Origin of the sequence: Methylobacterium sp. B4, from assembly GCF_003201865.1 — a bacterium.
Taxonomy (GTDB): domain Bacteria; phylum Pseudomonadota; class Alphaproteobacteria; order Rhizobiales; family Beijerinckiaceae; genus Methylobacterium.
On sequence record NZ_QJJJ01000027.1, the window covers coordinates 1 to 57671 of the forward strand.

The 57671-nt window shown below is 70.2% G+C and carries 43 protein-coding genes, 1 tRNA gene and 1 pseudogene; 26 read left to right on the forward strand and 19 right to left on the reverse strand.

Annotation, left to right across the window (positions count from 1 at the left end):
• Positions 1-289: 289 nt before the first annotated feature.
• From hpnA to BY998_RS21055, 6 genes are all read left to right on the forward strand, one after another.
• A complete protein-coding gene (hpnA, locus tag BY998_RS21030) occupies positions 290-1315 on the forward strand; it encodes a hopanoid-associated sugar epimerase (RefSeq protein WP_110353654.1) in 1026 nt (341 codons plus the stop codon).
• Positions 1312-2211 (forward strand): squalene synthase HpnC, encoded by a 900-nt coding sequence (hpnC, locus tag BY998_RS21035; protein ID WP_110353655.1) that lies wholly within the window; start codon positions 1312-1314, stop codon positions 2209-2211. The genes hpnA and hpnC overlap by 4 nt, the downstream gene beginning before the upstream one ends.
• Positions 2208-3059 carry a presqualene diphosphate synthase HpnD gene (hpnD, locus tag BY998_RS21040; protein WP_110353656.1) on the forward strand — a complete coding sequence of 284 codons (852 nt, stop codon included), beginning with the start codon at positions 2208-2210 and terminating at the stop codon, positions 3057-3059. Before hpnC ends, hpnD begins: the two co-directional genes overlap by 4 nt.
• A complete protein-coding gene (gene hpnE, locus BY998_RS21045; protein ID WP_110353657.1) occupies positions 3059-4360 on the forward strand; it encodes a hydroxysqualene dehydroxylase HpnE in 1302 nt (433 codons plus the stop codon). Before hpnD ends, hpnE begins: the two co-directional genes overlap by 1 nt.
• Before the next feature lie 44 nt (positions 4361-4404).
• Positions 4405-6408: a squalene--hopene cyclase gene (gene shc / locus BY998_RS21050; protein ID WP_110353658.1), complete on the forward strand. Its 2004-nt coding sequence runs from the start codon at positions 4405-4407 to the stop codon at positions 6406-6408.
• 133 nt (positions 6409-6541) lie between these two features.
• Positions 6542-7213 (forward strand): spermidine synthase, encoded by a 672-nt coding sequence (locus BY998_RS21055; RefSeq protein ID WP_110353659.1) that lies wholly within the window; start codon positions 6542-6544, stop codon positions 7211-7213.
• 19 nt (positions 7214-7232) lie between these two features.
• Here BY998_RS21055 and BY998_RS21060 read toward each other — a convergent pair whose 3' ends face one another.
• The 5 genes from BY998_RS21060 to BY998_RS21080 all read right to left on the reverse strand — a co-directional run bounded on the left by BY998_RS21060 (position 7233) and on the right by BY998_RS21080 (position 21132).
• Positions 7233-8609: an aminotransferase class I/II-fold pyridoxal phosphate-dependent enzyme gene (locus tag BY998_RS21060; protein WP_110353660.1), complete on the reverse strand. Its 1377-nt coding sequence runs from the start codon at positions 8607-8609 to the stop codon at positions 7233-7235.
• Positions 8606-16012 carry a type I polyketide synthase gene (locus BY998_RS21065; protein ID WP_110353661.1) on the reverse strand — a complete coding sequence of 2469 codons (7407 nt, stop codon included), beginning with the start codon at positions 16010-16012 and terminating at the stop codon, positions 8606-8608. Before BY998_RS21065 ends, BY998_RS21060 begins: the two co-directional genes overlap by 4 nt.
• Positions 16013-16538: 526 nt before the next feature.
• Positions 16539-17843, reverse strand: a complete 1305-nt coding sequence (locus BY998_RS21070) for a UDP-glucose/GDP-mannose dehydrogenase family protein (protein WP_110353662.1) — start codon at positions 17841-17843, stop codon at positions 16539-16541.
• Between the two features lie 94 nt (positions 17844-17937).
• Entirely contained in the window at positions 17938-20079 is a 2142-nt protein-coding gene (locus BY998_RS21075) for a glycosyltransferase family 2 protein (protein ID WP_110353663.1), read from the reverse strand.
• A gap of 6 nt (positions 20080-20085) precedes the next feature.
• Positions 20086-21132 carry a hypothetical protein gene (locus tag BY998_RS21080; RefSeq protein ID WP_110353664.1) on the reverse strand — a complete coding sequence of 349 codons (1047 nt, stop codon included), beginning with the start codon at positions 21130-21132 and terminating at the stop codon, positions 20086-20088.
• Positions 21133-21417: 285 nt separating this feature from the next.
• Here BY998_RS21080 and BY998_RS21085 point away from each other — a divergent pair.
• A tRNA-Val gene (locus BY998_RS21085) sits at positions 21418-21492 on the forward strand.
• Positions 21493-22135: 643 nt separating this feature from the next.
• Here BY998_RS21085 and oxlT read toward each other — a convergent pair.
• Positions 22136-23434 carry an oxalate/formate MFS antiporter gene (gene oxlT / locus BY998_RS21090; RefSeq protein WP_110353665.1) on the reverse strand — a complete coding sequence of 433 codons (1299 nt, stop codon included), beginning with the start codon at positions 23432-23434 and terminating at the stop codon, positions 22136-22138.
• A 652-nt stretch (positions 23435-24086) separates the two neighbouring features.
• Here oxlT and BY998_RS21095 point away from each other — a divergent pair.
• The 4 genes from BY998_RS21095 to BY998_RS21110 all read left to right on the forward strand — a co-directional run bounded on the left by BY998_RS21095 (position 24087) and on the right by BY998_RS21110 (position 29247).
• Positions 24087-25469, forward strand: a complete 1383-nt coding sequence (locus BY998_RS21095; RefSeq protein ID WP_110353666.1) for an ethanolamine ammonia-lyase subunit EutB — start codon at positions 24087-24089, stop codon at positions 25467-25469.
• On the forward strand, positions 25466-26248 hold the full coding sequence (eutC, locus tag BY998_RS21100; protein WP_110353667.1) for an ethanolamine ammonia-lyase subunit EutC: 783 nt from the start codon (positions 25466-25468) through the stop codon (positions 26246-26248). The genes BY998_RS21095 and eutC overlap by 4 nt, the downstream gene beginning before the upstream one ends.
• 394 nt (positions 26249-26642) lie before the next feature.
• Positions 26643-28373: a dihydroxy-acid dehydratase gene (ilvD, locus tag BY998_RS21105; RefSeq protein WP_110353668.1), complete on the forward strand. Its 1731-nt coding sequence runs from the start codon at positions 26643-26645 to the stop codon at positions 28371-28373.
• The gene (locus tag BY998_RS21110) at positions 28360-29247 is read left to right on the forward strand and encodes a tetratricopeptide repeat protein (protein ID WP_110353669.1); all 888 of its coding nucleotides are present in this window, start codon (positions 28360-28362) and stop codon (positions 29245-29247) included. Before ilvD ends, BY998_RS21110 begins: the two co-directional genes overlap by 14 nt.
• 47 nt (positions 29248-29294) lie before the next feature.
• On the opposite strand, the gene xth is transcribed toward BY998_RS21110, so the two are convergent.
• The gene (gene xth, locus BY998_RS21115; protein ID WP_110353670.1) at positions 29295-30089 is read right to left on the reverse strand and encodes an exodeoxyribonuclease III; all 795 of its coding nucleotides are present in this window, start codon (positions 30087-30089) and stop codon (positions 29295-29297) included.
• 85 nt (positions 30090-30174) lie between these two features.
• On the opposite strand from xth, the gene BY998_RS21120 reads away from it, so the two are divergent.
• Together BY998_RS21120 and BY998_RS21125 are read left to right on the forward strand one after the other, a co-directional pair.
• Complete coding sequence (locus BY998_RS21120) at positions 30175-30846, forward strand: ceramidase domain-containing protein (RefSeq protein ID WP_110353671.1); 672 nt, start codon at positions 30175-30177, stop codon at positions 30844-30846.
• Between the two features lie 159 nt (positions 30847-31005).
• Positions 31006-31692 carry a DUF2490 domain-containing protein gene (locus BY998_RS21125; protein WP_110353695.1) on the forward strand — a complete coding sequence of 229 codons (687 nt, stop codon included), beginning with the start codon at positions 31006-31008 and terminating at the stop codon, positions 31690-31692.
• Between the two features lie 27 nt (positions 31693-31719).
• On the opposite strand, the gene BY998_RS21130 is transcribed toward BY998_RS21125, so the two are convergent.
• Together BY998_RS21130 and BY998_RS21135 are read right to left on the reverse strand one after the other, a co-directional pair.
• Positions 31720-33645, reverse strand: coding sequence for a propionyl-CoA synthetase (locus BY998_RS21130; RefSeq protein ID WP_110353672.1), 1926 nt, complete (start codon positions 33643-33645; stop codon positions 31720-31722).
• Positions 33646-33849: 204 nt separating this feature from the next.
• Positions 33850-34029 carry a DUF465 domain-containing protein gene (locus tag BY998_RS21135; protein WP_110353673.1) on the reverse strand — a complete coding sequence of 60 codons (180 nt, stop codon included), beginning with the start codon at positions 34027-34029 and terminating at the stop codon, positions 33850-33852.
• A gap of 253 nt (positions 34030-34282) precedes the next feature.
• On the opposite strand from BY998_RS21135, the gene BY998_RS21140 reads away from it, so the two are divergent.
• Positions 34283-34504 carry a DUF465 domain-containing protein gene (locus tag BY998_RS21140; protein WP_110353674.1) on the forward strand — a complete coding sequence of 74 codons (222 nt, stop codon included), beginning with the start codon at positions 34283-34285 and terminating at the stop codon, positions 34502-34504.
• A gap of 97 nt (positions 34505-34601) precedes the next feature.
• Here the strand turns inward: BY998_RS21140 and BY998_RS21145 are convergent, their stop codons facing one another.
• Positions 34602-34778, reverse strand: a complete 177-nt coding sequence (locus BY998_RS21145) for a DUF3606 domain-containing protein (RefSeq protein WP_110353675.1) — start codon at positions 34776-34778, stop codon at positions 34602-34604.
• 354 nt (positions 34779-35132) lie between these two features.
• Between BY998_RS21145 and purE the strand changes: the two genes are divergently transcribed.
• The 5 genes from purE to ettA all read left to right on the forward strand — a co-directional run bounded on the left by purE (position 35133) and on the right by ettA (position 40199).
• Positions 35133-35630 (forward strand): 5-(carboxyamino)imidazole ribonucleotide mutase, encoded by a 498-nt coding sequence (gene purE / locus BY998_RS21150; protein WP_110353676.1) that lies wholly within the window; start codon positions 35133-35135, stop codon positions 35628-35630.
• Between the two features lie 17 nt (positions 35631-35647).
• Positions 35648-36760, forward strand: a complete 1113-nt coding sequence (locus BY998_RS21155) for a 5-(carboxyamino)imidazole ribonucleotide synthase (RefSeq protein WP_110353677.1) — start codon at positions 35648-35650, stop codon at positions 36758-36760.
• 359 nt (positions 36761-37119) lie between these two features.
• Positions 37120-37980 (forward strand): tetratricopeptide repeat protein, encoded by an 861-nt coding sequence (locus tag BY998_RS21160; protein WP_110353678.1) that lies wholly within the window; start codon positions 37120-37122, stop codon positions 37978-37980.
• 65 nt (positions 37981-38045) lie between these two features.
• On the forward strand, positions 38046-38324 hold the full coding sequence (locus BY998_RS21165) for a hypothetical protein (RefSeq protein ID WP_110353679.1): 279 nt from the start codon (positions 38046-38048) through the stop codon (positions 38322-38324).
• Positions 38325-38546: 222 nt separating this feature from the next.
• Complete coding sequence (gene ettA / locus BY998_RS21170; protein WP_110353680.1) at positions 38547-40199, forward strand: energy-dependent translational throttle protein EttA; 1653 nt, start codon at positions 38547-38549, stop codon at positions 40197-40199.
• Between the two features lie 181 nt (positions 40200-40380).
• On the opposite strand, the gene BY998_RS21175 is transcribed toward ettA, so the two are convergent.
• The 3 genes from BY998_RS21175 to BY998_RS21185 form a co-directional block, all read right to left on the reverse strand.
• A complete protein-coding gene (locus BY998_RS21175) occupies positions 40381-41601 on the reverse strand; it encodes a phosphopentomutase (protein ID WP_110353681.1) in 1221 nt (406 codons plus the stop codon).
• Between the two features lie 3 nt (positions 41602-41604).
• A complete protein-coding gene (locus BY998_RS21180) occupies positions 41605-43233 on the reverse strand; it encodes an ABC transporter ATP-binding protein (RefSeq protein WP_110353682.1) in 1629 nt (542 codons plus the stop codon).
• A gap of 106 nt (positions 43234-43339) precedes the next feature.
• Positions 43340-45502, reverse strand: a complete 2163-nt coding sequence (locus BY998_RS21185) for a molybdopterin-dependent oxidoreductase (protein ID WP_110353696.1) — start codon at positions 45500-45502, stop codon at positions 43340-43342.
• A gap of 239 nt (positions 45503-45741) precedes the next feature.
• Here BY998_RS21185 and BY998_RS21190 point away from each other — a divergent pair, with 239 nt between their 5' ends.
• Together BY998_RS21190 and BY998_RS21195 are read left to right on the forward strand one after the other, a co-directional pair.
• Positions 45742-46656, forward strand: a complete 915-nt coding sequence (locus BY998_RS21190) for a lytic transglycosylase domain-containing protein (RefSeq protein ID WP_110353683.1) — start codon at positions 45742-45744, stop codon at positions 46654-46656.
• Positions 46657-46727: 71 nt separating this feature from the next.
• Positions 46728-47633, forward strand: a complete 906-nt coding sequence (locus BY998_RS21195) for an alpha/beta hydrolase (protein ID WP_110353684.1) — start codon at positions 46728-46730, stop codon at positions 47631-47633.
• A gap of 84 nt (positions 47634-47717) precedes the next feature.
• Here BY998_RS21195 and map read toward each other — a convergent pair whose 3' ends face one another.
• Positions 47718-48470 (reverse strand): type I methionyl aminopeptidase, encoded by a 753-nt coding sequence (gene map / locus BY998_RS21200; RefSeq protein ID WP_110353685.1) that lies wholly within the window; start codon positions 48468-48470, stop codon positions 47718-47720.
• Between the two features lie 196 nt (positions 48471-48666).
• A complete protein-coding gene (gene gcvA, locus BY998_RS21205) occupies positions 48667-49554 on the reverse strand; it encodes a transcriptional regulator GcvA (protein ID WP_110353686.1) in 888 nt (295 codons plus the stop codon).
• A 95-nt stretch (positions 49555-49649) separates the two neighbouring features.
• Between gcvA and BY998_RS21210 the strand changes: the two genes are divergently transcribed.
• Complete coding sequence (locus tag BY998_RS21210; protein ID WP_110353687.1) at positions 49650-50606, forward strand: zinc-dependent alcohol dehydrogenase family protein; 957 nt, start codon at positions 49650-49652, stop codon at positions 50604-50606.
• A 236-nt stretch (positions 50607-50842) separates the two neighbouring features.
• Here BY998_RS21210 and BY998_RS21215 read toward each other — a convergent pair whose 3' ends face one another.
• A complete protein-coding gene (locus BY998_RS21215; RefSeq protein ID WP_110353688.1) occupies positions 50843-51259 on the reverse strand; it encodes an acyl-CoA thioesterase in 417 nt (138 codons plus the stop codon).
• 254 nt (positions 51260-51513) lie between these two features.
• Here BY998_RS21215 and BY998_RS21220 point away from each other — a divergent pair, with 254 nt between their 5' ends.
• Both BY998_RS21220 and BY998_RS21225 read left to right on the forward strand, forming a co-directional pair.
• The gene (locus BY998_RS21220; RefSeq protein WP_110353689.1) at positions 51514-52179 is read left to right on the forward strand and encodes a transglutaminase-like cysteine peptidase; all 666 of its coding nucleotides are present in this window, start codon (positions 51514-51516) and stop codon (positions 52177-52179) included.
• Between the two features lie 162 nt (positions 52180-52341).
• Positions 52342-52665 carry a hypothetical protein gene (locus tag BY998_RS21225; protein ID WP_110353690.1) on the forward strand — a complete coding sequence of 108 codons (324 nt, stop codon included), beginning with the start codon at positions 52342-52344 and terminating at the stop codon, positions 52663-52665.
• A 13-nt stretch (positions 52666-52678) separates the two neighbouring features.
• Here BY998_RS21225 and BY998_RS21230 read toward each other — a convergent pair whose 3' ends face one another.
• The 3 genes and pseudogenes from BY998_RS21230 to BY998_RS21240 all read right to left on the reverse strand — a co-directional run bounded on the left by BY998_RS21230 (position 52679) and on the right by BY998_RS21240 (position 56886).
• Positions 52679-54055, reverse strand: coding sequence for a hybrid sensor histidine kinase/response regulator (locus BY998_RS21230; protein ID WP_110353691.1), 1377 nt, complete (start codon positions 54053-54055; stop codon positions 52679-52681).
• Positions 54052-55248 carry an FIST N-terminal domain-containing protein gene (locus tag BY998_RS21235; protein ID WP_110353692.1) on the reverse strand — a complete coding sequence of 399 codons (1197 nt, stop codon included), beginning with the start codon at positions 55246-55248 and terminating at the stop codon, positions 54052-54054. The genes BY998_RS21230 and BY998_RS21235 overlap by 4 nt, the downstream gene beginning before the upstream one ends.
• Before the next feature lie 136 nt (positions 55249-55384).
• Positions 55385-56886 (reverse strand): annotated as a pseudogene (locus tag BY998_RS21240) (YifB family Mg chelatase-like AAA ATPase).
• 238 nt (positions 56887-57124) lie between these two features.
• Between BY998_RS21240 and BY998_RS21245 the strand changes: the two are divergent.
• Together BY998_RS21245 and BY998_RS21250 are read left to right on the forward strand one after the other, a co-directional pair.
• Entirely contained in the window at positions 57125-57367 is a 243-nt protein-coding gene (locus BY998_RS21245) for a hypothetical protein (RefSeq protein WP_110353693.1), read from the forward strand.
• A gap of 12 nt (positions 57368-57379) precedes the next feature.
• On the forward strand, positions 57380-57640 hold the full coding sequence (locus BY998_RS21250) for a hypothetical protein (RefSeq protein WP_110353694.1): 261 nt from the start codon (positions 57380-57382) through the stop codon (positions 57638-57640).
• Positions 57641-57671: the final 31 nt, after the last annotated feature.

Consider the following 57671-nt stretch of genomic DNA (forward strand, 5'->3'; position numbering starts at 1 on the left):
GCTACCAGGACCACGACAAGCCGGAGAAGATGTACGCCGAGGCCGGGCTCGACGCCGAGGGCATCCTCAAGGCCGTCCGAGCCGCATTGCCGGAGCAGAAGGGCGGCCGGACCAGCCACCTGCGGCTGGCCTGAGCCCGCTCGGCGCGGTGCTTGCCGCACCGCGCCATCGATGAGACAAGCGCCGCGCCGTCCCTTGCCCGTGAATCGGTGCGGGGACGGCGGCGGCGTTCCCGTTCGCCTTCGGCCCGGCTTTCCGCCGTGGGGCCGAGGCTTCCCGAGCGAGCACGATGACAGAGCCGACCCAAAGCGGCCCGTTTCCGGCGGGGCCCGTGCTGATCACCGGCGCCAGCGGCTTCCTGGGCGCTGCCCTGGTCGATGTCTTCCGCGCCGCGGGCTTTGCCGTGCGCATCTCGGTGCGCGCCTCCTCGCCCCGCACCAACCTGATCTGGCCCGATGTCGAGATCGTCGAGGCCGACATGCGCGACCGCGCGGCGGTGGCGAGCGCGATGCGCGGCCAGCGCTACCTCGTCCACGCGGCGGCCGATTACCGGCTCTGGGCGCCGGACATGGAGGAGATCGTCCGCACCAACCGCGACGGCACGCGCATCCTGATGGAGGAGGCGCTCAAGGCCGGCGTGGAGCGGATCGTCTATACGTCGAGCGTCGCGACCATCAAGCCGCACGACGACGGCACGCCCGCCGACGAGACCCGGCCGCTGACCCCGGAGACCGCCATCGGCGCCTACAAGCGCAGCAAGGTCGTGGCCGAGCGCGTGGTCGATGAGATGGTGGCGCGTGACGGCCTGCCCGCCGTCATCGTGAACCCCTCGACGCCGATCGGCCCGCGCGACGTGAAGCCGACGCCGACCGGCCGCATCATCCTCGACGCGGCCCAGGGAAAAATCCCGGCCTTCGTCGATACCGGCCTCAACCTCGCCCATGTCGACGACGTGGCCGCCGGCCACTTGCTGGCCCTGCGCAAGGGCCGGATCGGCGAGCACTACATCCTCGGCGGCGAGGACGTGATGCTGGCGCAGATGCTCGCCGACATCGCCGCCATCGTCGGCCGCAAGGCGCCGACGACGCGGTTGCCCTACGCGGTGATCTACCCGATCGCCTTTCTCTCCGAGCAGATCGCCCGGGTGACCGGCAAGGCGCCGCTCGCCACCATCGACGGCGTGCGCATGTCGAAGTACCGGATGTTCTTCTCCGACGCCAAGGCGCGGGCGGAACTCGGCTATTCCGCGCGGCCCTATCGCCAGGGACTGGAGGATGCCATCGCGTGGTTCCGTCAGGCGGGGTACATGAAATGAGCGCCGCGCTTCAGACCGCGACCGATGCCCGCACGGGCAAGGGCCAGCACGACGAGAACTTCCCCGTCGCCTCGCACCTGATCCATCCGCGCTACCGCGGCGCGATCCTCGCCTTCTACAACTACGTGCGGGCGGGCGACGACGTCGCCGACCACACGGGGCTTTCACCTGAGCGCAAGATCGAGATGCTCGACGGGCTCGCCGACGCGCTCACCGGCAAGGGCGGCTCCGACCCTTCCGTCGAGCCGCTCAAGCGAGAACTCGCGGCCCACCAGCAGCCGCCGACCCACGCGCTCGAACTGCTAGACGCCTTCCGCATGGATGCGCGCAAGTCCCGCTACGCGGATTGGGACGAGCTGATCCATTACTGCCGCTACTCGGCCATGCCCGTCGGGCGCTTCCTGCTCGACGTGCACGGCGAGGATCCGACGCGCGTCTACCGGACCTCCGACGCGATCTGCGCCGCGCTCCAAGTGCTCAACCACCTCCAGGATTGCGGCAAGGATTTTCGCAATCTCGACCGGGTCTACATCCCCCTCGACGTCCTGCAAAAGCACGGCGCCGATGTCGCGATGCTGGGCGCCGAGCGGGCGAGTCCGCAGCTGCGCGCGGTGATCCGGGAACTGGCCGAGCGCACGCTGGGGCTGCTCGAAGAGGGGGCGCCGCTCCCCAACCAGATCGACGACTTCCGCCTGAGCCTGGAGATCGCCGCGATCCATCGGCTCGCCGTCGTGCTGACCAAGGGCCTGCTGACCCGCGATCCGCTCTCGGAAAAGGTCCATCACGGCAAGGCCGCCTTCGCGCTCACCGCGCTCGGCGGCATCGCCGCCACGCTGGTGCGCCGCCCGTTCCGGTCGCGTGCGCCCCGTCCCGCCCCCGCCGGAGCCGGCCGATGAGCGCCACCGCCACGCCCCTCTCGGGTGAAACCTCCGAGGCGCCCGCCCTGCCGGCCGCCGGCTCGTCCTTCTACACGGCGATGCGCCTGCTCCCGAAGGAGCGGCGCGAGGCGATGTACGCGGTCTACGCCTTCTGCCGCTCGGTCGACGACGTCGCCGATGACGGCGGTGCGCGGGAGGTCCGCGCGGCCGAGCTCGACCGCTGGCGGGCCGATATCGACGCCCTCTATGCCGGCAACCCGCCGCCGCGGGTGAAGCCGCTCGAGGAGCCGATGCGCCGCTTCGACCTCAAGCGCGACGACTTCCAGGCGGTTATCGACGGCATGGCGATGGATGCCGAAGAGGACATCGTCGCGCCGTCCGAGGCCAAGCTCGACCTCTATTGCGACCGGGTGGCGAGCGCCGTCGGGCGGCTCTCCGTGCGCATCTTCGGCATGCCGGAGGCGGACGGCATCCGGCTCGCGTGGCACCAGGGCCGGGCGCTCCAGCTCACCAACATCCTGCGCGACATCGACGAGGACGCGGAGCGCGGGCGGCTCTACCTGCCGATGGAGAAGTTCCACAAAGTCGGGCTGATGAACCCGACGCCGCAGAGCGCCCTGGCGCATCCGCGCCTCGGCGAGGTCTGCTCCGCGGTCGCGGCGGAGGCGCAGGAGCATTACTGCCAGACCTGGGCGATCATCGCGCGCAGCCCCCGCCGTGCCACCAAGGCGGCCCGCCTGATGGCGGCGGCCTACCGGCTCTATCTCGATGCGGTGGTCGAGCGCGGCTGGGCGCCTCCCCGGGCGCGGGTGAAGCCGGGCAAGCTCTCCCTCCTTCGCGTCGCTCTGCGCCACGGGATCTTCTGATGTCGGGTACGGTTCACGTCGTCGGCGCCGGGCTCGCCGGCCTCTCGGCCGCCGCGTCGCTGGCGGAAGCGGGCAACCGCGTCGTCCTGCACGAGGCCGCCAAGCAGGCGGGCGGGCGCTGCCGCTCCTATTTCGACCCCTCGCTCGGGCTCACCATCGACAACGGCAACCACCTGCTCCTGTCGGGCAACCGCTCGTCCCTCGACTTCATGCGCCTCATCGGCGCGCCGGACGACGCCCTGACCGGCCCCGAGGAAGCCGCCTTCGACTTCGCCGACCTGAAGAGCGGCGAGCGCTGGACCCTGCGCCCGAATCCCGGCCGGCTACCCTGGTGGGTGCTGCGGGCGGGCCGCCGGGTGCCGGGTACCCGGGCCCGGGACTACCTCGCGCCGCTCTCGCTGATGATGGCCGCTTCCGGCAACAAGCCGGGCCAGAGCGGTACGATCGGCGAGCGGATGTCCTGCGAGGGTCCGCTCTACGAGCGGCTCTGGCACCCGGTGCTGCTTGCCGCCCTCAACACCGACCCGCGCGAGAGCGATGTCGGGCTCGCCGCCACCATTCTGCGCGAGACGCTGGGCGCGGGCGGACGCGCCTGCCGACCGCTCGTGGCCGTGCAGGGCCTCTCCACCGCCTTCGTCGATCCGGCCCTGCGCTATCTCGAAGAAAGAGGCGCGCAAATCCGCTACGGCCGCCGCCTGCGGGCCGTGGCTCTCGGGCAGGGCCGGATCGAGCGCCTCGACTTCACCGACGAGCCGACCGAGATCGGTCCCGACGATGCCGTCGTGCTGGCCCTGCCGCCGTGGGTGACGACCGACCTGCTGCCGGGCACGCCCGCACCGCAGACCTTCCGCTCCATCGTCAACGCGCATTTCGCCGTGCGGCCGCCCGAGGGCGCGCCGCTGCTGCTCGGCGTCGTAGGCGGTCTGACCGAGTGGCTGTTCGCCTATCCCGATCGCTTCTCGGTCACCATCAGCGGCGCGGACCACCTCCTGGACGAGAGCCGCGAGGATCTGGCCCGCCGGATCTGGGGCGAGATCGCCGAACTCAACGGACTTGCACGGGAATTGCCTAACTGGCAGATCGTCAAGGAAAAGCGGGCGACCTTCGCGGCGACGCCCGAGGAGGCCGCGCGCCGTTCCGGCGCCGCGACGCGCTACCGCAATCTCGTTCTCGCGGGCGATTGGACGGAGACGGGGCTGCCCTCGACCATCGAGGGCGCGATCCGATCCGGGACGATCGCCGCGCAAGCCCTGTTCCGTACCGGGATGTGCGGTCGGGCACAGGCACAGGGAGTCGCTTGAAGGATATGACGCAGGCATCGAGACAGTCGACGGAGGCGAGAACGATGCGAGAGGCGGCCGCGAGCAAGGTCGAGACGCTGCAGCGTCCCAGGACCCGCGACGTATCCCTCGTCGATGTCGAGCGCGGCGTGCAGAGCGCCACCCGCGCGCTCACCGAGATGACGCAGGCCGACGGTCATATCTGCTTCGAGCTGGAAGCCGACGCGACCATCCCGTCCGAGTACATCCTGTTCCACCAGTTCCGCGCGACCGAGCCGCGGCCGGGGCTGGAAGCCAAGATCGGGAACTACCTGCGTCGCACGCAGTCGAAGGTGCATGGCGGCTGGGCGCTCGTGCATGACGGCCCGTTCGACATGAGCGCGACGGTGAAGGCTTACTTCGCCCTCAAGATGATCGGCGACGACATCGAGGCGGCGCATATGCGTACCGCCCGCAAGGCGATCCTGCAGCGGGGCGGCGCGGCCAATTCCAACGTGTTCACCCGTATCCTGCTCGCCCTCTACGGCGAGGTGCCGTGGACGGCCGTGCCGGTGATGCCCGTGGAGGTGATGCACCTGCCGAAGTGGTTCCCGTTCCACCTCGACAAGGTGTCCTACTGGGCGCGCTGCACCATGGTGCCGCTCTTCGTGCTCCAGGCCAAAAAGCCACGGGCGATCAACCCGCGCGGTGTCGGGGTCGCCGAACTGTTCGTCACGCCGCCCGAATCGGTGCGGACCTGGGCGGCCTCCCCGCACGCGACTTGGCCGTGGACGCCGATCTTCGGCGCGATCGACCGGGTGCTCCAGAAGACGCAGGATCACTTCCCGAAGGTGCCGCGCCAGCGCGCCATCGACAAGGCGGTCGCCTGGGTCTCCGAGCGCCTGAACGGCGAGGACGGCCTCGGCGCCATCTTCCCGGCCATGGTCAACTCGGTGCTGATGTACGAGGTGCTGGGCTATCCCGCGGACCATCCGCAGGTGAAGATCGCCTGCGAGGCCATCGAGAAGCTCGTGGCCGAGAAGGAGGACGAAGCCTACGTCCAGCCCTGCCTCTCGCCGGTCTGGGACACGGCGCTGACCAGCCACGCCATGCTGGAAGCGGGCGGCGATCAGGCCGAGGCCAATGCCCGGGCCGGCCTCGACTGGCTCAAGCCCCTCCAGATCCTCGACATCAAGGGTGACTGGGCGGCCACCAAGCCCGACGTGCGCCCCGGCGGCTGGGCCTTCCAGTACGCCAACCCGCACTATCCCGATCTCGACGACACCGCCGTGGTGGTGATGGCGATGGACCGGGCGCAGCGTCAGCACGGGCTGGTGAGCGGCATGCCCGACTACACCACCGCGATCGCCCGCGCCCGCGAGTGGGTCGAGGGCCTGCAGAGCGCCGATGGCGGCTGGGCGGCGTTCGATGCCGACAACAACCATCACTACCTCAACCACATCCCGTTCTCGGATCACGGGGCGTTGCTCGACCCGCCGACCGCGGACGTGACCGCCCGCGTCGTCTCGATGCTGTCCCAGCTCGGCGAGACCCGCGAGACCAGCCGGGCGCTCGACCGCGGCGTCACCTACCTGCTCAACGACCAGGAGAAGGACGGGAGCTGGTTCGGCCGCTGGGGCATGAACTTCATCTACGGCACGTGGTCGGTGCTCTGCGCGCTCAACGCGGCGGGCGTCGATCCGCAGAGCCCCGAAATCCGCAAGTCGGTGGCGTGGCTCATCCGCATCCAGAACCCGGATGGCGGCTGGGGCGAGGACGCCTCCTCCTACAAGCTCAACCCCGAGTTCGAGCCGGGCTACTCGACGGCCTCGCAGACGGCCTGGGCGCTGCTCGCCCTCATGGCGGCCGGCGAGGTGGACGATCCGGCGGTCGCCCGCGGCGTCAACTACCTGCTGCGCACGCAGGGCCAGGACGGGCTCTGGAGCGAGGAGCGCTACACCGCCACGGGCTTCCCGCGCGTGTTCTATCTCCGCTACCACGGCTACCCGAAGTTCTTCCCGCTCTGGGCGATGGCCCGCTTCCGCAACCTGAAGCAGGGCAACAGCCGGCAGGTGCAGTTCGGGATGTGATCGTTTGGGGCACCCGCTCCAAATGTGAGACGGGCGGCGCGGGAGCATCCCGCGCCGTTTTCGTTTTGCCGAGGCGTCAGCCGCCTCCCGTGCATCGTCCCCTACCCTCCGACACGAGCCCCCGAGTCCGCCATTGATCCCCTGGGAGCATCTCGACACCGCCCCGATTCCCGGTGAGGCGGGCACGTTGCGCCTGATGCGCCGGGGCAGGGAGTTCTCGATCCAGCTCGACCGCAACGAGTTGATGAACAGCCGCCTCAGCGGCTCGGAAGAGGCGCTGGCCCGCCTGTCCGCCGAGCGGATCGCGGGTGAGCCGGCGCCGCGGGTGCTGGTCGGCGGCTACGGCATGGGCTTCACCCTGCGCGCCGCCCTGGCTTGCCTGCCGGCGACGGCGCAGGTGACGGTCGCCGAGATCGTGCCGGCGGTGCTGGCCTGGGCCCGCGGTCCGATGGCGGAATTGACCGGCGGCAGCCTGGACGACCCGCGCGTCACGATCCGCGAGGCGGATGTCGCCGCGGTGATTCGCGAACGGCCGGGCGCCTGGGATGCGATCCTGCTCGACGTGGACAACGGCCCCGACGGCCTCACCCGCGCCGCCAACGACCGTCTCTACGACGCCGCCGGCCTCGGTGCCGCCCGCGCCGCCCTCCGCCCCCGGGGCGTGCTGGCGGTCTGGTCGGCCCATCCCGACACGGCCTTCACCCGTCGCCTCGGGCAGGCGGGATTTGCGGTCGAGGAGGTGGCGACCCGGGCGCGCGGCAAGCGCGGGGCGCGGCACGTGATCTGGCTGGCCGGGCGGCGGTGAGCCGCCCGGCGTTTCGACCTCACGCCCCCCGGCGGGCCATCAGCTGCTCGATCAGGGTGGCGCCCGTCTCCAGGGCGGCCAGTTCCTCGACCACCACCGCCACCGTCTGCGCGATCTGCTCCGGCGTGTGCTCGGAGGTCATGAAGAAGCGCAGGCGCGAGGAGCGCTCCGGCACCGCCGGGTGGATGATCGGCTGTACGTTGATGCCGCGCTTGAACAGCCGGTCCGAGAGCGTCACGGCCTTGAGCGAATCGCCGATGATGATCGGGATCACGGCGAGGCCCAGGCTCGTGCCGGTGTTGAGGCCGTGCTTCTTGGCCAGGGCCAGAAACTGGTGGCCGTTGCGGCGCAGGCGCTCCACCCGCTCGGGCTCGGCCTGCATCACCGAGAGCGCGGCCTCGGCCGCCGCGGCGAGCGGCGGGGACATGCCGACGCTGTAGACGAAGCCGCCCGCGGTGCATTTCAGGTACTCGACCAGCGCCGAGGGACCGCAGATGTAGCCGCCGCACGAGGAGAGCGTCTTCGAGAGCGTGCCCATCCAGATGTCGACGTCGGACGCATCGACCCCGCAATGCTCGTGCAGGCCTGCGCCGGTACGGCCCAGCACGCCGAGGCCGTGGGCGTCGTCCACCATCAGCCAGCAATCGAAGCGGCGCTTCAATTCGACGAAGGCGGCCAGATCCGGCGCGTCGCCGTCCATGCTGTAGAGGCCCTCGACCACGATCAGCGCCCGGCGATGCTCATGGCGCGTCGCCTCCAACAGCTTTTCGAGGGCGGCTGGGTCGTTGTGGGCGAAGGAGCGGCGCTGCGCGCCGGAGAGCTGGGCGCCCGTCACCACGCTGTTGTGGATCAGCGCGTCGTGGAAGATCACGTCCGGCGCTTCCAGGATGGCGCCGATGGCGGTGACGTTGGTGGCGTGCCCGCTGACCAGGACCACGCAGGCATCCGTGCCGTAATGGGCGGCCAGCGCCCGCTCCAGCTTGAGGTGCCCGGGCCGCTCGCCCGCCACGATCCGGCTCGCCGAGGCCGAGGTCCCGAAAGCCTCGATCGCCTTGCGCGCCGCCCCGCTCACCGCCGGGTGCCCGTTGAGGCCGAGGTAATCGTAGGACGAGTAGTTCGAATAGGCCTGTCCCTCGATGCGGGTGTTGGCGCCCGCGCGGGTCTCATGCACCCGGAAGAACGGGTTGCCGAGGCCGATGAGGTCGGCGGCCGAGCGCTGCAGGCGCAGCTCTCGGTAACCAGTCAGCTTCTCGAAATCCTGGATCGACTCCCCGGCCGCTCCCTTGTCCTCCAGCGGCGCGGGGCCGGCAGGCCGCGCGTTGGCGCGGCCGAGCCGGTTGGTGACGAAGCTCGCGAGCGCGGCCCGCCCGTCCTGCGGGCGTGACGGCTGGGTCATGGCAAGATCTCTTTGATGTCCGCGACGTTCTTCTCGACGAGTTCGTTGAACGGCGTCAGCGTGGCGGCGTCGAGGTCGCCGACATGCTTGGTGGCGAGGCTGAGCGTGACGCCCGCCGCCTCGTCCACCGGCGCCGCCACCGCCTGGATCAGGGTCTCGGTCAGCTCGTTGACGGTGAGCCCCGAGGAGATGCCGGCGGGCGGCGCGTCGAGGGCGAAACGCTCCTGAAGGCTCGCCCCCAGCTCCACGCCCATCAGTGAATCGAGGCCGATCTCCGAGAGCTGGCGCACGCGGCTGATGTCGTCCTTGGGCAGGCGCAGGATGCGGGCGATGTCCTCGACGATGGCGTCCGACACGGTCTTGCGGACCGTGTCGATGTCCGCGGAGCGCAGCAGCGCGCCGATATTGATGGCGGCCACCGTGCCGGATTCGGCCTGCTGATCGGTGCCGAGGCTGCCGTAGCTCGGCGAGCGCAGCGTGGCGAGGCGCTCCCGCGCCTTGCCCCAGTGCATGGCGGCGATGGCGATCACGCCCTCGTCGCTCGCACCGCCCTGGCTCTCCAGCGCCTCGGCCATCAGGTCGAGGCAGAGGCGGGCCTCCATCGGCGTCACGCCGACGCGGGAGGCCAGCGTCTCCATCACCGCCTTGTTGCGGGCGAGCACGCCGACATCGCCGATGGCGCCCCAGGCGACCGCGAGCGCGGGCAGGCCGAGGCGGCGGCGCTGGCGGGCCAGCCCCTCCATGAAGCCGTTGGCGGCGACGTAGGAGCCCTGGCCGGGATTGCCGATGAAGGTCGTGGCCGAGGAGAACAGCACGAAGTAGTCGAGCTTTCGCCCACGCGTCGCGGCGTCCAAGTGCCCCGCGCCGATCACCTTGGGGGCGATCACCGCTTCCAGCGTCTTCGGCTCGATCGCGTTGATCAGCCCGTCCTGCAGCACCATGGCGCCGTGGATCACGCCCGCGAGCCGGTTGCCCGCGGTCTCGATGCCGTCGATCAGCGTCTCGACCGCGCGGCGGCTGGTGATGTCGCAGGCCTTGGTCTCGACCGTCACGCCGCGAGCGGCGAGCTCGGCGATGACCGCGCGGCCCTCCTCGCTCGGCTTGCCCGAACGGCCGACGAGCACGATGCGCTTGGCACCGCGATCGGCCAGCCAGCGCGCCGCCTCCATGCCGAAGCCGCCGAGACCGCCGGTGACGAGGTGGACACCCCGCTCGGCCACCACGAAGGGCTGGCGCTTGACCCGCGCCACGGAGCCGGGAGCCGGCGGCGTGACGACGATCTTACCGACATGTCCCGACTGCTGCATGAGCCGGAAGGCGTCCGAGGTCTCGTCTGCGGCGAACGGCTGGTAGGGAAGCGGGCGCAGGCCCCCTTCGGCGAAGAGCGCCATCACCTCGCGGAACATCCGCGCGCCGTCCTCGCCCTGGTGCTGGAGCACCTGATCGAGATCGACACCGAAATACGAGAGGTTCCGGCGGAAGGGCCGCAGGCCGATATGGGTGTTGGCGACGTAGTCGCGCTTGCCCAGCTCGACGAAGCGTCCGAACGGCCGCAGGCAGTTGAGCGAGCGCTCCATCATCTCGCCGAACAGCGAGTTGAGCACCACGTCGACGCCGTCGCCGGTGATGCGGCGGACATCGTCCACGAAGGCGAGCGAGCGCGAATCGAGCACGTGCTCGGCGCCGAGCGAGGCCACCAGCGCGCGCTTCTCCCGCGAGCCGGCGGTGGCGATGACCCGCGCACCCTTCCACTTGGCGATCTGGAGCGCCGCGAGGCCGACGCCGCCCGCGCCGCCATGGACCAGCAGCCACTCGCCCTTGCGCAGACGGGCGCAGGTGCAGAGCGCGTAATAGGCGGTGAGGAACGCCACCGGCACGGTGGCGGCGGCGGCCGGATCGAGCCCCGCCGGCATCGGCGCGACGACCATCTCGGGCACCACGACGTGGGTGGCGAAGCCCGACTGGGCGAAGGCGACGACCGCGTCACCCACCGCGAAGTCGACCACGCCGGCGCCGATGGCGGTGACGCGGCCGGAGACTTCGAGACCGAGGCGAGGCCCGGCGAAGCCGTCCTCCAGAATCTCCTCCGGGAGCATCGAGAGCGCCCAGAGCACGTCGCGGAAGTTCAGGCCGGTGGCCGCCACCGCGATCTCGACCTCGCCGGGACCGGGGGCAGCGCGCTCGGCCGGCCCCCAGACCATCTCGTTGAGGCCGCCCGTGTTGGAGCGCTCCAGCCGCGCGGCCGGGGCCGCCTCGCCGGCCGAATTCGCGGCGCGGCCGGGATGGAAGCGCACGACGCGGGTGGCGTCGGCGTCGAGTACGATCTCGGTCTCCTCGGTGCCCGACAGGATCAGGGCGCGCAGCCGCTCGGCCGCGTCCTTCGAGGAGAGGGCCGGCGCGAGGTCGATCCGGCGGACATCGAGATTGGCCGTCTCGTTGGCGAGCGTGCGGCTGAAGGCCCAGACGCCGGCCTCGACCGCGGCCGCCTCGCCGCCCGCGTCGCGGGTGGCGCCGGGGGCGACGACCCAGAGCCGGGTCTGGCGGCTGCCGAGATGCTCGGCGCAGCGCTTCAGGCTGAGGCAGCGGTCGCGCAGCCGCGTCGCCGCCTCGCCCTCGCCGGCGAAGGCGCCGGCCAGGAACACCACGGTGTCGGGCGTCTCGCGCTCCAGTTCGAGCAGCGACTGCTCGGAGTCGAGGATGATCGAGACGTGGACGCCGCTGGCCACCAGCAGGGTCGCGAGCGACGAGGCGGTTTCGGCACCGAAATCGTCGTCGGAGCCGACCACGAAGGCGAAGCTCTGGCCGTGGCCGAGGGCCGGACGGACCGGGGCTTCGGCCACGAGGAGCAGATCGTCGCCGTTGACGGAGACGGCACGGTCGGCCGAGACCCGCACCAGCCCCGAGGCGCTGAGGCGGCGCTGCCAGCCCGTTACGTCGTCGAGGCGCGAGACCGGTATGCCGGCGACCGCCTCCTCGAACCAGTCCGGCGCCAAGCCGAAGACGAGGTCGCGGAACAGCGAGGCGCCCGGCTCGACGGCGACCAGCAGCCCGCCCGAGGCCAAAGCCGCGGAGAGCTGTCCCGGTAGGGCCTTTTCGGAACGGTGCAGCACGTCGCTGGCCAGGACGAGGTCGAAGGACGCGGCGGGCAGAGCCTCGCCGGCCTCGGCCACGGTGACCGAGCCCGGCAGGGCGAGGCGGGCGCGCTCGGCCAGCCGCCGGTCGGTCTCCAAGACGGTCAGGCGGGCATCGGCCTCGCGGGCGAGCGAAGCGGCGCGGGCCGAGAGCGGCCCGAAGCCGACCTGGAGGATGCGCAGGGCGCGATCCTGCGGCAGGCGCTCGCGGCTCCCGGCGACGATCCGGGCGATCACCTCGGCGGAGGCGCGGGCCGTGGCGCCGCGCAGGTGGAAGGCGTCGAGCGCGGCCGGCGGCAGGCTCGCCGCGGTCACGGCCTCGCCCGCCACGATCCGCCCGACCAGCGCGGTGGTGTCGGCGAGCAGCACCAGTTCGGCGGCCAGTTCCGGATGGTCGGCCGCGATCCAGCGCATGGTCTCTTCGGGCGCGGGCAGGGTCACGTCCCGGCGCAGGCGCCAGGTTCCCTTCTCCAGCGTCGCGAGTCCGCTGCTCTCCAGGGCGTAGAGGGCGTTGACGGCCCAGGCGTGCAGCGCCTCGGGCAGGCGGCCGTCGAGGATCACCTTCCCCTTCTCGGACAGGCCCTCAGCCAGCCGGTAGGCGAGCGCCGTGGCCCAGCCCTCCAGGAGCAGGTGACCCGGTCCGAGATCGGCCGTGTCCGGCGCGGTCACGGCGGCAAGGCTCGGACGCACGCGCTCGGCCACGCTCCGGCGCCGCTCTAGCGGCAGGGCGGTCGGCTCGGTGGCGCGCTCGACCCCTTGGGTGATGGCGTAGGCGTCGAGATCGCTGCCGCCCTTGACGCGCAGGGCCTGGAAGCGACCCTCGCGGATCGTGGCGACGACCTCGCCCTCGGCATCGGTCAGGGTGAAGTCGGCCAGGATCGAGCGCTCGTTGCAGCGCCGGGTGCGGATCTCGGCCCGCGCGATGGCGGCACCGGGGCGCAGCAGGCGCACTTCGCCGAAGCGCACCGGCACGTAGGCCTTGGTGGCGCCCTCGCCCATCAGCTCGGCGAAGAGCAGGATCAGGCCGTGGAAGCAGGAATCGAGGCGCGCGGGCACGAGGCCGTAGCGGGCGTCGGCCTCGGCCGGGATCAGCTCGGAGACGATAGTGGTTTCGTCGATGCGGGCCGAGGCCGCGACCTGACGGAAGTTCTCGCCGAAGCCGAGACCGGAGGCGAGCGCCCGGCGGTAGAGCCCTTCCCCCGAGATCGCGTGCTCGGCCGGCACCGTTAGGTCGCGGCGGGCCGGCGCGGGGAAGTCGCCCTCGATGATCTTGGCCGACGCGTGCAGCTGCCACGGCGTCGGGGTCAGGCGCGGACGGCTGAGGATCTGGATCTGGTTGCCGGAGCCGGACAGGCGCACCAGCACCTCGCGCAGGGATTCCTCGGCGAACACCATCGGCGAGAGAATCTCGACGTCGGAGAGCGTGACGTTCTCCGCCCGCAGCGCCTGGCGGGCGACGTGCAGCGCCATCTCGACGAAGGCCGCGCCGGGCAGGATCACCTGTCCGTCGATGCGGTGGTCGTCGAGCTCGGGCACCAGGGCGGCGTCGAGATGGCCGTGCCATTCGAGCCCATCGGGCGCGAGCCGGGTTCCGGCGAGCGGATGGTAGGGACGCGGCGCGGCGCCGGCCCCCTCGGTCGTCTCGGCGAGGCGGAACGGCCGGCGCTGCCAGGGGTAGTGCGGCAGGGCGACGGCACCGGCAGGGTCGGCGCCGAACACCGCCGTCTCATCGACCGCGGCACCCGCGACCAGGGCGGCAGCGACCGCCTTGGCGATCGGATCGCGTCCGACGAGCTTGCGGTGCAGCACGCCGACCGAGGACACCTCGATGGCGAGCGGTTCGATGGCGTCGCCGATATGGGGCAGCAGGGTCGCGCGCGGGCCGACCTCGACGAAGACGCGGGCGCCCTGGCGAGTCGCCTCCTGCAGCGCCTCGCAGAAGCGCACCGGCTCGCGGATGTTGCGCCACCAGTAGCCGGCACCGAAGCGGGCGCCGGGCAGCACCGTGCCGGTCACCGTGGAGACCATGGCGGTGTGGCCGGCGGCAGGCTTCAATCCGTCGAGGTCGCGCAGGAGCGGACGCTCGGTCGGGTCCATCAGGCGGCCGTGGAAGGGGTATTCGAGGTCGAGCTTGCGTCCGCGACGGCGCTTGCGGGCGAGCGCCTTCATCGCGGCCTCGATATCCGCCTCGGGGCCGGCGACCGTGATCGCCTTGGGGCTGTTGTAGGCGGCGATGTCGAGGGTCGGGTAGTCGGCGAGGAAGGCCTCCATCTCCTCGACCGGCCCGAGCAGCACGGCCATGGTGCCGAAGCCGCGGGTCGATTCCTGGTGCTTGCTGCGGAAGAAGATCACCCGCACCGCCTGGTCGAGGCTCAGGTTTCCGGCGGCCTCCGCCGCGGCGATCTCGCCGACGCTGTGGCCGAGCACGAACCGGGGCTTGAGGCCCCGGGCGCGCAGGGCCGCGGTCGAGGCGCTCTGGATCGCGAAGATCAGCGGCTGCGAGACCCGGGTGAGCGAGAGGCGCGCGTCGAGATCCTCGGCGAACATCGCCTCCTTCAGCGACCAGCCGGAGAGCTTCTCGAACAGCCCGTCGACCTGATCGAAGCGGGCGCAGAAGATCGCATTCTCCTCATAGGCCTCGCGGCCCATGCCGACCCACTGGCTGCCGTTGCCGGAATAGACGAAGGCGACCTCGGCGTTGCGCTCGACGGCAGTGCCGACCACCGCCGCATCGCTCTCCTCGCCCTCGGCCAAGGCGCGGAGGGCGGCCGGCACGTCGGTGGCGGGGGTCAGCGGCAGGGCCAGCCGCGCGGAGAGACGCTCGCGGCGGTGGAACGCGGCGGCCGCGACGCGGGCGGCCTCCTCCGGGGCGGCATCTTCGAGGCGGGCGGCGTAATCGAGGGCGAGATCGTTCAGGGCAGCGCGGCTCTGGGCCGAGAGCAGCAGGATTTCCGGCGCGCGACCGGCGTCCTTGGCCGCGGCGACCGGAGCCGGGTCGGTCAGCACGACGTGGGCGTTGGTGCCGCCGAAGCCGAAGGAGTTCACGCCGGCGAAGCGCTCGGTGCCGTCGCGGGGGAGCGCCAGCGGCGCGCGGTTGACCGCGAGCTTCAGCGCCTCGAACGGAATCTCGGGGTTCAGCTCGGCCGCGTGCAGCGAGGGCGGCAGCAGGTCGTGCTCGAGGGCGAGGCTGGCCTTGAGGAGGCCCGCGAGGCCCGAGGTCGGCTCGGTATGGCCGATATTGGTCTTGATCGAACCGATCGGCAGCGGCGCCTGGCGCGGCTTGCCGAGCTTGCCGCCGATGGCGCTGGCCTCGATCGGATCGCCGACCGGGGTGCCGGTGCCGTGCGCCTCGACGAAGGCGATCCGGTCGAGGTCGATCTCGGCGTCGCGGTAGACCTGCTCCAAGAGCGCGCCCTGGGCATGGCCGGAGGGTAGCGAGATGCCGGTGGTGCGGCCGTCCGAGTTGACGCCGCTCGCCGCGATCACACCGCGCACCGTCCGTCCGCTGCGGGCGGCGGCCTCGGCCGATTGCAGGATCAGGACGACGCCGCCCTCGGCGCGCACGTAACCGTCGGCGCTGGACGAGAAGGCCTGGCACAGGCCGGTGCGCGAGAGCATCTGCGCGTTGGAGAAGGAGATGAAGTTGAAGGGGCTCGCCAGGATGTTGGCGCCCGCCACCACGGCGGTGTCGACCTGACCCGCCTCGATCGCCGCGATCGCCGCGTTGAGCGCGACCAGCGAGGACGAGCAGGCCGTGTCGAGGGTGAAGCTCGGGCCCTTCAGGTCGTAGATGTAGGAGATGCGGTTGGAGATGATCGAGAGCGTGTTGCCGGTGGCGGCGTAGGCGTCGCCCGAGGACGGATCGAGGATGCGCAGGTTGCCGTAATCGAGCACCGAGGCGCCGACGAACACGCCAATATGGCTGCCCGCGACCGCGGAGGGGCGCAGGCCCGCATCCTCGAACGCTTCCCAGGTCAGCTCCAGCAGCATGCGCTGCTGCGGGTCCATCTGCTCGGCCTCGCGCGGCGAGATGCCGAACACGCCCGGATCGAACGACCAGATCTCGTCGAGCACGCCCGCCGCCCAGGTGTAGCTCTTGCCCCGCTCCTGCGCCCGCGGATGGCCGTAGGCCTGCAGCGACCAACGATCCTCGGGGATGCGCGAGACGGCGCAGCGCGCCTCGGTCAGGAGCTGCCAGAGGCCTTCGACGTTGGAGGCGCCGGGCAGACGGCAGGCGCGGCCGACGATCGCGATATCTTTGCGGTGAGTCACGTCGATCCGTTTATGCTCGTGAAGCAGGGACCGGGCCTCGGCCGGTGAAGGGCGACTTCACCGAAACCCAGAACGTTTCGCAAACCGTCCGTTGTGTCGCAGCCGCCCTGAGACGGCCGCCGACCACCGGAAGTTTCACGGGGCGTTCTAGTATGACCGTCAGGACCGTCCAACCCGCTTGGCTGCAACCTCTCCCTTAATCCAGAGAGATTGGGAGATTGTGTGGCACGTATTCATCAGTGAAACGTTGACGGCTGAGGCTCGACGTGAGGTCGAGGCCAACAAAAATCAGCATCGGCGAGCAACGCGAAGTCGAAAAATGCCACAATTCCGCCGCGGCCGAGGCGAAGATTTTGCGGAGACTATCGATACTAGCCGATGCGGAAGATCAAGAAATCTGTCCCGCCCGCCCGCGCGGGAGCGAACAATTCTTCGTCCGCGCAAGTCGCCCCGCGCCTGCCGGCCAGATCAAAGGCGGCTCAACTCCCCCAGCCGTCGCCCGCTCTTCGCGCGCCGCCGACGGCACTCAAGCAACTCCGACGCCAGAATAGGCGAAACCGTGCCGCTCGGCCTCGCCGGAGGCATAGACGTTGCGCAGGTCGACGAGGACGGGCGCGCGCATCAGCCCCTTCAGCCGGGCCAGATCCAGTGCCCGGAAGGCGTTCCACTCCGTCACGATCACCAGCGCGTCCGCGCCCTCCGCGCAGGCATAGGCATCCTCGGCATAGGCCACGCCGTCGAGCAGGGGCCGCGCCTGCTCCATCCCTTCCGGATCGTAGGCGACGATCTCCGCGCCCGCATCCTGCAGGCCGGCGATGATCGACAGGGAGGGGGCGTCGCGCATGTCGTCGGTATTGGGCTTGAAGGTCAGGCCGAGCAGCGCGACCCGCTTGCCCCGCACGGAGCCGCCGCAGGCCGTGATCACCTTGCGCGCCATCGCCCGCTTCCTCTGATCGTTGACGGCCACCACCGTCTCCACGATCCGCACCGGCGTGCCGTGCTCCTGGGCCGTCCTCACCAACGCCAGCGTGTCCTTGGGAAAGCAGGAGCCGCCGTAGCCGGGACCCGCGTGCAGAAACTTGCCGCCGATGCGGTTGTCGAGCCCGATGCCGCGGGCGACCTCCTGCACGTTGGCGCCCACCTGCTCGCAGAGATCCGCGATCTCGTTGATGAAGGTGATCTTGGTGGCGAGAAAGGCGTTGGCGGCGTACTTGGTCAGCTCGGCCGTGCGCCGGCCGGTCAGCAGGATCGGCGCCTGATTGAGGTAGAGCGGGCGGTAGACATCCTGCATCACCGCGGCGGTGCGGGCATCCTCGGCGCCGATGACGATGCGGTCGGGCCGCTTGAAGTCGCCGATGGCCGCGCCCTCGCGCAGGAACTCGGGGTTGGAGGCGACCCCCACCTCAAGGTCGGGGCGCGCCTCGCGCAGGATGCGCTCGACCTCGTCGCCGGTGCCCACGGGCACGGTCGACTTGGTCACCACCACGGTCGGGCCGGTGAGCGCCTCGGCGATCTCGCGGGCCGCGGCATAGACGTAGGAGAGGTCGGCAAAGCCGTCGCCGCGGCGCGAAGGCGTGCCGACCGCGATGAACACGGCCTGGGCCCGCGCGACCGCAGGCCTGAGGTCGGTGGAAAAGGTCAGTCGGCCCTGGCGCACGTTCTCGGCCACCAGCGCATCGAGGCCGGGCTCGTAGATCGGCATGCGGCCCTCTTCGAGGGCAGCGATCTTGGCCGGATCCTTGTCGATGCAGACCACCTCGTGGCCGAAATCGGCGAGGCAGGCGCCCGATACCAGGCCGACATAGCCCGACCCGATCATCGCAATTCGCATCGATGTCTCCGCATGAGAAGCCGGGTCCGCTTCGACGGTTGTTGCGGTGCACTCTCTAGCCCGGTTCGCCCGGCGCGCAAACCGGCGCCCGGACTCACAGCCGATAATGCGCCGCGGCCCGGGACAGGTTCGGATTGTAGTAGGGATCGGCCCGGAGCACCGGCGCCCAGCGCTCGCGCATGACGCGCGATTCGGCCTCGAAGCGGGCGCGCTTCTCCGGCGTGTCCTCGGCGCCCCGGCTCTTCGATTCGTGGTGGACGAGCCGGGCATGCGGCGTCCAGACGATGCGGTGGCCCGCCGCCCGAATCTTCAGGCACAGGTCCACGTCGTTGAAGGCGACGGCCAGATGCGCGGCATCGAACCCGCCCACTTCCGAGAAGACCTCCGCGCGCAGGGCCAGGCAGGCGCCCGTCACCGCCGAGACCTCCTGGGCCAGCACCATGCGGGCGAAGTAGCCGGGCTCGCTGCCCGGCAGGCCGAGATGGCTGTGGCCGGCAATGCCGCCGATGCCGAGCACGATACCGCCGTGCTGGATCGTGCCGTCGGGATAGAGGAGCTTGGCGCCGACCGCGCCGACCTCCGGATCGCTGGCGATCGAGGCGAGTTCGGTGAGCCAGCCGGGCTCGATCACCTCGATGTCGTTGTTGAGGAACAGAAGAAGGCTTCCTGCTGCGGCGGCCGCCCCGCGGTTCGACAGGTCCGAGAAGTTGAACGGACCCGGCGCCGCCAGCACCCGGAAGCGCGGATCGGCGGCGTGGTGCGCGAACAGATCCCGCGTGGCCGGCTCGGTGCTGCCGTTGTCGACGACGATGACTTCGAGAGCCGGGTAGTCGGTGCGCGCCAGCAGCCCGTCGAGCGCGACGGCGAGCAGGTCCGCCCGGTCGCGGGTCGGGACGATCACCGAGACGAGGGGCGCCGGCTCCGGAAGGGGACGGACGAGCCGGTTGAAGCCCTGCGCCCCCCGCTCCGCCCGCGCGCCCCTGCGGGCCGCCACCTCCTGGAGCGCCCGCAGGCGCGCATCCTCGGCCCGGGCCAGCGCCCGGTCGGAGAAGGTGCCGGAGCCGGCCGCCGCCCGCCAGTGGTAGAGAATCTTGGGGATGTGGCGCACGTGCGCGCCGTCGATTCCCTCGGTCAGGCGCAGGAGCAGGTCGTGGTCCTGGCTGCCCTCGAAGCCGGGGCGCAGCCCGCCGAGCCGGCGCAGGGCCTCGACGCGCACCGCGCAGAGGTGGTTCACGTAGTTCTGTCCCCACAGCAGCTCGCGGTCGAAGCCCGACTTGAAATGCGGCTCGAAACGGCGGCCCCGGGCATCGACCTTGTCCTCGTCGCTGTAGATCAGCTCGAGCTCGGGGTCCGCCTGCACCGCCTTGGCGACCTCGAACAGGGCGTTCTCCGACAGGAGGTCGTCGTGGTCGAGGAAGGCGGCGTAGGCACCGCCGGCCAGCGTCAGGGCGTCGTTGGTCGCCCGCGCGATATGGCCGTTCTCGGTCCGGCGCAGGTGGCGGATGCGCGGCTCCTCGTCCGCGTGGCGGGCGATCAGCCGGGGGATGCGCGGGTCGGTGGAGGCATCGTCGGCGATGCAGAGTTCCCAGGCCGGGTAGAGCTGCGCCCGCACCGAGCGGATCGCAGCGTCGAGCACGCGCGGATCGGGATCGTGGACCGGCATCAGCACGGAGAGGAGCGGCGGCGCCTCCCAGCCCGCGATCTCGGCGCGGATGCGGGCGCGGTCGGCCTTCGACAACCGATCGAAGCGGGCGATCCAGGCGGCGTAGCCGGTCTCGGCACGATGGGCGAGCGCGCGGGCGATCAGCCCGCGGGCGCGTACCTTCAGGCCGAGCAGGCGCCAAGTGACCGCCTGCGCCGTCAGGCCCGGCTGACGTAAGGCCGCGCGCGCCACGATCGCGCCCCGGCCGCGGCGACGGATCGCGAACGCCTCGAGCGCGAAGGGGTTCGTGCGCGAGAGCGCGCTCAGGCGCAGGGCCACGACGCCCGGCGGCAGCCTTCCCGTCCAGGCGAAGGCGTCGCCGCCGACCGGCTCCTCGGCCAGGGCGAGGCTCTCCCCGTCCGCCGACACCGCGCTGAGCAGGGCGCGCGGAATGCCGCCGCCGCCGGGATCGCGCCATGTCAGGCTCACCCAGGCGCCGCCGAGGCGCACGCCGGTGAGGTCGATGCGCAGGTCGATCCCATCCGCGCCCGTGACGGGCAGCGCCCGGCGGCCCAGCCGTGCCCGCTCCGCCATGGCCCCTCAGGCCTCCCAGCTCTTCGAGACGGAGGCGCGCACGGCGTCGCTCAGCACCGTGTCGTAGAGCACCATGTCGCGGGCAAAGCGCATGCCCCGGAGCAATTCGGCCAGTTCCAGGGTCTCGTTGGGGATCGGCAGGGGCAGCGGCAGCGGAGCCTCGATCCCGAGATGGTGGAACATCGAGGCCATGAAGGCTTCGAAGTAGTCGCGGTGGCCCACCACGTCGATGCGCGACAGCACCTCGACCGCGATGATGGAGCTGGCCGGCATCAGCCGGTCCTCGGGCACGTGCGTGCTGAGCTGGCGCGTCAGGGGATTGTAGAGCAGGTGGTAGGCCGGCTCCGGCATCATCCGGAACAAGCGCTTCAGGCTCTTCACGTCCGTGAAGTCGTAATCGAGCGTGAAGGCCGCGGCCTCCACGAGGTTGCCCAGACGCCAGTGCTGATCGGGATTGGCGGCGATGGTCGCCCGCTCCCGCAGCCAGAACAGGCGGCTCGCCAGTTCCACGAAGGGATCGTGGACGAGCAGCATGGTGAGCGCGCCGCTCTGGACGAAGTGCCCCTCGTAGCGCGGGAAGATGATCGAACCGGCCATCAGGCAGGAATCGAGCGTGACCGTGTCGAACATCGCCCGCAGGATCTCGTCCGGAAACCGGCCGATCCCGAAATACGACTGCCGGAAATAGGGAAAGAGAGAGGCCTGGATCACCGTCTCGGGACGGATATGCCCGTTGAGCAGGATGGCCTTCTTGTCGGTCAGTCCCGCATCCGGCGTGCGCCGGTAGATCATGACGTTGGTGTCGACGTCGTAGATCTCGAGCCGCTCGATTCCCGCCAGCCCCGGCACGTCCGTGTCGCGGATCTCGAAATGGCACTGGCCCGTGGCGTGCCAGCCCAGATGGATGAAGTTGGGATCGGTGTGGATGGCCGAGACCTCGGCCACCCGGCGCCCCTCGATGGAGACGGAGACCCGGCTGATCGCCAGCGGGTTGTCCGGAACCACCCAGCCCCTGATCACGTCGCCCTCGTCGGACGAAAGGAGAAACCGCATCCTTGCTCGCCGTCCTCGGCCCTTGCTTGATCCGCGATTCCAGTCGGCACGCCGAGCGCGGTGTCGGCGGAATTCCCGGCCCACCCGCCCGCGCCTGAAGGAAGAGCCGGTCGCGACCCTGCCGCGTGCCACGCTCTCTTAGCCGATTTTTTTCGCGGGCGCGCAACGGCGCCTCCCCTCCGCGCGAAGGATGAGAAAATCCGCCGCCATCCCGCTTGCGGAGCCGCCCGGCACCGGCTATAGCCGCGGCCTCGCAGGACGCCGGGGTCACCCGGCTCCCTGCCGGGGCGCGTAGCTCAGCGGGAGAGCACTACCTTGACATGGTAGGGGTCACAGGTTCGATCCCTGTCGCGCCCACCATCCTCACTTCGCAGGATGGTTCGAGAGACTGAGGCCCCGGAAACGGGGCCTTTTGTTTTGGCCTTGCCCGCCGTTGACCCGACCATGGGTGCTTGACGGCCGCCTGGCGTGAGCCCGCCCGCATTCGGCCCGGCTTGTCACCTCGCTTCCTCGCTTCGATCGGCATCACCCGGCAGTGCCAAGGCTTGCCGCCGCACGGTCCACTTGCCGGACGCGGATGCTCGGCGATCCGTCGCGTTCGATCGATTCAGCCGAGGGTTCGGGGGTCGACCGCTCCGCTGCCATGCCGCCCGCGGTTGCGAGACTGTTCTTTAGGGTTATCCCGAGCCCTCTCATGCAAATCTTGCATGGCTGGGATTTGGCATCTGGTATCCCAAGCGGTCACGGCCGGTGTCATACCGTTTCCACCACGCGTTTCCCTCGTGGCTTCACCCTGCCGGAGCGCACTACAGCGCCGAGGCACGGATCGTCGACGGAGCCGGTCTCGCGACCGGATCCGGAGGCGCACCGCGATCGACTTCCGGGCTCGGAATTGACGGAGCGGGACGCCGCCCCGGTCGTTGCGGCAAACAAAAAGGCCCCGCCGTCTCCGGCGAGGCCTTCTTGGTCCGCCCGCCGGAGCGGGCGGCGGAAGTGTCCGCGTTTAGGCGTGGGCGAGGGCCGCGTTCGGCACCGCCGCGTTGTTGTTGAGGTGGTGCTGCTTCAGCATCGGCCGGAGCACGGCCACCGCGAGCGCCGCCGCGATCAGGTCCATCACCGCCACGGTGTAGAGCACCGACGACCAGGTACCCGTCGCCTGCATCAGCAGGTTGCCGACCGGCACGAACAGCGCGGCAAAGCCCTTGGCGCAGTAGAGGACGCCGTAGATCTTGCCGATGTGCTTGGAACCGAAGGTGTCGGCGGCGGTGGCGCTGAACAGCGAGTACACTTCGCCCCAGGCCAGGAACACGATGCCGGAGAGGATCACGAAGGCCCAGGGGTTGGAGCCGAAGTAACCCAGCGCCACGATGCCGATGCCCTCCATCGAGAAGGCGATGAACATCGTCTTCTCACGGCCGATCCGGTCCGAGATCCAGCCGAAGAGCGGACGCGAGATGCCGTTCATGACGCGGTCGAGCATCAGGGCGAAGGGCAGCGCAGCCATGGCGAAGAAGTACAGGTTCACCTGGAAGTTCTTCACGCCGAGGTCGGTCGCGATGACGCCGAGCTGGGCCACCGCCATCAGGCCGCCCGTCACGGTGCAGGTGAACATCACCAGCATGACGTAGAAGACCGGGGTGCGCAGGGCCTCGCCGAGGGTGTAGTCGCGGCGGGACTGAAGCACCTTGGTCGAGTACTTCACTTCATCCTTGGCAGGCGAACGCATGAGGATCGAGGCCAGGATGATGACGGTGCCCTGGATCAGGCCGAAGGTGAAGAAGGCCTGGGCGTAGCTGCCGGCATCGATCATCTTGGCGATCGGGATGATGGTCAGAGCCGAACCCGCGCCGTAGCCGCCCGCGGTCAGACCGACGGCCAGGCCGCGCTTGTCCGGGAACCACTTCAGGGCGTTGTTGATGCAGGTGGCGTAGACGCAGCCGACGCCGATGCCGCCGAGGATCGAGCCGATGTAGAAACCGGTCAGCGAGGTCGCGTAGGAGTTCATCACCCAGGCGGCGCCGGTCATCAGACCGCCGAACATCACGACACGGCTCGGGCCGTACTTGTCGATGAAGTAGCCCTCGATGGGCGTCAGCCAGGTCTGGACGACGACGAAGATCGTGAAGGCGACCTGGATCGCGGCGCGATCCCAGCCGAAGGTCTTCTGGATCTCAGGAACGAACAGAGTCCAGGCGTACTGAATGTTGGCCGCGGCCACCATGCAGATCACACCGAGGACGATTTGAAGCCATCGGTTCGGCGATACTACAGGTCGATCCGGGGCAATGGACGACGTTGCCATGAGCGTGCTCCCTCGTTCCTTCATTGACGCGAAGACCGGGCTCGGTCGGTGCGAGGCGCGTCGATGCGGTTTGTTTCAGGTCCAACTTGTGCCCACACGGTTCCGCGGCCGTCGCCATCCCCCCGTGCGGTGGTATGCATTATTTGGTATGCCAGAGGTACAATCAAGCGAAATAATGCTGTCTTCTGACATGAAAGTGATGGATGACGATACCGCTTCGCCTGGAACCCTCTGAGAAAACGCGCGAATCCCACCGAAATCCGCACCCTCCGCGCGCCTTGAGCAGCGTTTCTCGCGAGGATCGGCCGACTTTTGCTGGGCTTCTCGCAGTTGCGAGATGATCCGCATCCGTATTCGGCCCCGGCACCGACCGTCTGAATAGCCCACGCTTCGGCCCGAGCCGACAGCCGCGGCCGGCAATCGACTTTCCGCTCACAAGTGGCGTCTTGGAAGTGACGCTCCGAAACGATTCGCGTCCTGCCCGAGCGGCGGGAGTTCGCCGGGGCGAGGCGGAAGCGCCGCTGCGGCGCCGTTCTTGCTCCGGGTTAGCGAAATCGGGACGCGCCCGGGGCCGCCCCGGCACGCCTCACGAAACCGCCTCGACAGGCCGCGCGAAGCCTGCATCCTGTCGGGCGAGGCCAAGGAGCGTCCGATGCCCTACCGTCATACCGTCGGCCCGCGCACCCACGTCTTCGCCGATCTGGCGACGCTGATGGCCAAGGCGACGCCGGTGCGCTCCGGCGATTGCCTCGCCGGCATCGCCGCGGAATCGGCCGAGGAGAACATGGCCGCCCGATGGTGTCTCGCCGAGGTCCCGCTGAAGGCGATCCTGGCCCGACCGCTGATCCCTTACGAGGAGGACGACGTCACCCGCCTCATCCTCGACGACCACGACGAGACGGCGTTTGCCGAGATCGCCGGGCTGACGGTCGGGGATTTCCGCGAGTTCCTGCTCACCGCCTCCTCCGAGACGCTGGCCCGGATCGCACCGGGCGTGACCCCGGAGATCGCCGCGGCCGTGTGCAAGATCATGCGCAACCAGGATCTGATCCTGGTGGCGCGAAAGTGCCGGGTGGTCACCCGCTTTCGCAACACCATCGGCCTGCCCGGCACGCTCGCGGTGCGGCTCCAGCCCAACCACCCGACCGACGATCCGGCGGGCGTCACCGCCTCGATCCTCGACGGCCTCTCCTACGGCTGCGGCGACGCGGTGATCGGCATCAACCCGGTCTCGGATTCGATCCAGACCATGAGCACCCTGCTGAGCCTGTTCGACGGGATCATCGGGCGGCTGGAGATTCCGACGCAGGCCTGCGTGCTCACTCACGTCACCACGACGCTCGACGCGATGAACCGCGGGCTGCCGGTCGATCTCGTGTTCCAGTCGATCGCCGGCACGCAGCGGGCCAACGCGAGCTTCGGCGTCACCCTGCCGATCCTGCGCGAGGCCCACGAGGCGGCGCTGGCGCTCAAGCGCGGCACGCTCGGCGACAACGTGATGTATTTCGAGACCGGCCAGGGCTCGGCCCTCTCGGCGGACGCGCATCACGGCATCGACCAGCAGACCCTCGAAGCCCGCGCCTACGCGGTGGCCCGCCGCTACCGGCCGCTTCTCGTCAACACCGTGGTCGGCTTCATCGGCCCGGAATATCTCTACGACGGCAAGGAGATCATCCGCGCCGGGCTGGAGGACCATTTCTGCGGCAAGCTGATGGGCGTGCCGCTGGGCGTCGACGTCTGCTACACCAACCACGCCGAGGCCGATCAGGACGACATGGACACGCTCCTGACCCTGCTCGGGGCAGCAGGCTGCACCTACGTGATGGGCATTCCCGGCGCCGACGACGTGATGCTGAACTACCAGTCCACCTCGTTCCACGACCAGCTCTACATCCGCGAGGTGCTGGGCCTGAAGCGCGCACCCGAATTCGAGGAATGGCTCGCCCGCATCGGCCTCACCGACGCGGACGGCGCGCTCCTGCCCGGCGGGGCCGCTTCCCGCCTGCTCACCGCCGCCCCGGATCTGGCCGCATGAGCGCCCCGGGCGACGACCTCTGGCAACGACTGGCCCGCCTCACGCCGGCCCGGATCGGGCTGGGTCGCGCGGGCGCCGGCCTGCCGACCCGCGAGGTGCTGAAGTTCGGCCTCGCCCATGCCCAGGCCCGCGACGCCGTCCACACGCCGATGGATGCAGGGGCGGTGGCAGGGGCCGTCGGAGCCCTCGGTTTCCCCACCCTGGCGGTGACTTCGGGCGCTCCGGACCGGGCGACCTATCTGCGCCGGCCCGATTGCGGACGGCGCCTTTCGCCCGAGAGCCTGAAGGCCCTTTCCGAAGCCGCGCAGGAGCCTGTCGACCTCGCCCTGGTCGTGGCCGACGGCCTCTCGGCCCGGGCGGTCCACGAGGGCGCCGCCGCGATGCTCGCCGCCTTCAGGCCGCACGCGGAGCGGGCCGGATGGCACCTCGCCCCGGTGGTGATCGCCACGCAGGCCCGCGTCGCGCTGGGTGACGCGGTCGGGGCAGCCCTGAAGGCCCGCGCGGTGGTGATGCTGATCGGGGAGCGTCCCGGCCTGTCCTCTCCCGACAGCCTCGGCCTCTACCTCACCTTCGCACCGAAGCCCGGGCGCACGGATGCGGAACGAAACTGCATCTCGAACGTCCGCCCGGCCGGCCTCGGCTTCGATCTCGCCGCGTTCAAGCTGAACTGGCTCCTGACCCAGGCCTTTGCGCGGGGTCTCTCAGGAGTGAACCTCAAGGATGAGAGCGACCGCCTGATCGAGGCGGGGACGCCGGACATTGCCATCGGTCGGAGCTGACGGCACCACTCACCTGGGGGACGGTGCGCAAGCACCGGAAATTCGAGAGGACGGGCACCGATCCGCCCGTGCTCGCGCCGCGAAAACGTCTCTCCTGCGGGACCGCGCGAGGGTGACGGCGCGTTGATTGTGCGAAGTCGATCGGAAGCCGGCGCAAGCTGAGCTGTTGCGGACCCGACACACCGCGAAAGCAACCTGACTTTGCCTTGAGCTGTGCCTTCGAGCGCCGCAATCCCACCATAAACCGAGACGACTTCCGGGGTCGCGGTAAACGCTGTCGCTCCAACGCCTTACCGCAGAGTTTCGAGGACGTCGAAGGACGTTTTTCCGCGCTGGGCCGTATCCGGTACCGCGCGGCCTCGGGGGCGTAACGGGACCGGGGCCGAGAACAGCGATGGACGCGCGTCAGACCGACAAGTCGAAGCTGCCGAGCCGGCACGTGACGGAAGGGCCCGAGCGCGCGCCGCACCGCTCGTACCTCTACGCCATGGGCCTGACGACGGAGCAGATCCACCAGCCGCTCGTCGGCGTCGCCTCGTGCTGGAACGAGGCCGCGCCCTGCAACATCTCGCTGATGCGTCAGGCCCAGGCCGTGAAGAAGGGCGTCGCCGCCGCCAAGGGCACGCCGCGCGAGTTCTGCACCATCACCGTCACCGACGGCATCGCCATGGGCCATGGCGGCATGCGCGCCTCGCTGCCGTCGCGCGAGGTCATCGCCGATTCGGTCGAACTGACCATCCGCGGCCATTCCTACGACGCCCTCGTGGGCCTGGCCGGCTGCGACAAGTCCCTGCCCGGCATGATGATGGCCATGGTGCGCCTCAACGTGCCCTCGATCTTCATCTACGGCGGCTCGATCCTGCCCGGCTCGTTCCGCGGCCGGCCGGTCACCGTGCAGGATCTGTTCGAGGCGGTCGGAAAGGTCGCCGTCGGCGACATGAGCCTGGACGACCTCGACGAGCTGGAGCGGGTCGCCTGCCCGTCGGCCGGCGCCTGCGGCGCGCAGTTCACCGCCAACACCATGGCCACCGTCTCCGAGGCGATCGGCCTCGCTCTGCCCTACTCGGCCGGCGCGCCCGCTCCTTACGAAATCCGCGACCAATTCTGCGCCGCCGCCGGCGAGAAGGTGATGGAGCTGATCGCCAAGAACATCCGCCCGCGCGACATCGTCACCCGCAAGGCGTTGGAGAACGCCGCCGCGACGGTGGCAGCCTCGGGCGGCTCGACCAATGCGGCCCTGCATCTGCCGGCGATCGCGCACGAATGCGGAATCGAGTTCACGCTGTTCGACGTGGCCGAGATCTTCCGCAAGACCCCCTACATCGCCGATCTGAAGCCCGGCGGGCGCTACGTCGCCAAGGACATGTTCGAGGTCGGCGGCATCCCGCTCCTGATGAAGACCCTGCTCGATCACGGCTACCTGCACGGCGATTGCCTGACGGTGACCGGCCGCACGATCGCGGAGAACCTCGCCAAGGTCGCCTGGAACCCCGACCAGGACGTGGTGCGCCCGGCGAATCAGCCGATCACCGTCACCGGCGGCGTGGTCGGGCTGAAGGGCAACCTCGCTCCCGAGGGCGCCATCGTGAAGGTTGCCGGCATGCCGGCCGAGCAACAGGTCTTCACCGGCCCGGCCCGCGTCTTCGACGGCGAGGAGGCCTGCTTTGAAGCGGTGCAGAACCGCACCTACAAGCCCGGCGACGTTCTGGTCATCCGCTACGAGGGCCCGAAGGGGGGCCCCGGGATGCGCGAGATGCTCTCGACCACGGCCGCCCTCTACGGCCAGGGCATGGGCGACAAGGTCGCCCTCATCACCGACGGGCGCTTCTCCGGCGCGACCCGCGGCTTCTGCGTCGGCCATGTCGGCCCCGAGGCCGCGATCGGCGGGCCGATCGGCCTCCTGCGCGACGGCGACATGATCACCCTCGATGCGATCGAAGGCACGCTGGACGTGGCGCTTTCCGACGAGGAGTTGGCCCAGCGCCGCGCCGGGTGGACGCCCCGGGGCAATACCGCGACCTCCGGCTACCTCTGGAAATACGCGCAGACCGTGGGGCCTGCCGTGAACGGCGCCGTGACCCATCCGGGCGGTGCGGGGGAGACGACCATCTATGCCGATATCTAGGACTGCCCCTCTCCGGCCCGCGTGGCCGGCCGGGGCCGATCCGGGTCGGCTTCGGGCGGGGCTTCTCGCCGGCTTCCTCGGCTTCGCGCTGATGTTCACCGCCGTCGATCCGGGCACCGCGCTGGACGCGAGCGCGCGTACGCCGGTCCCCGAGAAGGGGTACCGTTCGGGCCGCGATGCCCTGCGCTCGGGCGTGCGCGACTACAACGCGGGTGACAAGCAGGGCGCCGTGCGGGCGCTGGAATACGCCGCCGACCAGGGCCAGACCCTGGCCCTGTGGAAGCTCGGCCGCATGTACGCGGACGGGGACGGTGTGCCCCACGACGACCTCAAGGCGTTCGAGTATTTTTCGCGCATCGCCGACGACAACACCGACGACTCGCCGGACACGCCGAATTCAGGCGTGGTCGCGAGCGCCTTCAACGCGCTCGGCACCTACTTCCTGGAGGGGATCAAGGGCACCTACGTGCGCCCGAACCCCGAGCGCGCCTACGACATGTTCAACTACGCGGCGTCGTATTTCGGCGACCCCAACGCGCAGTACAACCTCGCCCGGCTCTATCTCGACGGCACCGGCGTCGAGCAGGATCCGCGCAAGGCCGCGCGCTGGTTCAACCTCGCCGCCGAGAAGGGTCACCGTCCGGCCCAGGCGCTGCTCGGCGACATGCTCGTCAAGGGCTCCGGCGTGCAGCGCCAGACCGTGAAGGGCCTGACCTGGCTCGCCATCGCCCGCGGCGGGGCGCAGGGCGCGTCCGACACCTGGATCGTCGATCTCTACGAGAAGGCCTGGGCCTCGGCCAACGAGGCCGACCGGGCGGATGCGATGGCCCAGGCGCAATCGCTCTCGACCGGTTCGACCCGGCGGCGGCGGTAGCATTCTCAGCACCCTCCCCCTCTGCGAGGGAGGGGCTGAACCGCGGATCACCCGTCGCTCAGCTCCACCGTCACCGGCACGTGGTCAGACGGCTTTTCCAGCCCGCGCAGGTGGCGCTGCACCGAGGCCGAGACGAGGCGGTCGGCGGCCTGGGGCGAGAGCAGCAGGTGGTCGATGCGGATGCCAAAGTTCCGCGGCCAGCAGCCGGCCTGATAGTCCCAGAAGGTGTAGAGCCCCGCGCTCGGCTCGCAGGCCCTCAGGCCATCCGTAAAACCTTCCGCCAGCAACGCGCGGAAGGCGCGGCGGGTCTCGGGCAGGAACAGGGCGTCCTGCGTCCAGGCGGTGGGGTCGGCGGCATCCTCGGGCTCGGGGATGACGTTGAAATCGCCCGCCAGCACCAGCGCCTCCTCGGTCGTCATCAGGGCACGGGCATGCGCCCGCAGGCGGGCCATGAAGGCGAGCTTGTAGCTGTATTTCGGACCCGGGGCCGGGTTGCCGTTCGGCAGGTAGATCGAGGCGACCCGCACCGGCGCCACGCCCTCCCCATGCACCAGCGCCTCGATGTAGCGGGCCTGCTCGTCCTCGGCGTCGCCCGGCAGGCCGCGCAGCAGCTGCGTGTATTGAAGCGGCGCGCGCACCAGCAGGGCGACGCCGTTATAGGCCTTCTGCCCCAGCGTCTCGCATGCATAGCCCGCCGCCTCGATCTCCTCGCGGGGGAACGACGCGTCCTGGCATTTCAGCTCCTGCAGGCAGACCACGTCGGGCCGCGCCTCGTCGAGGAAGCCCAGCAGGTGGCCGACCCGCTGCTTGATCGAATTGACGTTCCAGGTGGTGATCCGCATGGGTCTCGGGGGAGGCTCGGCCGGAGGGGCTCCCGTCATCGGGCCTTCGCGCGGCCCTGGCAAGGCGATCGCGAGGAGAGCCCCCATGGACGCGTCCTGGTTCGAGCCGGTGCGGGCCTATTGCGAGCGCGGCGACGCCGGCTTCTGGGCCGAGCCGGTCAATGCCCTGACGAACGCCGCCTTCCTCATAGCGGCCGGGCTCGCGGCGCGGCGTGCCCGCGGCGACGGACCGGTCCTGGCTCTGGCCGCCGTGACCTTCGTGGTGGGGATCGGCTCGTTCCTGTTCCACACCCTGGCGAACCGCTGGTCGATGCTGGCCGACGTGATCCCGATCGCCAGCTTCATCTACGGCTACTTCGCCCTGGCCATGACCCGCTTCTTCGGCTTCCGGCCGGCGGCGGCGACGGCCCTCACGCTGGCCTTCGCCGCCCTCGGCGCCGGCCTGACTCCGGCCCTCGACACGCTGACCGGGCGCTCGGTCTCGGGCCTCACCAACGGCTCGGTCGATTACGCCCCGGCGATCCTGGCGCTCCTCGGCGTCGGGCTCGCCCTCCTGAAGCGGACGCCCGGCACCGCCCGATCCGTGCTCGCGACCGCAGGGGTCTTTCTCGTCTCGCTGGCCTTCCGCACGGTCGATGTCAGCGTCTGCGCGCGCCTGCCGCTCGGCACGCATTTCCTCTGGCACGGGCTCAACGCGGTGGTACTCTACCGCCTACTGATCGCGGCGACCCAATTCAGGGTCGGACGCGCGGCCTGAGACGGCTCCTCGATCCGCTGCGCTCACCGGCCGCGTGCCCGTGGCCCTGCGGCGAGCGCGACCGCCGACTTGACGGTTTGCGCCGGGGGCGAACAATTCCGTCTCGAACCGGGGCACCAAGCCTTGGACGGGCGCGGGCCGTGGGCGGAGGGATGGATCGTGACCGGACGCGCACGTCTCCTCCTGGCCGCCCTGTGTCTCGCGGTATCGGGCGGTCAGGCCGAGGCCGAGACGGTTCAGGACGGGCAGCTCTGGATCAACACGACCCTGTTCGGATCGATCGGGGATCTGGCCTTCTTCGCCGAGGTCCAGCCGCGCATCGGCAACGGCATCTCGCAGCTCGACCAGTTGATCCTGCGCCCGGCCGTCGGCTGGAAGATCAACGAGAGGCTCACGCTCTACCAGGGCTACGCCTCCGTCGAAGACCGCGGCGGAGCGGGCCGCGTGCGCTTCGAGGATCGCAGCTTCCAGGAGATCAACTGGAAGATCGGCGAGATCTCCGGGGTCAAGGTCTCATCCCGCACGCGCTTCGAGCAGCGCTGGCAATCCGCCGGGCGGGATGTGGGCTTCCGCCTGCGCGAGAACCTGCGCTTCGCCCGGCCGCTGACGCCGGAGAAGGACAGCGTCTCGGCGGTCGGCTGGGTGGAGGCGTTCGTGGCGCTGAACGACACCGATTGGGGGGCTCGCGCCGGCTTCGATCGCGTCCGCACCTTCGTCGGGCTCGAATGGCCGATCGGCGGCACGTCGACGGTGGAGGTCGGCTACCTGAACCAGACCGCCCGCACGGCCGCGAGCGGCACCGAGGTGGATCACATCCTGTCCCTGAACTTGTCCGTGCGGAATTGAACCGGGAGGCGCGGACCGAAGACGGCTCTATCCCCCGATCCCGCGCGCCTTCAGGCTGTCGCCGATCTCCTCCAGGGCCGTCGGATCCTCGATGGTCGGGGGCATGGAAAAGTCCTCGCCGTCGGCGATGCGCTTCATCGTCCCGCGCAGGATCTTGCCCGAGCGCGTCTTCGGCAGGCGCCCCACGGTGAGCGCCAGCTTGAAGGCGGCCACGGGGCCGATCTCTTCGCGGACCCGGGCGACCAGTTCCCGCTCGACCGTCTCGGGGTCCTTGGCGACGCCCGCCTTCAGCACGACGAAGCCGCAGGGCGCCTCGCCCTTCAGGGCGTCGCGGATGCCGATCACCGCGCATTCGGCGACGTCCGGGTGGGCGGCGAGCACCGCCTCCATGCCGCCGGTGGAGAGGCGGTGGCCGGCCACGTTGATGATGTCGTCGGTGCGGCCCAGCACCGTGACGTAGCCGTCCTCGTCCACCACGCCCGCATCCGAGGTGTCGTAATAGCCGGGGAAGGTGGCGAGATAGCTCTGGCGGAAGCGCTCGTCCGAGCCCCACAGGGTCGGCAGGCATCCCGGGGGCAGGGGCAGCCTGAGGGCGATGGTGCCCATCGTGCCGGGGGCGACCGGCTTGCCCGCCTCGTCGAGCACGTGGAGGTCGTAGCCCGGCATCGGTTTGGCGGTGGAGCCGTACTTCACGGGCAGAGGCTCGATTCCGAGCGGGTTGCCGGCGATCGCCCAGCCGGTCTCGGTCTGCCACCAATGGTCGATCACGGGCCGCTTCAGCGCCCGCTCGGCCCAGGCCACCGAATCCGGGTCGGCCCGCTCGCCGGCCAGGAACAGGGCGCGGAAGCGGGAGAGATCGTAGCCCGCGATCTGTTCGGCGCGCGGATCCTCCTTCTTGATGGCGCGCAGGGCCGTGGGCGCCGTGAACAACGTCGCGGCGGCGTGCTCGGCCACGACCCGCCAGAAGGCGCCGGCATCGGGCGTGCCGACCGGCTTGCCCTCGTAGAGCACGGTGGTGCAGCCGTGCAGCAGCGGCGCGTAGACGATGTAGGAATGGCCCACCACCCAGCCGATGTCGGAGGCGCAGAAATAGACCTCGCCGGGCGCGACGCCGTAGAGGTTGGCCATCGACCATGCCAGCGCGACGCAATAGCCGCCGCTGTCGCGCACCACGCCCTTGGGCCGTCCTGTCGTGCCCGAGGTGTAGAGGATGTAGAGCGGGTCGGTCGCCGCCACCGGCAGCGGCTCGGCCCGCCGCCCGGCCCGGCGCGCCCGCGCAACCGTCTCCGCCCAATCCCGGTCGCGGCCCTCGACGAGGCCGGCCTCGCCTTGCGGGCGCTGCAGGATCAGGCAGGCGTCGGGCTTGTGCGACGAGCGCTCGATGGCCGCATCGAGCAGTGGCTTGTAGGCCACGACCCGGGCCGGCTCGATGCCGCAGGAGGCGGCCAGGATCACCTTGGGCGCGGCATCCTCGATGCGGGCGGCGAGTTCGTTGGCGGCAAAGCCTCCGAACACCACCGAGTGGATCGCGCCGATGCGGGCGCAGGCCAGCATCCCGAACAGCGCTTCGGGCACCATCGGCATGTAGATCACCACCCGGTCGCCCTTGCCCACGCCGAGATCGGCGAGGATGCCGGCGAGCACGGAGACCTCGTCCTGCAGCGCGCGGTAGCTGATGGTGCGCTTCGTGCCGGTGACGGGCGAATCGTGGATGATCGCGGCCTGGTCGGCGCGGGCGCCCTGCGCGTGCCGGTCGACCGCATTGCGGCAGACGTTGAGCCGGGCGTCGGGGAACCAGCGGCCGTAGACGCCCTGATCCGGATCGAAGGCGCGGCCGGGCGGCGTGTCCCAGTCGATGGCCCGCGCGGCCGCCAGCCAGAAGCCCTCCGGATCTTCGAGCGAGGCGGCGTGGACGGCGGCATAGGTGCCGTCGGGGGTGGGGGCGGCGGGCATCGGACGCTTCCTCGGGCGGGCCGGTTGTCCCGGCCTGTTCGCGGGTGATGATAGCGCGATTTCCCGCCCGTGGCGTCCGGGCTCGGCCCCTTCACAGCAGAACCGCCGCGCTGGTTTCCCAGGCGGCGGCGACGCGATCGGTACGATTGGGAGAAAGAAGATTACCGGCGGCCTCTCCCGGGGCCAGGCCGGTCGTGAGGCCCGCTAGTGGAGGGTTTCTCCGGATCGCAGGCGCTCGATTTCGTCCTTGAGGTGCAGTTTCTTACGCTTGAGTTCCGCGATGCGCAGGTCGTCGCTGGCGAGAGACTGGATCGCGTCGTGAAGCTCACGTTCCAGAGCGTCATGCTTGGCGGCGAGCTGGCTCAAATGCGTCTGCAAGGACATCAGGTGTCGCTCCTGTCATCGTTTCCGACGCGGGGAGACTGACACAAGATGGAGCGGCTGTCGAAGCCATTCGTTGGCAAAATGGACCGATCCGCAACAAGGTGATTCCAAATTTCGTGAATCCGGCAGCGGCTCTTTACTACGGCCACGTTTGCCCGGAGGAGGCGGGAGAACGGCGCCGCGCGCCTTGCCCCAGAGGTGGGCTTGGCGCATGGTCGCACCCGCTCCAACGGCCGGTGATGTGTTTCGAGCGATGATGGCGGACGATGTTGCCAACGACGCGGTGGCGGATCCGGCGGGCGAACTCAGCCGGCTCCGCGAGGAGCATCGGGATCTCGACGAAGCCATCGAAGCGCTGAAGCTCAGCGTCGCCGTCGATCAGCTCCAGCTGCAACGTCTGAAGAAGCGCAAGCTCGTGCTGCGCGACCGGATCGGCCACCTGGAAGACCAGATCACCCCGGACATCATCGCGTGACACGCGAGCCGGGAAGGCTATGCCTCCCCGGCGTCGGTTCCTGGTAATCGAGTCCTGAAAGTGGCCTCGCCAATTTCTGCGGGCCAGAGTTGCAGCGTTACTTGGCGAGATAGGCCGAGACGCTGGAGACGCGGTTGCCGACGAGGCGAACCGCCTTGCGCAGGCGCTCGTCCGTGACTTGGAACAGGTCGGCCCAATGCCTGCGGCTGGTGCTGTCGTGGATGTCGATGTGGGTCGGGGTGCGGGCGCGCGTGTTCTGGTCCGCGGAGGACATCGAGAGGGCTCACTGGATTGAGGGATCCGGCCGCCGAAGGCCGTTTCCTGCTCAACGCGGTCGGGTCGTTTCGGCTCCGGTGCCCGAGGCGGGATTCTGCGGGTTTTTTGCGCGCCCTGGACGGGGGCCGGACAAGGCTGTGGACGGGGTTTCCGCGCGCTCGCGAGCCATGGCTTTCTTGCCGCCCCCAGGCATCGGCGGCGCCTGTGCGGGCGCAGGCTTTCGCGTCGCGGCTTCGGACCATCCGACTTGCATGCCCCGCCCGCCTTGCCGTCGCGCGCACGCCCCTGTTATTCGACCCTTCCTGCCGGGCCCGCGGACCGGCGCCTCGACCTGCCTTAGGACCAGACGACGATGACGGGATCGCCCCCGGTCGCCATCATCATGGGAAGCCAGTCGGACTGGGCGACCATGCGCCACGCCGCCGAGACGCTGGATGCGCTCGGCGTCCCCCACGATGCGCGCATCGTCTCGGCCCACCGCACGCCGGACCGGCTTGTGGCCTTCGCCAAGGGCGCGAAGGCGGCGGGCTTCAAGGTCGTGATCGCGGGCGCGGGGGGAGCGGCGCACCTGCCGGGCATGGCCGCTTCGATGACCCCGCTGCCGGTCTTCGGCGTTCCGGTCGAGTCGAAGGCGCTCTCGGGCCAGGACAGCCTGCTCTCCATCGTCCAGATGCCCGCCGGCATTCCCGTCGGCACCCTGGCGATCGGCCGGGCGGGCGCCGTCAACGCCGCCCTGCTCGCCGCCGCCGTCCTGGCGCTGACCGACGAAGGTCTGGCCGGGCGGCTCGAAGCGTGGCGCACCCGCCAGACCGAATCCGTCGCCGAGCGGCCGGACCCCTCTCAAGCCTGATCGCAGCACGACACGCCATGGCCACTTCCTCCTCCTCGCCGCAGATCCGGCCCGGCGGCATCCTCGGCATCGTCGGCGGCGGCCAGCTCGGCCGCATGATCGCGCTGGCGGCGGCCGAGTACGGCCTCAAGGTCCATATCTACGCCCCCGACGCCGGCAGCCCGGCCTTCGACGTGGCGCATGCCCACACGCTCGCCTCCTACGACGACGCGGCGGCGCTCGCCGCCTTCGCCGATGCCTGCGACGTGGTCACCTACGAGTTCGAGAACATCCCCCACGCCGCCGCCTCAGTGCTGGCCGAGCACGCGACGCTCCGCCCGAGCGCGACCGCGCTGCTCACCACGCAGGACCGCCTCTCCGAGAAGGATTTCGTGGGTTCGCTCGGCATTCCGACGGCGCCCTACCGGGCCGTCGATACGGCCGAGGACCTCGCCCGCGCTCTCGACGAACTCGGCCGCCCCGCCGTCCTGAAGACCCGTCGCTTCGGTTACGACGGCAAGGGCCAGCGCATCATCCGGGAGGGCGAGGACGCGACGGCGCTGCTCGCCGAGTTCAAGGGTGCGCCCTGCATCCTCGAAGGCTTCGTGCCTTTCGAGCGGGAGATCTCGGTGGTCGCCGCCCGCGGGCCCGACGGGGCGTTCGCCGCCTACGATCCCTGCGCCAACGAGCACCGCAACCACATCCTCGCCCTCACCCGCGTGCCGGCACCCGGCCTGACCCGGGAGACGGGCGACGCCGCGGTCGCCGTCGCCCGGGCCATCGCCGAGGCGCTCGACTATGTCGGCGTGCTCGCCGTCGAGATGTTCGAGATCGCCGGCCCCGAGGGCGCCGCCCGCCTCGTCGTCAACGAGATCGCGCCGCGGGTGCACAATTCCGGGCACTGGACCATCGAGGGCGCGCTGACCTCGCAATTCGCGCAGGCCGTGCGCGCGGTCTGCGGCTGGCCGCTCGGCGACACCGCCCGCACCGGCGGCATGGCGGTGGAGATGGAGAACCTCATCGGCGATGGGGCCGACGCCTGGGCGGCCCTGCTGGCGGAGGCTGGCGCGCATCTCCACCTCTACGGCAAGGCCGAGGCGCGGGCCGGCCGCAAGATGGGGCACGTCACGCGGCTGAAGCCGCTGGGCTGATCTTCGCAGCCTGCGGAGCGTTTCTGTCGCTTCGCTGCAACAGAAAACCACAGTCGAACCCGGTTGGGGCCGCTCGACGAAGGCGTGAAGACCCGGGCCACACCTTCGCCACATCCCGCCGTTTCAGCAAAGGGTACGGGGCGTCGGCAGACGGCACCGTGCCAATCCTCCGGTCTCGATCGCCGGTTGGGCGGCACGGGCTTCTCCCGGCCGGGTCTCGCCGAACCGTCGCGTTCGCGGGACCATCATTAAGCGCCCCTTCACCGTGTTGCGGCAGCGTGCACGCGACGTAATGGATTCCGGCCCCTTCGGGCGGCCGCGGAGATCCGGGAAGCGGGCTCGCGGGGGAGAACGTGAAGATGAACGGGATGCTGCTGCAGGGACGCAAGGTGGGACTGCTCGGTGCCGTCGCGCTGACGACCGCGGCGCTGGCCGGCTGCGAGACCTATGGCAGCGCCACCGCGCCACGCCAGTTCGCGGTGCTGGAATCCGACACGACGGGTGCCACCAACGTCAACATCGCCTCGCTCAGCGACGTGATCAGCCGCAACCCGTCGGATGCGGGCGCCTACGTCACCCGCGGCGCGGCTTACGCCCGCTCGGGCCAGTTCGGCGACGCGATCACCGATTTCTCGAAGGCGATCCAGCTCGATCCGAACTCCGCCTCCGCCTACAACAACCGCGCGCTCGCCTACCGCCAGACCGGCCGCAACGAGGCGGCGATGCAGGATTTCTCCAAGGCCATCGCCACCGATCCGAATTTCTCGGCCGCCTATATCGGCCGGGCGAACCTCGCGCGCTCGCAGGGCGACCTCGACGGGGCGCTCAACGACCTCAACGTCGCGATCCGCCTCGCGCCGGAATCGGCCGAGGCGTACCATGCCCGCGGCCTCGTGCGGCAGAAGCAGGGCCACAACCCGGAGGCGATCGGCGATTTCGCGGCCGCCATCGACCGCAACCCCTTCGTGGCCGCGCCCTACGCCGCCCGCGGCCAGAGCCTGATCTCGCTCTCGCAGTACGACAAGGCGATCGAGGACTTCAACGCCGCCCTCAACGTCAACTCCAAGGATGCCGGGTCCTGGGCCTATCGCGGGCTGGCCTACGAGAAGACCAACCGGCGCAAGGAAGCGAGCGAGAGCTACCAGCAGGCGGCCCGCCTCGACCCCAATAACACGGTCGCCAAGCAGGGCGTCGGCCGGATGCAGGGCGGCCTGTTCTAGGATACCGTCGCGCCGAAGCGGGCCCGCCTCGGCGAGAGCCGGTGCGCCGAGGAGCGTGAGGCCCCATGCCGCGCCGCAAAGCCGAGCCCGTCCCGCCCTTCCGCCCGTTCGCGGACGATGCGGGCGTCCAGACCCTGGCGGGCTTCTCCATCGAGAACGGCGCGCGCCGCATCGCGCTGCACGGCAGCCTCGAGCTCACCCGCGACCGGGCAGGCCTGAAGCGGGCGCGCGCCCTGAAGAGCCTCCTCGACGCGGTGGTCGCCGCCCTCGAAGCGGAGGATCTGCCCGAGGCGCTCCCCGAGGAGCCCGAGACCGGCGCGCCCGTGCGAAATCCTTTCGCCTGACGCGGGTCGCCCCCATCTCCCGAGCCATGCCCCTCCGCCCCGTCCTTGCTCCGGCCGGGCGGCCCTGATACTCGGGCAGCAAATCTTTATCCGCAGGCGGAAGGCGCCCCGCGTGGCTCGGCTCGACCGGTTCGGCTCGGTCGACTCATCCGCGCGCGAGAGGCCACGCATCCGCGACCGCCGGCTCGACCGGCTCCCACGCTACACGCAGGACGAACGCACATGGCCCGCGAATTCATCTACCACATGCGGGGTCTGACCAAGACCTATGTCGGGGGCAAGAAGGTCCTCGAGAACGTCAACCTGTCCTTCTACCCCGACGCCAAGATCGGCGTGCTCGGCATCAACGGTGCCGGCAAGTCGACGCTGCTCAAGATCATGGCGGGCATCGACAAGGACTGGACCGGCGAGGGCTTCGTGGCGCAGGGCGCGCGCGTCGGCTACCTGCCGCAGGAGCCGCAGCTCGATCCGAACAAGTCGGTGCGCGAGAACGTCATGGAGGGCGTCGCCGAGAAGCAGGCGCTGCTCGACCGCTACAACGAACTCGCCATGAACTATTCCGAGGAGACGGCGGACGAGATGACCGCCCTCCAGGACAAGATCGAGGCGCAGAACCTCTGGGAGCTCGATTCCAAGGTCGATCAGGCCATGGAAGCGCTCGGCTGCCCGAGCGACGAGCAGCCGGTGGCCACCCTCTCGGGCGGCGAGCGGCGCCGCGTGGCTTTGTGCAAGCTGCTGCTGTGGGAGCCGGAACTGCTGCTCCTCGACGAGCCGACCAACCACCTCGACGCCGAGACGGTGAACTGGCTCGAAGGCCACCTCAAGCAGTATCCGGGCGCGATCCTGATCGTGACCCACGACCGCTACTTCCTCGACAACGTCACGGGCTGGATCCTCGAGCTCGATCGCGGCCGGGGCATTCCCTACGAGGGCAACTACTCCGCTTGGCTGGTGCAGAAGCAGAAGCGCCTGGAGCAGGAGGGCCGCGAGGACATGGCCCGCCAGCGCTCGATCGCCCGCGAGCAGGAGTGGATCGCCGCCTCGCCCAAGGCCCGGCAGTCGAAGTCGAAGGCGCGTATCACCCGCTACGAGGAGCTGGTCGCCAAGCAGAACAGCAAGGTCGACGCGGCCGCGCAGATCGTCATCCCGATCGACGAGCGCCTGGGCACCAACGTCATCGAGTTCGATCACCTCAACAAGGCCTTCGGTGACCGCCTGCTGATCGAGGATCTCTCGTTCAAGCTGCCGCCGGGCGGCATCGTCGGCGTCATCGGCCCGAACGGCGCCGGCAAGACCACCCTGTTCAAGATGATCACCGGCCAGGAGAAGCCCGATGGCGGGCGGATCGACGTCGGCGAGACGGTCAAGCTCGGCTACGTCGACCAGTCGCGCGACGCGCTCGATCCCAACGCCACGGTCTGGCAGGAGATCTCGGGCGGCAACGACATCATCTATTTCAACAAGCGCGAGATCAATTCGCGGGCCTATTGCGCGGCCTTCGCCTTCAAGGGCGGCGACCAGCAGAAGAAGGTCGGCACCCTCTCGGGCGGCGAGCGCAACCGCGTGCACCTCGCGCGCACGCTCAAGGGCGGCGCCAACGTGCTGCTGCTCGACGAGCCGACCAACGATCTCGACATGGAAACCCTGCGCGCCCTCGAGGACGCGCTGGAGGATTACGCCGGCTGCGCGGTCATCATCAGCCACGATCGCTGGTTCCTGAACCGCATCGCGACCCATATCCTCGCCTTCGAGGGTGAGAGCCATGTCGAGTGGTTCGAGGGCAACTTCTCGGACTACGAGACCGACAAGAAGCGCCGGCTCGGGCTCGACTCGATCATTCCGAAGAAGCTGAAGTACAAGAAGTTTTCGCGCTGATCCGCCTCTCCCCGCACGCGGGGAGTAGGGCCGGCGACAGTTCTCCAGCCGAGAGGCTCCGCCGTCCTCGCGCGGCGGAGCCGTCCAGTCCGCGGTCTCCTCCGGATCGGTCGCGCGGCTGGATCGCTTCGCCGACGCTCGCGATGACGGCGGGCCCGGGATCAGTTGCGAGGAGACCTCCTCACCACCACGCTCGACCCGCCCCGAGCGGCGGCAGGCCAAGATGGGCCGCCACCGAGGCGCCGATATCGGCGAAGGTCTCGCGGCGCCCGATCGAACCCGGCGCGACCTCCGGGCCAAAGGCCAGGACCGGCACCTGCTCGCGGGTGTGCTCGGTGCCGGTCCAGGTCGGGTCGTTGCCGTGGTCGGCGGTGATGATGCACAGATCGCCCGGCCGCAGCGCCGCCCGGATCGCGGGAAGGCGCGCATCGAAGGCTTCTAGCTCGGCGGCATAGCCGGGCACGTCGCGGCGGTGGCCGTGCTCGGTGTCGAAATCCACGAGGTTGAGGAAGACGAGCCCGCCCGCAGGCAGGGTCGAGAAGGCGTCGAGCGCCGCCTCCAGGCAGGCGGCGTTGCCGGCTGGCTTGATCTCGCGGCCCGTGGCGCGATGGGCGAAGATGTCGCCGATCTTGCCGACGCTGACGACCGCGCGGCCGGCCGCCTCCGCCACGTCGAGCAGGGTTTCGGCGGGGGGCGCGACGGCGAAATCCTTGCGGCGGCTGGTGCGGCGGAAACCCTCCGCCTCGCTGCCGAGGAAGGGCCGGGCGATGACCCGGCCGACGCGGTAGGGGTCGCAGAGTTCGCGGGCGATCCGGCAGGTTTCGATGAGCCGCTCCAGCCCGAACGCCTCCTCGTGGGCGGCGATCTGAAAGACGCTGTCGGCAGAGGTGTAGCAGATCGGCTGACCCGTCCGGACATGCTCCGCGCCGAACCTGTCGATGATGGCGGTGCCCGAGGCGTGGCAATCGCCGAGGATGCCGGGCAGCCCGGCCCGCTCGATCAGAGCCGCCGTCAGCGCCGCCGGGAAGGCGGGTTGGGTGTCGGGAAAATGTCCCCAGGCCTCCCGCACCGGCAGGCCCGCGATCTCCCAGTGGCCGGAAGGCGTGTCCTTGCCGGACGCGGTCTCGACGGCGTGCCCCCACAGCGCCTGAGGCGGCGTCTCGGGCGCGAGCCCCGGCGGCACGCGGCCGGTCGCCTCCTCGCAGGCGAGGCCGAGACCGAGAGCTGCGAGGTGGGGCAGGCGCAAGGGCCCCGAGCGCAGCCCGTCGCGGTCGCCGCGCCCGGCGGCGCAGGTTTCCGCGATATGCCCGACCGTGTCGGAGCCCGCGTCGCCGTAGCGGGCGGCGTCCGGGGCGCCGCCGATGCCGACGGAATCGAGGACGATGAGGAGCGCGCGCGCCATGCCTCAGGCTGGCACCGGCTCGGCGGTGGTCGCGGCATCCATCTCGAAGGCCGCCGCGAACAGGGTGCGGGTGTAGTCCGTCCTGGGCGCGGAAAAGATCTCCTCGGCCGGGCCCTCCTCGACCACTTGGCCGTGCTGCATCACCATGACGTAGTTCGAGAGCGCGCGGACCACCTTGAGGTCGTGGCTGATGAACAGGTAGGCGATGCCCCGCTCGCGCTGGAGGTCGCGCAGGAGCGTCACGATCTGCGCCTGCACCGAGCGGTCGAGCGCCGAGGTCGGCTCGTCGAGGACGACGAAGCGGGGCTTCAGGACGATGGCGCGGGCGATGGCGATGCGCTGGCGCTGGCCGCCGGAAAATTCGTGCGGGTAGCGGTCCATCGCCGCCGGATCGAGCCCGACATCGGTGAGCGCCTTGGCCACCAGGACGCGGCGCTCGTCGGCCCGGCGCACCTGTCCCTGCACTTCGAGCCCTTCGGCGACGATGTCGCCCACCGACATGCGCGGCGAGAGCGAGCCGTAGGGATCCTGGAAGACCACCTGCATGTCCTTGCGCAGGGGCCGCATGGCGCGCGGGCCCCTGTCCTCGATCCGCTGGCCGAGGAAGACGATCGGCCCCTCGGATTCGGTGAGCCGCAGCAGGGCGAGGCCGAGCGTGGTCTTGCCCGAGCCGGATTCGCCGACGACGCCCACCGTCTCGCCCGCCCGCACCCGGAGATGCACCCCGTCGACCGCCTTGACGTGACCGACGGTGCGCCGGAGCAGCCCCTCCTTCAGCGGAAACCAGACCTTGAGCGGCCCGGCCTCGACCAGCTGTTCGGCGCTCTCGGGCACGGGGTTCGCCCGCCCCGTGGGCTCCGAAGCGAGAAGGCGCTGCGTGTATTCGTGCTGGGGCCGGGTGAAGACCCGCTCAACCGGGCCCGCCTCGACCACCCGGCCCGCGAGCATCACGCAGACCCTGTCGGCGATGCGGCGCACGATGCCGAGATCGTGGGTGATGAACAGCATCGCCATGCCGAGCCGCTTCTGCAGATCGGCGAGCAGCGCGAGGATCTGCGCCTGCACGGTGACGTCGAGGGCGGTGGTGGGCTCGTCCGCGACCAGCAGGTCGGGCTCGCAGGCGAGCGCCATGGCGATCATCACCCGCTGGCGCTGGCCGCCGGACAATTCGTGCGGATAGGCCCCGAGCCGCCGCTCGGCGTCGCGGATGCCGACGAGATCCATGAGTTCGAGGATGCGGGTGCGCGCAGCCTTGCCCTTCAGGCCCCGATGGATCTCCAGCACCTCGCCGATCTGCCGCTGGATGGTGTGGAGCGGGTTGAGCGAGGTCATCGGCTCCTGGAACACCATGGTGATGTCCGCGCCGCGCACCGCGCGCATCTCGCGCTCGGGCAGCGTGAGCAGGTCGCGCCCCTTGAACAGGATTTTTCCGCCCGGATGGTGTGCCGCTCCGTCGAGCAGGCGCAGGATCGAGAGCGCGGTCACCGACTTGCCGGAGCCGGATTCACCGACCAACGCCAGGGTCTCGCCCCGCTCGATGGCGAAGCTGACGCGGTCCACCGCCAGCGTCTCGCGCGTCCCGCTTCGGAAGGCGACCGAGAGATCCTCGACGGTCAGCAGCGTATCGGACATCGAACCCCGGCGAACGAAAACGGCCCGCCGCGATCCGAAGGCCGGAGCGGCGGGCCGAGGGGTTATAGCGCGCGGGGACGGCCGCGCGAATCGTCTTCGCGTCGCGCTACTGCGCCAGCCCGACCTGCACGAGGTTGTCGCTGAAGGTCGGCGAGTGGCCCATGCCGCCATAGGTCGAGGCGCTGATGACGTTCACCGCCCCGTCCCGATTGAGCGAGTGCCAGTAGCCGAGCGAGGCGATGACCAGCCCCGGCGGCACCTCGTCGGTCACCCGCGCCTGGCCGTGGAAGGCGCCTCGATCGTTGAAGACCCGCACCAGCGCGCCCTCGCCGATCTCGCGGCTCCGCGCATCGGCCGGATTGATCAGGATCGTCTGCTCCCCCTGCGAGCGGATCTTGTGGGCCTCGTTGGCGTATTGCGAGTTGAGGAAGCCGTGGCTCTTCGGCGAGACGATGTTGAGGGGATAGCGCTCGGCCTGGGCCGGATTCGTCTCCGGCCGCTCGTTGGCCGGCACGTAGCCCGGCAGCGGGTCGAGGGCCTCGCCGCCCTGGAACTGCTCGTACATCTGCCGGAACGGCGGGGCGACGAAGTTGCCGCCCGTGACCGCGGCCTCAGAGTAGAACTCGCACTTGCCGGACGGCGTCGGGAAGTTGCCCTCGGCATGCGGCGTGCGCGTGTCCGGATCGCCGATGTTCAGGCGGTACCAGCCGTGCTGGCGGAAATGGTCCATGCCGATGCCGCCGAGCTTCGGGCTCTCCCAATCGAGATACCATTCCATGAGCTCGGTCTCGCTCATGGAGAACTGGGGCTCGGTGAAGCCGAAGGTCTTGGCCAGCCGCCGGAACAGCTCGGCGTTCGAGACCGTCTCGCCCGGCGGCTCGATCGCCTTCTGGTTCAGGGTGAAGAAGAAGTGCCCCCAGGAGAACATCATGTCGTCGTGCTCGGCCGCCATGGTGGCCGGCAGCAGGATGTCGGCGTAGCGGGCCGTGTCGGTGACGAAGTGCTCGCTGACGACGGTGAACAGATCCTCGCGGGCCAGCCCGCGCTTGATCTTGGCGGTTTCGGTCGAGTTCGAGACCGGGTTGGCGTTGTAGACCATCAGGGCGTGGATGCCGGGCTCGACCCCCGCCTCGCCGGTCAGCACCTCGCCGAGCTTGAGCACGTTGAGCACCCGCGTGCCCTCCGGGATCAGGTCCGGCCGGCAGACCCGGTCCCAATGCACCGGGAACTCCCACAACGGCATCTGGTAGACGCCGCCGCCCGGATCCTTCCAAGACCCCGTCAGGGCGGGAAGCGAGAAGATGGCGCGCAGCGCCTGGGCGCCGCCGGCACTCCGCTCCACCGCCACGCCGGGCCGAAGCGCCGCATTGCGGGTGGTGGCGTATTCGCGCGCAAGCTGCCGGATGTCCTCGGCGGGGATGCCGCAGATCTCGGCGGCGTATTCCGGCGTGAAGGCCTGTGCCCGTTCCTTCAGCGGCTCGAAGCCGACCGTGTGGCGGGCGATGTAGTCGGCGTCGGTCAGGCCCTCTTCGATGATGACGTGGATCATCGCCATGGCGAGCGCGCCGTCGGTGCCGGGCTTCGGCATCAGGTGCCAGTCGGCCTGGGCGGCGGTGCGCGAGCGGTAGGGGTCGATCACGATGACGCGGGCGCCGTGGCGCTGCGCCTCCTTCACCACGTGCCAGTGGTGGATGTTGGTCGAGACCGAGTTGCAGCCCCAGATCACGATGAGTTTCGACTGCGCGAAGCTCATCGGGTCGGTGCCGTTGGTCGGGCCGACGGTCAGCAGCCACGCCGTGCACGAGCCCGAGCCGCAGAACGTCTTCTCGGCCACCGTGGCGCCGAGCCGGTTGAAGAACGCGTCACCCACGGTGAGGCCCTGCACCACGCCCTCGTTGCCGAGATAGTTGTAGGGAAGGATCGCTTCCGCCCCGTGCGTCTCGATGATGCCGCTGAAGCGGCGATGGATCTCGGTGAGCGCCTCGTCCCAGCTAATCCGCTCGAACTGGCCGCTGCCCTTCGGGCCGGCGCGGCGCATGGGGTAGAGGACGCGGTCGGGGTTGTAGTGGTGGCGGTCGAAATCCTTGAGCTTGCCGCAGAGCGCGCCGCGGGTCATCGGATGATCCGGGTTGCCGCGCACGTCGATCAGCCGCCCGTCCTCGACGGTGTAGATCATCGAGCAGGTATCGGGGCAATCGTGCGGGCAGGCGCCGAGGCGCGTCACGGTCTCCGCGACCGTCTCCGACGCGAGCGGCTCCGACAGGGGCATGCGCTCTTCGAGCATGGTGTTCCTCCTCATGAGGCCGGATCTTGGCGTCCGGCTCTTGCAAGCATCGAGCCTAGCGCGGAGGCACCCGGAAAAATAGTGCGATTCTAAGGAGCGCAGGCAGGTACAACCCCACCGGGCAAGATCAGACCCTGCACCATGATGCATCGTCTTGGAACGAAGCGCGGCCATGAAGGCGAGCAGCCATCCTCTCGCCGAACGGGCGCCCTAGATGAGCCGGCGTGCCTCGCCTCTTCCTCGTTCTCATCCCGGCCGCGCTCATGGCCCTTGCCGGCCCGTCGCGTGCGGCCCCCTCGCCCGAGAGCGAGACGGTGGAGCAGGCGCTCTGCCGGCTGATCGAGGATTCGGCCAAGGCACGGCAGCTGCCGGTGCCGTTCCTGACCCGGCTGATCTGGCGCGAGAGTTCCTTCCGCGTCGGCGTGGTGAGCCCGGCCGGAGCGCAGGGGGTGGCGCAGTTCATGCCGGGCACCGCCAAGGACCGCGGGCTCAGCGATCCGTTCGATCCCGAGCAGGCGATTCCCCACGCGGCGCATTTCCTGGCCGACCTCGAGCGGCAGTTCGGCAATCTCGGGCTCGCGGCGGCGGCCTATAACGGCGGGCCGGGGCGCGTCTCGGCCTGGCTCGCCGGCAGCGGCGGCCTGCCCGCCGAGACGCGAGCCTACGTCATCGCCATCACCGGCCGGCCGGCGGAGGATTGGCGGCCGAACGCCGCCGTCGAGATGCCGGAGGGGGCCGACCCGGCCGGCAAGAAGCCCGACGCGAAATCCGAGCCGAAGCCCGTCGCGCCCGAGGCCGAGACGCAGACCTGCCTTCAGGTCACGGCGGCTCTGCGCATCCCCTCGCGCGGGGACCGCTTCGCGCTCGCCATCGAGGGCGGCCCGGCCGCGCCCTGGGGCGTGCAGCTCGCCGGCAACTTCTCGAAATCGCTGGCGCTCGCGAGCTTCCAGCGGGCGCGCACCCGCTATACCAGCGTGATCGGCGAGGTGCGGCCCATGATCATCGGCACGCGCCTGCGCTTCCGCGGCACGCGCACCTTCTACCGGGTGCGCATCCCGGCCGAGAGCCGCGGCGCGGCGGACGGCCTCTGCCAGAAGATCCGCACCGTGGGCGGCGCCTGCATCGTCCTGCGGACCTGACGCCATCAATCATCATCGCGGCGCCGCGCGGCCATGAAACCGCCGCGACCGCCGCGTCAATCACGGATCACATGATCAAGGCATTCGTCTCCCTCGTCTCCCTGGTCTGCCTCGGGCTCACCGCCCTGGGCCTGAGCGGCTGCTCGCCCCTGGCGCTGTTCGACGCGCTCGGCCCCCGCGACAAGGGCGGACGGATCGCGCTGCGCGACGCGGCCTACGGCGAGGACCCGCGCCAGCGCCTCGACGTGTTCGTGCCGGCCGTGCCCGAGGAGCGCGCGCCCGTGCTGGTGTTCTTCTACGGCGGCTCGTGGAACAGCGGCAGCAAGGACGACTACGCCTTCGTCGCGCAGGCCTTCGCCGCCCAGGGCTTCGTGACCGTGCTGCCGGACTACCGGCTCTACCCGCAATCGCGCTTCCCCGACTTCCTGGAGGACGGGGCGGCGGCAATCGCCTGGGTGCGCGACAACATCGCCGCGCACGGGGGCGACCCGAGCCGCATCCTGCTCGCGGGTCATTCGGCGGGTGCCTACAACGCGGCGATGCTCGGGCTCGATTCCAGCTACCTGCGCCGGGCCGGCATCGATCCGCGGGTGATCCGGGCCGTGGCGGGCCTGTCCGGCCCCTACGACTTCCTGCCCTTCGACCAGAAGACCTCGATCGACGTGTTCGGACAGGCGCCCGATCCGAAGGCGACGCAGCCCGTCACCTTCGCCAGCGCCCACTCGCCGCCGGCCTTCCTCGCCACCGGCGACACGGACACCGTCGTGCGCCCGCGCAACACCGCGAGCCTCGCCGAGCGCCTGCGCAGCGCCCGCGTCCCGGTGCAGGAGCGGGTCTACGAAGGGCTCGACCACGCCGACACGCTGCTGGCGCTCTCCATCACCTTCCGCAGCAAGGCCCCGGTGCTGGCCGAGATGAGCGCCTTCCTGCGCCAGCACGCGGGCGCGCGCCGCCTCACCACGCTGACGATGCACTGAGGCTTCGAGGGCGTGCCGCCCGACCCGTCGCGTTTCGCGCGGCGGGCGTAAGCCGCGGGAGACGCGCGGCTCCCGCCCGCGCCCCTACTGTCCCGGCATCGTCAGGATCAGCGGTCCGTTGCGGGTGGCCACGACCGTGTGCTCGTACTGGACCGTGAGGGCGCGCGGCCGGCTGTAGAGGGTCCAGGGATCGTCCCCGTCCTCGGCAAAGTCGGCCCCCAGCGACAGGAAAGGCTCCACGGTCAGCACCAGCCCGTCCGCCATGATCCGGCGCTCGGAAGCGTTGGGCCAAGTCGCGATCTCGGTCGGCTCCTCGTGCAGCGACCGGCCGACGCCGTGGCTGGCGAGGTTGCGTACCAGGGTGTAGCCGTTCTTCTTCGCGAAGCTGCCCACGGCCTGGCCGATACCCGCCAGCGGCTTGCCGGCCCCGACCTGCCGCAGGCCCGACCACATCGCCCGGCGCCCGTCCTTGCACAGCCGCTCGACCGCGCGCGTCACCGGCGGCACGGCGAAGGAGGCGCCGGTATCGGCGAAGTAGCCGTGCTTCTCCGCCGAGACGTCGATGTTGACGAGGTCGCCCGGCCCGATCCGCCGCTCGCCCGGGATGCCGTGGGCGATCTCCTCGTTGACGCTGATGCAGGTGGCCCCCGGAAAGCCGTAGACCGCCTCCGGCGCCGGACGCGCCCCGGCCGCTTCGAGAAACAGCCGCCCGATCCCATCGAGTTCGAGCGTGGTCATGCCGGGCTCGATCGCCCTTCCCATCGCCTCCAGCGCGTCGGCCACGATGCGCCCGATCCGTTTCAGCGCCGCGAGGTCGTCGTCGCTCGACACGGTCATGGGTTCTCCTTCCGTGGGATGCCGCAGGGGCTCCGGCTCGGTGGGTGCTCTTGGTCCGAAGCTGACGCTTGGTACCAAATCGCGAGGTGCGCTTGGGAGTGGAAAACCAGCTTTGGCGCGGTCCCACGCCTCAGACGAAATGTCAGTGCGAAACGCACAAGAGATGGACGAGCGGATGAGGGTCGGGACCGCGGGATCACACGGCTGCGGAGCCGAGCCAGTCGACCAGCTTTCCGACATCCCCCGCCCGGGCCGGATGCCGGGGATGGAGGACCCAGTAGGGGTGGGCGTCGAGGACGGGTCCGAAGGGTTGAACCAGCGCGCCGCTCGCTAGGTCGTCGGCGGCAAGCACGACCGACAGAAGCGCGATCCCTTGACCCGCGATCGCCGCCTGAATGACGTGACCTTCGTCGCTGAAGTGAATGCCCGCGCCGCCATCGACATCGGTGATCCCGGCCTTCCGCAGCCAGGCCGGCCATGTCGGCGTCTCGTCGGACAGGTGGGGCCACTCGAAGTGCAGCAGCGGGTAGCGCGCCAAATCTCTCTCGGATCGAACCGCGAGGCGAGGACTGCAAGCGGGTGTGACCCGGTCGACCACCAACCTGTGACCGTCGAGGTCGGGGTAGGGACCGGGTCCGTAGCGGACGGCAATGTCCACTCCGTCGCGGGCGAAGTCGATCAGGCTGTCGGACGCGTGCAGTCGCAGGTCGCAACCGGGATGCACGGCACGGAAGTCGGCAAGCCGTGGCACGAGCCACTTCGCGACGAAGGCGGTCGGAGCCGAGAGCGTGAGAAGACCGGCCGCGTGCCGGCCGCGGATCTGGTCGATGGCTTCGGCGAACGCGTCGAAGCCATCGCGAAGCACGGGCAGCAGCACGGCTCCCTCGGCGGTCAGCCGGACCCGGCGCGTCTCGCGGTGGAAGAGGCGAAGCCCCAAGGTCTGTTCGAGAAGCCGGATCTGATGGCTGATGGCGGTCGCCGTGACGCCCAGTTCGTCGGCGGCGCCGCGGAAGCTCAGGCGGCGCGCAGCCGCCTCGAAGGCCCGCAGCGCCGCGAGCGGGGGAAGCGATCTGCGCATCGTCATGGCTGAATGTAGCTCATCCATCCCGTGAGGAGAACGCGTTCGTCATCCCGCATCCCGGCTGACACAAGGGCGCCTGCCAAGGACGGGAGGCTCACTTGAAAGCGATGGTGTTGACGAGGTTCGGGGGACCGGACAGCTTCGAACTCCGGGACCTCCCCGACCCGCGGCCAGGCCCCCGGCAGGTCCGCGTGGCTGTGCATGCGACATCGATCAACCCGCTCGACGGACAGATCCGCCGCGGTGACTACGCCGACCAGGTCGAACTGCCGGCCATCATCGGCCACGATGTCTCCGGGGTGGTCGACCAGATCGGATCCGACGTGACGGAGTTCCGCGTCGGCGATGAGGTCTATTACACGCCGCGGATCTTCAGCGGGCCGGGATCGTACGCGGAATACCATGTGGCGGACGCCGACATCGTGGCACGAAAGCCCGTCAACCTGACCCATTCCGAGGCCGCGAGCGTCAGCCTCGTCGGCGTGACCGTTTGGGAAGGGCTGGTCGAGCGGGCCCGATTGCAGGTGACCGAAACGATCCTGATCCACGGCGGCGCCGGGGGCGTCGGGGCCATCGCCGTTCAGGTCGCCAAGGCCATCGGCGCGCGTGTCCTGGCGACGGCGCGAGGCGGCGACGCAGCCCTCGTCGAAGGGCTCGGCGCCTCGGCCGTCATCGATTTCGAGCGCGAGGACTACGTGGACGCCGTCACTCGCCTGACCGACGGCAGGGGCGTCGATGTCGTTCTGGATACGATCGGGCGCGACACGCTCTCGCGTTCCCCACGCATCCTCCGCGAGGATGGGCGCGTCGTCACCCTGGTGGACACCGCGACTCCCCAGAACCTCATCGATGCCTGGGGTCGGAACGCGACCTACCACTTCGTCTTCTCTCGCCAGACCGGCGGCAAGCTCGATGCCCTCACGCGCCTCCTCGAGCGCGGCCTCGTGGTGCCGCAAGTCGGCCTGGAGTTTCCTCTCGAGGAAGTCGCCCGCGCTCACGCGCGTTCCGAGGAGGGCCGGCTCAAGGGCAAGATCGTGCTTCGGGTGCGACCGTGACGCCGCCGGATCTCCGCCAGAGTCCCGGATCGAACAGGTCGCAAGTTCCGGTTGGTCGAAGACGACGGCTACGAAATCACTGCCGTTCCATGTCATCGACGACGTCGGACCGCTCCGAAGTGCCGAGCGCGGCCGCGCGAAAGCAGACGTACTGAGCGCCTCACATCGATCGCAAGCAACCCTTCCCGGACCCGGCGAGGCCCCTGCCCCGTCGTCCGCTGCCGGCCGGCGCCCCTTCAGGCGACCACCTCCCCTGGGATCGGCCGTGGCCGGCGGTCCGGGCCGATGGCGACGAAGGTGAAGAGCCCCTCCGTCACCTTCGTGGTGTCCTCACCTTCTCGCTCCCGGCGCCAGACCTCGACCTGGATGCGCATGGAGGTGCGGCCCGTCCTCACGATCCAGGCGTAGAAGCTCACCTCGTCGCCGACGAAGACCGGGCGGTGGAAGGTCATCGCCTCCGCCGAAATCGTGGCGCAGCGCCCCCGCGCCCGGCGCGCGGCGACGTTGCCGGCCGCCATGTCCATGTGGGCCATCAGCCAACCGCCGAAGATGTCGCCCGCCGGATTGGTGTCGGTGGGCATCGCCACCGTGCGGATCACCGGCGGCCCGCGGTCGGTGGGCTGGGCTTCGAGGGGGTTCGGCGCGCTCGTCATCGGAAGACTTTACGGATCGGTCGGATCGGAGGGTCGGTCCGAGCGTAGCAGCTGCCGTGCCGGCCGGGCAGCGCACGGGGTGACGGCGCTCCGGACTTGTCGCGAACCGTTCCACTCTGCCGACCACTGCCCACCGGCACCGCCGACCGTTCAAATGCGACCAAACGCGTTAACCGATTTTTAACCCGGCGATTGCGGCGGGCGGGCGCCTGTGAGAGCTTCATTAACGGAAGCTTAACTGCTCGGTCAGGGCCATGCGTATCGCGTTCTCCAAGCTCTGTGTCGCCCGGCCCCGCAAGGCGCTCAACCTGCTCGCAGGTCTCGCCCTGACCGGCCTCTTCCTCGCCGCGCCGGCGCGCACCGAGGCGCAGACCCACGCCGCGCTTCCCGCCGCCAGCCTGTCGGCGCTCACCACCGGCCCCGCCCGGCCGATCGCCGCCTGGGCCGAGTTCTGCGAGCGCTATGCCGGCGAGTGCGCCGTCGACCGCACGGAGCCGGCCGTCATCACCCTGACGCCCGCGCTCTGGCAGACGATCAACGGCATCAACCGCCGGATCAACCGGGCCGTCGAGGCGGTGACCGATCTCGATCACTGGCGCGCGGCCGACCGCTGGGATCTGGCCGAGGACGGCCGCGGCGATTGCGAGGACTTCCAGCTGCTCAAGCGCCGCCTGCTGGTCGATGCCGGCCTGCCGCGCCGGGCCATGCGGATGACCGTCGTCATCGACGAGAAGGGCGAGGGCCACGCCGTCCTCACCCTCATCACCAGCCGCGGCGACCTCGTGCTCGACAACAAGACCAACGCGATCCTGCCCTGGACGCAGACCGGCTACACCTTCGTCAAGCGTGAGAGCCAGGACGCCGTGGGCTGGGTCGCGCTCGGCCGCGACGCCTCGCCGCTCACCGCGGCCAACCGCTGAGCGGACCATTTCGGCTGTTCCGGATCGGGACCGAACCCGGCGCCGACGCGTTAGCAGACATTAACGGGTCGGCGACCAAGGTTGACAGGACGTTTCCGAGAGCAGCCCGCGGCTCGGAAAATCCCGTCGTTTCCTCGGGTTCGCCGTTCCAGGGTCCGCCCCATGCGCCGCGTCCTAGCCAGCCTCCTTCCGGCCCTCGTCCTCCTCGCCGCCCTCCCCGCCCGCGCGGAGAGCCCGGAGGCTGCGCGCCATACGGCCTGGCAGGCCTGCCTCGACGACGCCTTCGCGGACCACGCCCGGACCACGAGCCGCAGCTTCGCGGCGACCAAAGCGGTCTCGACCTGCCGCGACCGCGAGGAGGCCTATCTCGGCGCGCTCGCCGGCTCTCCGCTCCTCGACGGCGAGGACGTGGCGCGCATCCGCCCTGCCCTGATCGCCCGCGCCCGCGATCGGCTGATGGGGACGCAGCGCTTCAGCGCGCTCTGAACCGACCCGCCGCTTACGCCAGCATGTAGGCCAGCAGCGAGCGCAGCTGCGCCGGCTTGATCGGCTTGTGGACGAGTTCGGCCCCCGTGGACTGGGCGCGGGCGGCGATGTCGGCGCCGTGGTCGGCGGTGGTGAGGATGACCGGCGTGACCCAGCCCCGGTCGCGCCGCAGGAAATCGACCACGTCGAGGCCGCAGGCGCCGTTGTCGAGGTGGTAATCGATCACCATCACGTCCGGCCGCATCATCCCGGCCCCGAGCGCGGCCACGACGCCCGCTTGATCGCGAAACACCTGCACCTCGGCGTCCCAGTTGCGCAGGAGGCGCTGCAACGCCTCCGCCGTCGAGGCGTCGTTCTCGATCACGAGCACCCGGGCGCCGGTCAGCGTCGTCGCCAGGGGCGCCAGCGGCACCTGCGCCCCGGGGCGCTGCGTGGCGATCGGCAGGGTCAGGCTCAGGCGCGTGCCGTGGCCGCTGCGCGAATGCAGGGCGATGCCGTGGCCGAGCGTCGAGGCCGTGCGCTGCACGATCGAGAGGCCGAGCCCGAGCCCTACGCCCCCGTCGTCGGATTCGCGCCCGCCGCGGTAGAACTCCTCGAAGACGAGCGCCCGCTCGTGCTCGGGGATGCCGCAGCCGGTATCGATGACCTCGATCCGGCAGAGTTTGCCTTCCCTGCCGCCCCTGCGCCGCGCGGCGATCAGCACGCCGCCGCTCTCGGTGTAGCGGATCGCGTTGGAGACGAGGTTCTGCAGGATGCGCTGCAGCAGCACGCCGTCGGTCTCCACCACGAGGTCGCCGCAGCGGGTGACGAGTCGCAGTTCCTTTCGCTCGGCGAAGGGCCGGAAGCTCGCCTCGATCCCGGCCACGAGGTCGGCGAGCCGCACCGGCTTGACCACCGGGCGCACGATGCCGGCATCGAGCTTCGAGATGTCGATCAGCGTCTTGATCAGATCTTCGATCGTCTCCAGCCCCCGCTCCACCTGCCGGGCGATCCCTTTCGCCTCCGGACTCGGAGCGAGGTCGGTCAGCGCCGAGAGGGAGAGGCGCGCCGCGTTGAGCGGCTGGAGCAGATCGTGGCTCGCGGCGGCCAGGAAGCGGGTCTTGGAGCGGTTGGCGGTCTCGGCCTCTTCTTTCGCCGCCTGCAGCGCCTCGTTGGAGCGCTCCAGGCTGTGCATCAGCGCGGTCAGCTCCTCCGTGCGGGCGCGGACGCGGCCGTCGAGCATGATCGCGGTCTGGAACAGCGAGTAGGCGCCCCCCTGCTGATCCATGGTGCGCTCGACATGGGCCATCAGCGCCGCGTTGATGCGCTCCAGCTTGGCCACGCGCAGGTTCAGCGACTCGAGGGTCTGCGGTTCGGCGGAAGGCTCCGGCCAGAGGGTCGGGCGGTTCATCGCGTCGTCTTCACGCCCCGGTCCTCCGGCACCTCGGCCCGGCCGATCGCGATGCCCGTGAACGTCTGATTGAGATGCATCGAGCGGTACTGCTCGCCGTAGGTCTCGAAGCCGACCACGCCGTAGCGCTTGTACAGGTCGGCGATGCGGTGGCGCACCTGCCGGCTCTCCGCGTCGAGCCGCCGGAACACGCAGTCGAAACCGATCACGAGATCGAGGCCGCCGAGCGCCGCGTCGAGGTTTTCGAGCTCCGTGCGGGTCGCCTCGACGATGTCGCGGGGCTGGGCCAGCGTCATCACCACGCCCTCCCCGATGGCGCAGAAGAAGGTCATCGCCCCGTCCGGTTCCACCCGGCTGATCGAGCGGCAGTAATACTCGCCGCCGATCTTCACCGCGAGCGGATAGGCGGCAAAGCTCATCGGCGTGAGGTTTTCCGGATCGAGCCCGACCGCCATGGCGTATTCGCGCGCGGCCGGCTCGGCGTTCAGTTCGGTGACCCGCCGCGCCTCCTCGCAGGCGGCGGTGACCACGAACTTGCGGCTGGTCGGCTCGAAATTGTCGCTCTTGAAGATGCGGATCGGGAAATCGGTCTCAACGAGCAGGATCACCGCCGCGTCGCGCCACAGCGCGCCCTCGTGGATCAGGACCGTGCTGCGGAAGGCGAGGTCGTCGGCCGCCGAACCGCCGATCAGCGGGATGCCGTCGAGCGCCCAGGCGACCGCCGAGACCACGGTTTCCTCGGCATTGGAGAGGGCATCGATCAGGGAGAGCGCGAAGCGGTGGCTGCTGCCCGCATCCGGGCGACCCTGATCGAGCAGGCGGCGCAGGCCCCGCACGGTGGAGGCGGCCCCCTCCACGTCGAGCCGGGCGATGTCGGTGAGCAGGCCCGAGACGATCCGGAAGCCCTGGCGCGGGAAGGCGATGACGACGAGGCCGCGGTCGATCGAGCCCGCCGGGCTGATGCCGCCGGAGGTGGAGCAACCGGTCAGGGCCACGCCGGGAAAGCGGGCGGTGAGCGCCGCGGTGAGGGTCTGCGCGTCGTAGGCCGGCGAGAAGAACACGATGAGGTGGCCGAGCGCCGCGCGGTCGATGATCTCCGCCACGGCCGCGACCGCGCCCTCCGCCTCGCCCGCATCCGTCCAGGCTGTCTGGATTCCGCACAGATGCCGCCGCATCTGCGTACCGTGCGCCACCGTCCCGCTCCCTCGCGCGGGGTCGTTCCGGCAGACCGGACGCCCCTGACATATTGTGCACGACTATGTCTGCGGCGTGGGGGTGTGGCAATGGGCGGGCGGCCCACGGCTTCAAGAGCGCGCCACGTCCTCGGGATCAGGCCACCGCGGCCGGCCGCTCGCCCCGAGCCCGGTAGGACAGGGCCTCGGCCAGATGCAGCCGCCGCACCTGCGCCTCCCCGTCGAGATCGGCCAGGGTGCGGGCGAGACGGAGCGTGCGGTGGAAGCCGCGGGCAGAGAGCCGCATCGTCTCGGCCGCGCTGCGAACGAGCGCCGTGCCCTCGGCGTCGGGCGCTGCGACGGTCTCGATCACGCTCGCCGGGCAGGTGGCGTTGGTGGTGGCGCCCGGCAGCCCGAGCGCGGCGTAACGCGCGCCCTGAAGCGCCCGCGCCGCGGCGACCCGCGCGGCGGCCTCCACCGAGCCTTCCGCGGGCGGCGGCAGGATCAGGTCGGCGGCGGTCACGGCGGCGACCTCGATCCGCAGGTCGATCCGGTCGAGGAGCGGCCCGGAGATGCGCGCGCCGTACTGCGCCGCGCAGCGCTCGTTCGGGCCGCGTCGGCAGGCATAGCCCGGCTCCAGGGCCATGCCGCAGCGGCAGGGATTCATCGCTGCCACGAGCTGGAAGCGGGCCGGGTAGGTCACCCGGTGGTTGGCCCGCGCGATCATGATCTCCCCGGTCTCCATGGGCTGGCGCAGGGAATCGAGCACCTGGGGCGTGAACTCGGGCAGTTCGTCGAGGAAGAGCACCCCGCCATGGGCGAGCGAGGCCTCGCCCGGCCGCGCGCCGATGCCGCCGCCGACGAGAGCGGCCATGGAGGCGGAGTGGTGCGGCTGGCGGAACGGCCGGCGGTTCGAGAGCGCCCCACCCTTCAGCGCGCCCGCCACCGACTGGATCATCGAGACTTCGAGGAGTTCGCGGGGGCCGAGCGGGGGCAGGATCGAGGGGAGCCGGGCAGCCAGCATCGACTTGCCGGCCCCGGGTGGGCCGTTCATCAGCAGATTGTGACCGCCGGCCGCGGCGATCTCCAGGGCGCGCTTGGCGCTCTCCTGCCCTTTGATGTCGCGCAGATCCGGCATCGGCCCGGCGGGCGCGGCCACCGCGGGCTGCGGCCGGGCCATGACCTGGCTACCCTGAAGTGGTTGGCGAGCTGGATCAGCGAGCGCGGCGCCAGCACGTCCATGTCGCCGGCCGCCCAGGCCGCCTCCGGCCCCGTCGCCGCGGGGCAGATCAGCCCGAGCCCCTGGCCGTTGGCCGCCATCGCCGCCGGGAGCACCCCGGCCACCGCCGTGATCGAGCCGTCGAGCGCCAGTTCGCCGAGCACGCAGTAGCCGCCCAGCGCATCGGCCGGCAGCGCGCCGATGGCGCCCATCACCGCGAGCGCGATCGGCAGGTCGTAGTGCGAACCTTCCTTGGGCAGGTCGGCGGGGGCGAGGTTGCAGGTGATGCGCTTGGCCGGCAGCGCCAGCCCGGAGGCGATCAGGGCCGAGCGTACCCGCTCGCGGGATTCGGCCACCGCCTTGTCCGGCAGGCCGACGATCGTGAAGGCGACCGCACCCGGTGCGATCTGCACCTGCACGTCGACGGCGCGCGCCTCGATCCCCTCGAAGGCGACGGTTCAAAGCTGACAGTAGACAGGATTATTGTTTTTACACAATAGTTTGCGAAAGAAACGCACCTCAGGCTAGCGGCGAGTGTCACCAGAGTGTCACCGTGGGGCGCGATGCCGCTCCCGCTTTTCGGCATCCGGGGCTGCACCAATGTGATTTCGACCTCTATGTGCCGGCCACTAAGGGCAGTGTCTGCCCTCCTTCCTGTCGAAGTGGATCCACCGCACGATGCCGATCAAGGCGCTGAACGATCGCAAGAAGCTGTCGAGCGACTTCAACGAGGCCAATGACGCGTTCATCGACGCGGTGCTCGGCGCTCTCCAGGCCGGCGAGATCCCGCTCGACCTGGCCCGGGCCTACCTCGCCCACCCGGTCGCCATGATGCACTCGGATGGCCCGCAGGCCGTCGCCAACTACTTCGAGCGGATCCTCTCGCAGCAGCCTGAGATCGACTGGACGCCCGGCGAGTGAGCGGGGGCAGCCATGACCATCCCAGATCGCGAGCTTGAATTCTCTCCACTTTCCGGTCGTGTGACGCGAGATGGTGTGACAGTACAGGTCCACATCTACCGCTTCGCTGGCACCGACGAAGAGTGGACTCTGGAGGTCGTCGACCACGAGGATGGCTCGACCGTATGGGAAAACTCGTTCGACACAGATGTTGAGGCCTACGAGGCTTTCGAGCAGTGCGTGCGAGAGGGCGGGATCAGGACGTTCACGGAGGACGCGCCGACGCAGCATTGATGGCGCGTTCGGGCGTGAGCGAGGCGTGAAA

Excerpts from the sequence above, each read along its gene's own strand:
- BY998_RS21175 (WP_110353681.1), bottom strand. The coding sequence starts at position 41,601 with ATGGCGCGCGCGCTCCTCATCGTCCTCGATTCCGTCGGCATCGGCGGC.
- BY998_RS21225 (WP_110353690.1), top strand. The coding sequence starts at position 52,342 with ATGCGCCGCGTCCTAGCCAGCCTCCTTCCGGCCCTCGTCCTCCTCGCC.
- BY998_RS21250 (WP_110353694.1), top strand. The coding sequence starts at position 57,380 with ATGACCATCCCAGATCGCGAGCTTGAATTCTCTCCACTTTCCGGTCGT.
- hpnE (WP_110353657.1), top strand. The coding sequence starts at position 3,059 with ATGTCGGGTACGGTTCACGTCGTCGGCGCCGGGCTCGCCGGCCTCTCG.
- BY998_RS21220 (WP_110353689.1), top strand. The coding sequence starts at position 51,514 with ATGCGTATCGCGTTCTCCAAGCTCTGTGTCGCCCGGCCCCGCAAGGCG.
- BY998_RS21145 (WP_110353675.1), bottom strand. The coding sequence starts at position 34,778 with ATGTCCTCCGCGGACCAGAACACGCGCGCCCGCACCCCGACCCACATC.
- BY998_RS21165 (WP_110353679.1), top strand. The coding sequence starts at position 38,046 with ATGCCGCGCCGCAAAGCCGAGCCCGTCCCGCCCTTCCGCCCGTTCGCG.
- BY998_RS21075 (WP_110353663.1), bottom strand. The coding sequence starts at position 20,079 with ATGGCGGAGCGGGCACGGCTGGGCCGCCGGGCGCTGCCCGTCACGGGC.
- eutC (WP_110353667.1), top strand. The coding sequence starts at position 25,466 with ATGAGCGCCCCGGGCGACGACCTCTGGCAACGACTGGCCCGCCTCACG.
- ilvD (WP_110353668.1), top strand. The coding sequence starts at position 26,643 with ATGGACGCGCGTCAGACCGACAAGTCGAAGCTGCCGAGCCGGCACGTG.
- BY998_RS21140 (WP_110353674.1), top strand. The coding sequence starts at position 34,283 with ATGATGGCGGACGATGTTGCCAACGACGCGGTGGCGGATCCGGCGGGC.
- BY998_RS21155 (WP_110353677.1), top strand. The coding sequence starts at position 35,648 with ATGGCCACTTCCTCCTCCTCGCCGCAGATCCGGCCCGGCGGCATCCTC.
- BY998_RS21160 (WP_110353678.1), top strand. The coding sequence starts at position 37,120 with ATGAACGGGATGCTGCTGCAGGGACGCAAGGTGGGACTGCTCGGTGCC.
- BY998_RS21215 (WP_110353688.1), bottom strand. The coding sequence starts at position 51,259 with ATGACGAGCGCGCCGAACCCCCTCGAAGCCCAGCCCACCGACCGCGGG.
- gcvA (WP_110353686.1), bottom strand. The coding sequence starts at position 49,554 with ATGACGATGCGCAGATCGCTTCCCCCGCTCGCGGCGCTGCGGGCCTTC.
- purE (WP_110353676.1), top strand. The coding sequence starts at position 35,133 with ATGACGGGATCGCCCCCGGTCGCCATCATCATGGGAAGCCAGTCGGAC.
- shc (WP_110353658.1), top strand. The coding sequence starts at position 4,405 with ATGCGAGAGGCGGCCGCGAGCAAGGTCGAGACGCTGCAGCGTCCCAGG.
- hpnA (WP_110353654.1), top strand. The coding sequence starts at position 290 with ATGACAGAGCCGACCCAAAGCGGCCCGTTTCCGGCGGGGCCCGTGCTG.
- BY998_RS21070 (WP_110353662.1), bottom strand. The coding sequence starts at position 17,843 with ATGCGAATTGCGATGATCGGGTCGGGCTATGTCGGCCTGGTATCGGGC.
- BY998_RS21110 (WP_110353669.1), top strand. The coding sequence starts at position 28,360 with ATGCCGATATCTAGGACTGCCCCTCTCCGGCCCGCGTGGCCGGCCGGG.
- hpnD (WP_110353656.1), top strand. The coding sequence starts at position 2,208 with ATGAGCGCCACCGCCACGCCCCTCTCGGGTGAAACCTCCGAGGCGCCC.
- BY998_RS21230 (WP_110353691.1), bottom strand. The coding sequence starts at position 54,055 with ATGAACCGCCCGACCCTCTGGCCGGAGCCTTCCGCCGAACCGCAGACC.
- BY998_RS21120 (WP_110353671.1), top strand. The coding sequence starts at position 30,175 with ATGGACGCGTCCTGGTTCGAGCCGGTGCGGGCCTATTGCGAGCGCGGC.
- BY998_RS21185 (WP_110353696.1), bottom strand. The coding sequence starts at position 45,502 with ATGCCCCTGTCGGAGCCGCTCGCGTCGGAGACGGTCGCGGAGACCGTG.
- BY998_RS21195 (WP_110353684.1), top strand. The coding sequence starts at position 46,728 with ATGATCAAGGCATTCGTCTCCCTCGTCTCCCTGGTCTGCCTCGGGCTC.
- BY998_RS21095 (WP_110353666.1), top strand. The coding sequence starts at position 24,087 with ATGCCCTACCGTCATACCGTCGGCCCGCGCACCCACGTCTTCGCCGAT.
- BY998_RS21130 (WP_110353672.1), bottom strand. The coding sequence starts at position 33,645 with ATGCCCGCCGCCCCCACCCCCGACGGCACCTATGCCGCCGTCCACGCC.
- xth (WP_110353670.1), bottom strand. The coding sequence starts at position 30,089 with ATGCGGATCACCACCTGGAACGTCAATTCGATCAAGCAGCGGGTCGGC.
- BY998_RS21135 (WP_110353673.1), bottom strand. The coding sequence starts at position 34,029 with ATGTCCTTGCAGACGCATTTGAGCCAGCTCGCCGCCAAGCATGACGCT.
- hpnC (WP_110353655.1), top strand. The coding sequence starts at position 1,312 with ATGAGCGCCGCGCTTCAGACCGCGACCGATGCCCGCACGGGCAAGGGC.
- BY998_RS21180 (WP_110353682.1), bottom strand. The coding sequence starts at position 43,233 with ATGTCCGATACGCTGCTGACCGTCGAGGATCTCTCGGTCGCCTTCCGA.
- oxlT (WP_110353665.1), bottom strand. The coding sequence starts at position 23,434 with ATGGCAACGTCGTCCATTGCCCCGGATCGACCTGTAGTATCGCCGAAC.
- BY998_RS21060 (WP_110353660.1), bottom strand. The coding sequence starts at position 8,609 with ATGACCCAGCCGTCACGCCCGCAGGACGGGCGGGCCGCGCTCGCGAGC.
- BY998_RS21245 (WP_110353693.1), top strand. The coding sequence starts at position 57,125 with ATGCCGATCAAGGCGCTGAACGATCGCAAGAAGCTGTCGAGCGACTTC.
- map (WP_110353685.1), bottom strand. The coding sequence starts at position 48,470 with ATGACCGTGTCGAGCGACGACGACCTCGCGGCGCTGAAACGGATCGGG.
- BY998_RS21080 (WP_110353664.1), bottom strand. The coding sequence starts at position 21,132 with ATGCGGTTTCTCCTTTCGTCCGACGAGGGCGACGTGATCAGGGGCTGG.
- ettA (WP_110353680.1), top strand. The coding sequence starts at position 38,547 with ATGGCCCGCGAATTCATCTACCACATGCGGGGTCTGACCAAGACCTAT.